Source organism: Vreelandella vilamensis, assembly GCF_031451755.1.
Classification (GTDB): Bacteria; Pseudomonadota; Gammaproteobacteria; order Pseudomonadales; family Halomonadaceae; genus Vreelandella; species Vreelandella vilamensis.
This window is the reverse complement of sequence record NZ_JARWAN010000005.1, coordinates 1-57,671: the sequence shown is the minus strand read 5'-3', so window position 1 is coordinate 57,671 and position 57,671 is coordinate 1. Positions and strand designations below refer to the sequence as shown.

51 protein-coding genes, 5 tRNA genes and 1 pseudogene (1 of these 57 running past the window's edge) are annotated in these 57,671 nt (G+C 51.9%); 21 read left to right on the top strand and 36 right to left on the bottom strand.

Going from position 1 to position 57,671, the window contains the following annotated elements; translation table 11 throughout:
- The 8 genes from tolR to QC823_RS04495 all read right to left on the bottom strand — a co-directional run.
- Window positions 1-164, bottom strand: the beginning of a protein-coding gene (gene tolR / locus QC823_RS04530) for a protein TolR (RefSeq protein ID WP_309655166.1). Its footprint begins 274 nt before the window's first position; 164 of the gene's 438 nt are visible here — the first part of the coding sequence; its start codon is at window positions 162-164; the stop codon falls past the left edge of the window.
- A 12-nt stretch (window positions 165-176) separates the two neighbouring features.
- Entirely contained in the window at window positions 177-866 is a 690-nt protein-coding gene (gene tolQ / locus QC823_RS04525) for a protein TolQ (RefSeq protein ID WP_309655165.1), read from the bottom strand.
- Window positions 863-1,285, bottom strand: a complete 423-nt coding sequence (gene ybgC / locus QC823_RS04520; RefSeq protein WP_309655164.1) for a tol-pal system-associated acyl-CoA thioesterase — start codon at window positions 1,283-1,285, stop codon at window positions 863-865. Before ybgC ends, tolQ begins: the two co-directional genes overlap by 4 nt.
- A complete protein-coding gene (gene ruvB, locus QC823_RS04515; RefSeq protein ID WP_309655163.1) occupies window positions 1,282-2,319 on the bottom strand; it encodes a Holliday junction branch migration DNA helicase RuvB in 1,038 nt (345 codons plus the stop codon). The genes ybgC and ruvB overlap by 4 nt, the downstream gene beginning before the upstream one ends.
- A 24-nt stretch (window positions 2,320-2,343) precedes the next feature.
- Window positions 2,344-2,949 (bottom strand): Holliday junction branch migration protein RuvA, encoded by a 606-nt coding sequence (ruvA, locus tag QC823_RS04510; protein ID WP_309655162.1) that lies wholly within the window; start codon window positions 2,947-2,949, stop codon window positions 2,344-2,346.
- 143 nt (window positions 2,950-3,092) lie between these two features.
- Window positions 3,093-3,644, bottom strand: coding sequence for a crossover junction endodeoxyribonuclease RuvC (ruvC, locus tag QC823_RS04505; protein WP_309655161.1), 552 nt, complete (start codon window positions 3,642-3,644; stop codon window positions 3,093-3,095).
- 99 nt (window positions 3,645-3,743) lie between these two features.
- Window positions 3,744-5,525 carry an aspartate--tRNA ligase gene (gene aspS / locus QC823_RS04500; RefSeq protein WP_309655160.1) on the bottom strand — a complete coding sequence of 594 codons (1,782 nt, stop codon included), beginning with the start codon at window positions 5,523-5,525 and terminating at the stop codon, window positions 3,744-3,746.
- Between the two features lie 85 nt (window positions 5,526-5,610).
- A complete protein-coding gene (locus QC823_RS04495) occupies window positions 5,611-5,910 on the bottom strand; it encodes an FmdB family zinc ribbon protein (RefSeq protein WP_309655159.1) in 300 nt (99 codons plus the stop codon).
- Window positions 5,911-6,125: 215 nt separating this feature from the next.
- Between QC823_RS04495 and QC823_RS04490 the strand changes: the two genes are divergently transcribed.
- Window positions 6,126-7,070 (top strand): D-2-hydroxyacid dehydrogenase, encoded by a 945-nt coding sequence (locus QC823_RS04490; RefSeq protein WP_309655158.1) that lies wholly within the window; start codon window positions 6,126-6,128, stop codon window positions 7,068-7,070.
- A 4-nt stretch (window positions 7,071-7,074) separates the two neighbouring features.
- On the opposite strand, the gene yccX is transcribed toward QC823_RS04490, so the two are convergent.
- Both yccX and QC823_RS04480 read right to left on the bottom strand, forming a co-directional pair.
- Window positions 7,075-7,350: an acylphosphatase gene (yccX, locus tag QC823_RS04485; protein WP_309655157.1), complete on the bottom strand. Its 276-nt coding sequence runs from the start codon at window positions 7,348-7,350 to the stop codon at window positions 7,075-7,077.
- 39 nt (window positions 7,351-7,389) lie between these two features.
- Window positions 7,390-8,298, bottom strand: coding sequence for a YihY/virulence factor BrkB family protein (locus tag QC823_RS04480; RefSeq protein WP_309655156.1), 909 nt, complete (start codon window positions 8,296-8,298; stop codon window positions 7,390-7,392).
- 153 nt (window positions 8,299-8,451) lie between these two features.
- Between QC823_RS04480 and QC823_RS04475 the strand changes: the two genes are divergently transcribed.
- On the top strand, window positions 8,452-9,561 hold the full coding sequence (locus QC823_RS04475) for a bifunctional nicotinamide-nucleotide adenylyltransferase/Nudix hydroxylase (protein ID WP_309655155.1): 1,110 nt from the start codon (window positions 8,452-8,454) through the stop codon (window positions 9,559-9,561).
- 24 nt (window positions 9,562-9,585) lie between these two features.
- On the opposite strand, the gene QC823_RS04470 is transcribed toward QC823_RS04475, so the two are convergent.
- The 7 genes from QC823_RS04470 to QC823_RS04440 all read right to left on the bottom strand — a co-directional run bounded on the left by QC823_RS04470 (window position 9,586) and on the right by QC823_RS04440 (window position 17,363).
- Window positions 9,586-10,503, bottom strand: a complete 918-nt coding sequence (locus QC823_RS04470; protein WP_309655154.1) for a LysR substrate-binding domain-containing protein — start codon at window positions 10,501-10,503, stop codon at window positions 9,586-9,588.
- Window positions 10,504-10,545: 42 nt separating this feature from the next.
- Window positions 10,546-11,964 carry a cardiolipin synthase gene (gene cls, locus QC823_RS04465; protein WP_309655153.1) on the bottom strand — a complete coding sequence of 473 codons (1,419 nt, stop codon included), beginning with the start codon at window positions 11,962-11,964 and terminating at the stop codon, window positions 10,546-10,548.
- Between the two features lie 182 nt (window positions 11,965-12,146).
- Complete coding sequence (locus tag QC823_RS04460) at window positions 12,147-13,652, bottom strand: fumarate hydratase (protein WP_309655152.1); 1,506 nt, start codon at window positions 13,650-13,652, stop codon at window positions 12,147-12,149.
- Window positions 13,653-13,809: 157 nt separating this feature from the next.
- Complete coding sequence (gene nei, locus QC823_RS04455; protein ID WP_309655151.1) at window positions 13,810-14,634, bottom strand: endonuclease VIII; 825 nt, start codon at window positions 14,632-14,634, stop codon at window positions 13,810-13,812.
- Window positions 14,635-14,637: 3 nt separating this feature from the next.
- On the bottom strand, window positions 14,638-16,665 hold the full coding sequence (gene uvrB, locus QC823_RS04450; protein ID WP_309655150.1) for an excinuclease ABC subunit UvrB: 2,028 nt from the start codon (window positions 16,663-16,665) through the stop codon (window positions 14,638-14,640).
- 81 nt (window positions 16,666-16,746) lie between these two features.
- Window positions 16,747-17,163, bottom strand: a complete 417-nt coding sequence (locus QC823_RS04445; protein ID WP_309655149.1) for an OsmC family protein — start codon at window positions 17,161-17,163, stop codon at window positions 16,747-16,749.
- Window positions 17,163-17,363, bottom strand: a complete 201-nt coding sequence (locus QC823_RS04440) for a hypothetical protein (RefSeq protein ID WP_309655148.1) — start codon at window positions 17,361-17,363, stop codon at window positions 17,163-17,165. The genes QC823_RS04445 and QC823_RS04440 overlap by 1 nt, the downstream gene beginning before the upstream one ends.
- Before the next feature lie 159 nt (window positions 17,364-17,522).
- Between QC823_RS04440 and ygfZ the strand changes: the two genes are divergently transcribed.
- Window positions 17,523-18,494, top strand: a complete 972-nt coding sequence (ygfZ, locus tag QC823_RS04435; protein ID WP_309655147.1) for a CAF17-like 4Fe-4S cluster assembly/insertion protein YgfZ — start codon at window positions 17,523-17,525, stop codon at window positions 18,492-18,494.
- A 3-nt stretch (window positions 18,495-18,497) separates the two neighbouring features.
- Here the strand turns inward: ygfZ and QC823_RS04430 are convergent, their stop codons facing one another.
- The 4 genes from QC823_RS04430 to QC823_RS04415 form a co-directional block, all read right to left on the bottom strand.
- Window positions 18,498-19,274, bottom strand: coding sequence for a TatD family hydrolase (locus QC823_RS04430; RefSeq protein WP_309655146.1), 777 nt, complete (start codon window positions 19,272-19,274; stop codon window positions 18,498-18,500).
- A 9-nt stretch (window positions 19,275-19,283) separates the two neighbouring features.
- The gene (locus QC823_RS04425; protein WP_309655145.1) at window positions 19,284-20,873 is read right to left on the bottom strand and encodes a peptide chain release factor 3; all 1,590 of its coding nucleotides are present in this window, start codon (window positions 20,871-20,873) and stop codon (window positions 19,284-19,286) included.
- Window positions 20,874-20,992: 119 nt separating this feature from the next.
- Window positions 20,993-21,214, bottom strand: a complete 222-nt coding sequence (locus QC823_RS04420) for a putative motility protein (RefSeq protein ID WP_309655144.1) — start codon at window positions 21,212-21,214, stop codon at window positions 20,993-20,995.
- A gap of 92 nt (window positions 21,215-21,306) precedes the next feature.
- A complete protein-coding gene (locus tag QC823_RS04415) occupies window positions 21,307-22,551 on the bottom strand; it encodes an NAD(P)/FAD-dependent oxidoreductase (protein WP_309655143.1) in 1,245 nt (414 codons plus the stop codon).
- Window positions 22,552-22,880: 329 nt separating this feature from the next.
- Here QC823_RS04415 and amt point away from each other — a divergent pair, with 329 nt between their 5' ends.
- On the top strand, window positions 22,881-26,264 hold the full coding sequence (amt, locus tag QC823_RS04410) for an ammonium transporter (RefSeq protein WP_309655142.1): 3,384 nt from the start codon (window positions 22,881-22,883) through the stop codon (window positions 26,262-26,264).
- A gap of 121 nt (window positions 26,265-26,385) precedes the next feature.
- On the opposite strand, the gene QC823_RS04405 is transcribed toward amt, so the two are convergent.
- The 4 genes from QC823_RS04405 to QC823_RS04390 form a co-directional block, all read right to left on the bottom strand.
- Window positions 26,386-26,460: transfer RNA gene (locus tag QC823_RS04405), tRNA-His, on the bottom strand.
- A 58-nt stretch (window positions 26,461-26,518) separates the two neighbouring features.
- Window positions 26,519-26,593: transfer RNA gene (locus QC823_RS04400), tRNA-His, on the bottom strand.
- 28 nt (window positions 26,594-26,621) lie between these two features.
- Window positions 26,622-26,698: transfer RNA gene (locus QC823_RS04395), tRNA-Arg, on the bottom strand.
- Window positions 26,699-26,822: 124 nt separating this feature from the next.
- Window positions 26,823-26,899: transfer RNA gene (locus QC823_RS04390), tRNA-Pro, on the bottom strand.
- Window positions 26,900-27,086: 187 nt separating this feature from the next.
- Between QC823_RS04390 and folD the strand changes: the two genes are divergently transcribed.
- Window positions 27,087-27,962, top strand: coding sequence for a bifunctional methylenetetrahydrofolate dehydrogenase/methenyltetrahydrofolate cyclohydrolase FolD (gene folD / locus QC823_RS04385; protein WP_309655141.1), 876 nt, complete (start codon window positions 27,087-27,089; stop codon window positions 27,960-27,962).
- 60 nt (window positions 27,963-28,022) lie between these two features.
- The gene (mtnN, locus tag QC823_RS04380) at window positions 28,023-28,730 is read left to right on the top strand and encodes a 5'-methylthioadenosine/S-adenosylhomocysteine nucleosidase (protein ID WP_309655140.1); all 708 of its coding nucleotides are present in this window, start codon (window positions 28,023-28,025) and stop codon (window positions 28,728-28,730) included.
- Between the two features lie 18 nt (window positions 28,731-28,748).
- Here the strand turns inward: mtnN and pyrC are convergent, their stop codons facing one another.
- A complete protein-coding gene (gene pyrC, locus QC823_RS04375) occupies window positions 28,749-29,786 on the bottom strand; it encodes a dihydroorotase (protein WP_309655139.1) in 1,038 nt (345 codons plus the stop codon).
- A 154-nt stretch (window positions 29,787-29,940) separates the two neighbouring features.
- Between pyrC and QC823_RS04370 the strand changes: the two genes are divergently transcribed.
- From QC823_RS04370 to QC823_RS04360, 3 genes are read left to right on the top strand one after another with little or no spacing between them, the layout of a single operon-like run.
- Window positions 29,941-30,360 (top strand): hypothetical protein, encoded by a 420-nt coding sequence (locus QC823_RS04370; RefSeq protein ID WP_309655138.1) that lies wholly within the window; start codon window positions 29,941-29,943, stop codon window positions 30,358-30,360.
- Window positions 30,360-31,637, top strand: coding sequence for an ATP-binding protein (locus QC823_RS04365; protein ID WP_309655137.1), 1,278 nt, complete (start codon window positions 30,360-30,362; stop codon window positions 31,635-31,637). Before QC823_RS04370 ends, QC823_RS04365 begins: the two co-directional genes overlap by 1 nt.
- 45 nt (window positions 31,638-31,682) lie before the next feature.
- The gene (locus tag QC823_RS04360; protein WP_309655136.1) at window positions 31,683-32,237 is read left to right on the top strand and encodes a response regulator transcription factor; all 555 of its coding nucleotides are present in this window, start codon (window positions 31,683-31,685) and stop codon (window positions 32,235-32,237) included.
- Between the two features lie 54 nt (window positions 32,238-32,291).
- Here QC823_RS04360 and QC823_RS04355 read toward each other — a convergent pair whose 3' ends face one another.
- Together QC823_RS04355 and hybE are read right to left on the bottom strand one after the other, a co-directional pair.
- Window positions 32,292-33,065: a 3-hydroxybutyrate dehydrogenase gene (locus QC823_RS04355; RefSeq protein ID WP_309655135.1), complete on the bottom strand. Its 774-nt coding sequence runs from the start codon at window positions 33,063-33,065 to the stop codon at window positions 32,292-32,294.
- 116 nt (window positions 33,066-33,181) lie between these two features.
- Window positions 33,182-33,607 carry a [NiFe]-hydrogenase assembly chaperone HybE gene (gene hybE, locus QC823_RS04350; RefSeq protein WP_309655134.1) on the bottom strand — a complete coding sequence of 142 codons (426 nt, stop codon included), beginning with the start codon at window positions 33,605-33,607 and terminating at the stop codon, window positions 33,182-33,184.
- A 147-nt stretch (window positions 33,608-33,754) separates the two neighbouring features.
- On the opposite strand from hybE, the gene QC823_RS04345 reads away from it, so the two are divergent.
- The gene (locus QC823_RS04345) at window positions 33,755-34,018 is read left to right on the top strand and encodes a GrxA family glutaredoxin (RefSeq protein ID WP_309655133.1); all 264 of its coding nucleotides are present in this window, start codon (window positions 33,755-33,757) and stop codon (window positions 34,016-34,018) included.
- 111 nt (window positions 34,019-34,129) lie between these two features.
- Complete coding sequence (locus tag QC823_RS04340; protein ID WP_309655132.1) at window positions 34,130-34,927, top strand: VOC family protein; 798 nt, start codon at window positions 34,130-34,132, stop codon at window positions 34,925-34,927.
- A 79-nt stretch (window positions 34,928-35,006) separates the two neighbouring features.
- On the opposite strand, the gene QC823_RS04335 is transcribed toward QC823_RS04340, so the two are convergent.
- Window positions 35,007-35,675 (bottom strand): CoA transferase subunit B, encoded by a 669-nt coding sequence (locus tag QC823_RS04335; protein ID WP_179930065.1) that lies wholly within the window; start codon window positions 35,673-35,675, stop codon window positions 35,007-35,009.
- 88 nt (window positions 35,676-35,763) lie between these two features.
- The gene (locus QC823_RS04330) at window positions 35,764-36,462 is read right to left on the bottom strand and encodes a CoA transferase subunit A (protein ID WP_309655131.1); all 699 of its coding nucleotides are present in this window, start codon (window positions 36,460-36,462) and stop codon (window positions 35,764-35,766) included.
- Window positions 36,463-36,681: 219 nt separating this feature from the next.
- Here QC823_RS04330 and QC823_RS04325 point away from each other — a divergent pair, with 219 nt between their 5' ends.
- The 3 genes from QC823_RS04325 to QC823_RS04315 all read left to right on the top strand — a co-directional run bounded on the left by QC823_RS04325 (window position 36,682) and on the right by QC823_RS04315 (window position 39,455).
- A complete protein-coding gene (locus QC823_RS04325; protein WP_309655130.1) occupies window positions 36,682-37,569 on the top strand; it encodes a LysR family transcriptional regulator in 888 nt (295 codons plus the stop codon).
- A 93-nt stretch (window positions 37,570-37,662) separates the two neighbouring features.
- Entirely contained in the window at window positions 37,663-38,544 is an 882-nt protein-coding gene (locus tag QC823_RS04320; RefSeq protein ID WP_309655129.1) for an acyltransferase, read from the top strand.
- A 128-nt stretch (window positions 38,545-38,672) separates the two neighbouring features.
- The gene (locus tag QC823_RS04315) at window positions 38,673-39,455 is read left to right on the top strand and encodes a murein hydrolase activator EnvC family protein (protein WP_309655128.1); all 783 of its coding nucleotides are present in this window, start codon (window positions 38,673-38,675) and stop codon (window positions 39,453-39,455) included.
- A 79-nt stretch (window positions 39,456-39,534) separates the two neighbouring features.
- Here QC823_RS04315 and gcvT read toward each other — a convergent pair whose 3' ends face one another.
- Together gcvT and QC823_RS04305 are read right to left on the bottom strand one after the other, a co-directional pair.
- Window positions 39,535-40,665, bottom strand: a complete 1,131-nt coding sequence (gcvT, locus tag QC823_RS04310) for a glycine cleavage system aminomethyltransferase GcvT (RefSeq protein ID WP_309655127.1) — start codon at window positions 40,663-40,665, stop codon at window positions 39,535-39,537.
- A 95-nt stretch (window positions 40,666-40,760) separates the two neighbouring features.
- Window positions 40,761-42,158 carry an alanine/glycine:cation symporter family protein gene (locus tag QC823_RS04305; RefSeq protein ID WP_422823588.1) on the bottom strand — a complete coding sequence of 466 codons (1,398 nt, stop codon included), beginning with the start codon at window positions 42,156-42,158 and terminating at the stop codon, window positions 40,761-40,763.
- A 419-nt stretch (window positions 42,159-42,577) separates the two neighbouring features.
- Between QC823_RS04305 and gcvH the strand changes: the two genes are divergently transcribed.
- Window positions 42,578-42,964 (top strand): glycine cleavage system protein GcvH, encoded by a 387-nt coding sequence (gene gcvH / locus QC823_RS04300; RefSeq protein ID WP_309655125.1) that lies wholly within the window; start codon window positions 42,578-42,580, stop codon window positions 42,962-42,964.
- Window positions 42,965-43,122: 158 nt separating this feature from the next.
- Window positions 43,123-46,032: an aminomethyl-transferring glycine dehydrogenase gene (gene gcvP, locus QC823_RS04295; RefSeq protein ID WP_309655124.1), complete on the top strand. Its 2,910-nt coding sequence runs from the start codon at window positions 43,123-43,125 to the stop codon at window positions 46,030-46,032.
- Here the strand turns inward: gcvP and QC823_RS04290 are convergent.
- Window positions 46,029-46,934, bottom strand: coding sequence for a LysR family transcriptional regulator (locus tag QC823_RS04290; RefSeq protein WP_309655285.1), 906 nt, complete (start codon window positions 46,932-46,934; stop codon window positions 46,029-46,031). The genes gcvP and QC823_RS04290 overlap by 4 nt on opposite strands.
- A 145-nt stretch (window positions 46,935-47,079) precedes the next feature.
- On the opposite strand from QC823_RS04290, the gene ppnN reads away from it, so the two are divergent.
- Together ppnN and QC823_RS04280 are read left to right on the top strand one after the other, a co-directional pair.
- The gene (ppnN, locus tag QC823_RS04285) at window positions 47,080-48,462 is read left to right on the top strand and encodes a nucleotide 5'-monophosphate nucleosidase PpnN (RefSeq protein WP_309655123.1); all 1,383 of its coding nucleotides are present in this window, start codon (window positions 47,080-47,082) and stop codon (window positions 48,460-48,462) included.
- A gap of 192 nt (window positions 48,463-48,654) precedes the next feature.
- A tRNA-Pro gene (locus QC823_RS04280) sits at window positions 48,655-48,731 on the top strand.
- Window positions 48,732-49,000: 269 nt separating this feature from the next.
- Here QC823_RS04280 and QC823_RS04275 read toward each other — a convergent pair.
- Window positions 49,001-50,181, bottom strand: a pseudogene (locus QC823_RS04275) (IS3 family transposase).
- Between the two features lie 432 nt (window positions 50,182-50,613).
- On the opposite strand from QC823_RS04275, the gene QC823_RS04270 reads away from it, so the two are divergent.
- From QC823_RS04270 to QC823_RS04260, 3 genes are all read left to right on the top strand, one after another.
- On the top strand, window positions 50,614-52,569 hold the full coding sequence (locus tag QC823_RS04270; RefSeq protein ID WP_309655122.1) for a methyl-accepting chemotaxis protein: 1,956 nt from the start codon (window positions 50,614-50,616) through the stop codon (window positions 52,567-52,569).
- Between the two features lie 250 nt (window positions 52,570-52,819).
- Window positions 52,820-53,350, top strand: coding sequence for a hypothetical protein (locus QC823_RS04265; RefSeq protein WP_309655121.1), 531 nt, complete (start codon window positions 52,820-52,822; stop codon window positions 53,348-53,350).
- Entirely contained in the window at window positions 53,347-54,471 is a 1,125-nt protein-coding gene (locus tag QC823_RS04260; protein WP_309655120.1) for a GGDEF domain-containing protein, read from the top strand. The genes QC823_RS04265 and QC823_RS04260 overlap by 4 nt, the downstream gene beginning before the upstream one ends.
- A gap of 128 nt (window positions 54,472-54,599) precedes the next feature.
- Here QC823_RS04260 and QC823_RS04255 read toward each other — a convergent pair whose 3' ends face one another.
- Both QC823_RS04255 and QC823_RS16230 read right to left on the bottom strand, forming a co-directional pair.
- Window positions 54,600-56,720, bottom strand: a complete 2,121-nt coding sequence (locus tag QC823_RS04255; protein ID WP_309655119.1) for a sensor domain-containing protein — start codon at window positions 56,718-56,720, stop codon at window positions 54,600-54,602.
- Between the two features lie 343 nt (window positions 56,721-57,063).
- The gene (locus QC823_RS16230) at window positions 57,064-57,585 is read right to left on the bottom strand and encodes a transposase (protein ID WP_422823579.1); all 522 of its coding nucleotides are present in this window, start codon (window positions 57,583-57,585) and stop codon (window positions 57,064-57,066) included.
- Between the last annotated feature and the right edge of the window lie 86 nt (window positions 57,586-57,671).

The window sequence follows — 57,671 nt, the reverse complement described above, 5'->3', positions numbered from 1 at the left end:
GGTTCAGACGTCGCTTGTGGCAAATCCACCTGCACGCCTTGAGTGAGCATGGGCGCGGTGATCATGAAAATCACCAGCAGCACCAACATCACATCGATGAAAGGCACCACATTAATTTCCGCCATGGGGCGTCGTTGACCGCCGCGGTGAAAAGGCCCTTGCATAAAGCGACTCCCTTAGCTTGACGTGGTGTCACGCCCTTGCAAATTACGGTGCAAAATGGCGTAGAACTCTTCGGCAAAATCTTCATATTTGCCCAGTAAACGACCCGCACTGTTGGAAAGGCGGTTATAAAAAATCACTGCAGGAATTGCCGTGAAAAGACCCATGGCCGTGGCAATCAGGGCTTCGGCAATCCAAGGAGCCACGGTCGTTAACGTCGCTTGCTGGGCCATGGAAAGTGATTGAAAAGACCCCATAATCCCCCATACCGTGCCAAATAAGCCAATATAAGGGCTTACCGAAGCCACGGTGGCAAGAAACACTAAGTGCTGATTGAGGCGGTCTTCTTCGCGTGACCAAGCGACCCTCATGCTGCGCTGAACCGCTTCAAGCACGGTATCCGCTTCTCGCGTTTTGGCAACTAAACGATGAAATTCTCGAAATCCGCATTGAAAGATACGTTCGGCCCCTTGTCGTGCGTCATCGGCGGGAATATCACGGTAGAGATCATTCAAATCAACGCCTGACCAAAACGTCTCTTCAAATTCGTCATAGGCTTTTTTCGCGCGATTCAACGCAAAACTGCGCTGAAAGATAACCACCCATGACAGCAGGGATCCCAGCACAAGTATCAGCATCACAAGCTGGACGACCGTACTGGCACTCATAATCAGGTGCGGAATCGACATGCTGTTTTCGTTCACAGGTGTCCTCTTTTTATCTGGAGATAGTCAAATAAGGCCAACAAGGATGGTGGCCAGGCTTTAGGCTTTAACCGTTTGGCATCCAAACACGCTATCTCGACCGTGGCACGGCAAAGTGGTTCCTCGCCACGGGTGGCGTGTTGCTCAAACGTCATTCGGCAGCGCCCTATCTTAGCCACGTCAGCCGTAATGTTTAGGATGTCATCCAACTTTGCGGGTCTGGCATAGTGGCACGCCAAGCGGTATACCACTAGCTGTGTCCCTTCGTCTAATAATGTCTGTTGAGAGAAGCCTTGCTGCCTTAGCCATTCGCTACGGGCGCGCTCCATGAACTTCAGATAGTTAACGTAGTAGACAATGCCGCCCGCGTCTGTGTCTTCCATGTAGACGCGAATGGGCATGGTAACTACATAGCTCATGGCCTGATTTCCCCTGCGCTACCGGGCGCCTGCTCGTGCGGTACACGGCTAAAGTGTGCCCACGCCTGCCGGGTTACGACGCGCCCCCGTGGTGTGCGCATCATTAAGCCTTGCTGAATCAAATACGGCTCAATGACATCTTCGATGGTATCGCGCTCTTCACCAATCGCCGCCGAAAGAGAGTCAACGCCGACCGGGCCACCGTCAAACTTATCCATCATGGCCAGTAACAGGCGGCGGTCCATATGATCAAGCCCATGATGGTCCACGTTGAGCATATTCAACGCCGCATCGGCAATATCAATATCGACATAGCCGCTGCCTTTGATGTCAGCATAATCACGCACGCGCCGTAGCAAGCGGTTGGCAATTCGCGGCGTGCCGCGCGAGCGTTTGGCGATTTCAGCGGCACCGTCAGTACTGGTATTGACGTTTAACAAACTCGCTGAGCGAGTCACGATCGCGCTCAGCTCTTCAAGGTTATAAAACTCCAAGCGCTGCACAATACCAAACCGGTCGCGTAACGGGGAGGTCAAAAGCCCGGCACGGGTTGTGGCGCCGACCAGGGTAAATCGAGGCAAATCTAATTTAATGGAGCGCGCTGCCGGGCCTTCGCCAATCATAATATCAAGCTGAAAATCTTCCATCGCCGGATAGAGAACTTCTTCTACCACCGGTGACAGCCGGTGGATTTCATCGATAAAAAGCACATCGCCAGGCTCTAAATTGGTCAGCATTGCGGCAAGATCACCGGCGCGTTCAAGAACGGGGCCTGAGGTCGATTTTAAACCAACACCCATTTCCGTGGCGATAATATTCGCCAGCGTCGTTTTGCCTAACCCTGGTGGGCCAAATACCAGCGTGTGATCAAGACTCTCTTCGCGCAGCCGGGCGGCACCGATGAAGATATCCATCTGTTCGCGCATGCGTGGCTGGCCAATATAGTCGCAAAGACGCTTGGGACGAATCGCATGATCCATCCTGACTTCACCTTGCTCCGGCGCGGCGGCAATCAAGCGATCCTGTTCGATCATGAGGCTCCTCAGAGTCTATATAGGCTAGCTGCTTAAACGCTGCGTCAGCGCGGCTTTGATAAGCGCTTCAGCAGGTTGCTTAGGGTCGAGCCCTGAAAGCATTTTGGCCGCTTCAGCGGGCTTGTAACCTAAACTAATCAAGGCCGCTTCAGCATCTGCCAAGCTGTCGCGCTCACCTTGCGCTGTCGCCGCTTCTAACGGCAACGTTGTGTCTGAGACGTTTTCCCACTCGGGGAAGCGGTCGCGCATCTCGATAATTAGCCGTTCAGCTGTCTTTTTGCCCACACCCGGAAGGCGAGTTAACGCTTTGCTGTCATCATCGCGTACGCAGCGCATAAAGGCATCTTCATCCATGCCTGAGAGAATCGCGAGCGCTAGTTTGGGACCAACTCCGTTGACTTTAATCAGGGCGCGAAACAGCGCACGCTCATGCTCGCGGGCAAAACCATAAAGCAGATGTGCGTCATCACGAATCGTCAAATGGGTATAAAGCGAGATGGTTTCACCCGCGGCAGGCAGCGCAACCAGTGTGTTCATTGACGTTTCTAGCTCATACCCCACGCCGTGCACGTCGATAACAATCAAGGGCGGATGTTTTTCCAACAACTGCCCGGTAAGGCGTCCAATCATAGCTGACCTTTCTTGGTAACGGGCTCTTCGTGACAAATAAGAAAGCCTACGCAAAGTGTGCTTACTATAAAGCCACTCTGTACAAATGACCAGGTGCAGCTAACCAGGAACACGTGTCTGATTTTGCCTAGCACAAATGAGCCTTAGAGACGCCAACGGCCGGTTTTGCGCCGAGGGCGATGAGATGCCGTATCAACGGCCAATCCACTGCGGACATAACCGTCTGTCAGCGCAATCGCGAGCGCATCGGCGGCATCGGCCTGTGGCGTTGCGGAAAGGCGCAAAATCGCGCTCACCATGTGCTGCACTTGCGTTTTATCCGCGCCACCCTGCCCTGTCACCGCCTGTTTAATTTGCCGTGGCGAATACTCGTTAACCGCAAACCCCAGGTTCGCCATACAAACAAGCGCCGCGCCGCGAGCTTGGCCGAGTTTCAGCGCCGAATCTGGGTTTTTGGCCATAAACACGCGTTCTATCGCCACGTACGTTGGCCGATGAAGCCCCGCCACTTCACCGAGGCCGGCATAAATTTGTGCGAGTCGCTGCTCAAGCGTCACATCGGTGGTGCGAATACATCCGCTGGCAACATAGCGGGGTTTGCCTTGGTAAATGTCTATGACACCAAAACCGGTGATGCGAGACCCCGGGTCAATGCCAAGAATACGCGGCGTAATATTGGGCAGCGGCTCAGGCATCGTAGGTATTCCCTAAAAAGCGCTTAAAAAAGCACCGACGCCCTAAGGCGCCGGTGCTGAACTGCCCAGCAAATGCCATGCTGGCTACCACAGACGGAATTACTCCCCTGCGGTTTCCGCTTTGGCTTTTTGGCGCAGACGAATATTCAAATCTTTCAGTTGCTCCGGGCTGACTTCGCCAGGGGCATCGGTCATTAAGCAGGCTGCGCTCTGGGTTTTCGGGAAGGCAATCACTTCACGAATGGTGTTCGCACCGACCATCAGCATCACCAAGCGATCCAGGCCGAAGGCCAAGCCACCATGAGGAGGCGCGCCGTACTGCAGCGCATCGAGTAAGAAGCCGAATTTCTCGCGTGCTTCTTCTTCGCCAATCCCCAGAATATCAAATACGCTACTTTGCATGGCTTGGTCGTGAATACGGATAGAGCCACCACCCAGCTCAGTACCGTTCAATACCATATCGTAGGCACGAGAGAGCGCCCCAGCCGGATTCGCCTTGAGCTCTTCAGGGCTGCAAGCCGGCGCGGTGAACGGGTGGTGCAAGGGGCTTAAGCGGCCATTGTCGTCGGCCTCAAACATTGGGAAGTCGATGACCCACAGCGGTGACCACGCTTGGGTGTAGAGATTTAAGTCCGCACCCAACTTAACACGCAGCGCGCCGATGGCTTCATTGACGATGCGGGCTTTATCGGCCCCGAAGAAGATGATGTCGCCGTCTTTGGCATCAACCCGGTCAAGCAGTTCTTCGACTACGTCTTCCATAAACTTGACGATAGGCGACTGCAAGCCCTCAAGCCCTTTAGCGCGCTCGTTGACTTTGATCCATGCCAAGCCTTTAGCACCATAAATGCCTACAAACTTGGTATATTCATCAATCTCTTTACGTGAAAGCGTCGCACCACCCGGTACTTTCAGCGCGGCAACGCGGCCGTCTTCTGCGCTAGCGGGGCCTGAAAATACCTTAAAATCAACCTGCTGCATTAAATCGTCAACGTCCGTCAATTCCAACGGAATGCGTAGATCAGGTTTATCAGAACCGTAGCGCTGCATGGCATCGTGCCATGTCATCTGCGGGAATACCGGCAGTTCAACCTCAAGTACGTCTTTAAACAACTGACGGATCATCAATTCAGTGATCGCCATGATGTCGTTTTCTTCAACGAACGACGCCTCGATATCGATCTGCGTGAACTCGGGCTGACGGTCGGCTCGCAAGTCTTCGTCGCGGAAGCACTTGGCAATTTGGTAGTAGCGGTCGAAACCGGCCACCATCAAAAGTTGCTTAAAGAGCTGCGGCGACTGCGGTAGCGCAAAGAAATTGCCAGCGTGGGTACGACTCGGCACCAAGTAGTCGCGCGCACCTTCAGGCGTTGCCCGGGTGAGGACCGGGGTCTCGATATCTAAGAAGCCTTGGTTTTCTAAAAAGGCACGCACGTTGTGAGAAATGCGCGAACGTAAGCGTAGTTTCTCAATCATGTCCGGGCGGCGCAGATCGATGTAACGATGCTTAAGACGCACTTCTTCGCCGACTTTGCCATGCTCATCGAGCTGGAACGGCGGCGTCGCGGCGGTATTCAGCACTTCGACGTCTTTAGCCAAGACTTCAATCATGCCGGTGGGCATATTGGGGTTTTGCGTCCCTTCCGGGCGCAGACGAACGCGTCCCGTAATGCGAAGCACATATTCACCACGGGCGCGATCGGCATTAGCGAACGCTTCGGCGGTGTCTGGGTCAACCACGAACTGCGCAATACCTTCGCGATCACGCATATCAAGGAAGATAACGCCGCCGTGATCTCGGCGACGATGGACCCATCCGCAAACGGTAACCGTTTGATCCACCAACGTTTCGTTTAGCTGGCCGCAATAATGGCTGCGCATGTCAAATCCTGTTCTGTGTTGTGGCAAAGTAAAAATAAAGTACCGGGAAACCGTAAAATAGGCGGTTAGCGAGAATCATCCGGCATTAAGCAGCTGCACCGTCGGTTTTTTTGCTGCTGCCCTGCGGTTTTTCACTATTGGAAGGCGTGGTGCTTTCCTTAACGCTCTCCTTAGTGCTATCCGCCGCCAGGTTCTTTTTGTTCCCCGTCTTAAAATCGGTTTCATACCAACCGCCACCGGCAAGGCGAAAGCCCGCCGCTGAGATAAGACGCGATAGCGAATCACGTTCACAAGCAGGGCAATCTTTTAGCGGGTCGGCGCTAATTTTCTGCAGTTTTTCTAGACGATGGCCGCAGGCCTTGCACTCATATTCGTAGATGGGCATGTTATTGACTCCTGAAAAGCGTGGCCCAGACAGGATGATGGCATGCACATTTGCTGTCGGGCTGCTATATGCGGCCAAATCGGGGAAATTCCAAGACGGCGGTTGCTAAAGCGAGCGTATTATACCCTTTTGTAGCCCCTAGCGAGCAAGTCGCTACCACATAAATGCTGTCAGTTGATAATACGTTATTTGATAACACCGCAGGAGATAAGATAATGCCAAACGCCGTGATGCTAGATGCAGAAAGCCTAGGGCCTGATATTGATCTCACCGCCATTCGTGAAAGGGTCAGCCACTTGGCCGTATACGGGCAAAGCACCACCACCGAGGCCCGAGCGCGCTTGGCAAACGCTGAGATTGCGATTGTCAACAAAGTGGTACTGGATGCGGAGACGCTGTCCGCCCTGCCCACACTGCGTTTAATCTGCGTGCTAGCAACAGGGCTCAACAACATTGATTTAGAAGCGGCCAAGGCGCAGGGCGTCACCGTAAAAAACGTTTCTGCTTATGGTACGGCCAGCGTATCGCAACACACACTAATGCTGATACTAGCGCTTGCCAATCGTTTACCTCTTTATCAGCGTGCGATCGCCGCCGGCCAATGGCAACAGAGCGAATTCTTCTGCTTACAGCAGCATCCAACTTTACAACTCGCGGGGAAGAATCTGGTGATGGTTGGGCAAGGAGAGCTTGGCAGCGAGGTGGCTCGCCTGGCAGAAGCCTTTGGAATGAACGTGATTTTTGCGGCACGGCCGGGTAATGAAGCAAATGATAAGCGCCCTACGTTGGATGAACTGCTGCCTGGCGCCGATATTGTCAGCCTTCATTGCCCACTCAACGAGACGACCCATCATCTGATTAATCAAGAGCGCTTAGGTAAAGTGAAACCGTCGCTGCTTTTAGTCAACTGCGCTCGCGGTGGCATTATTGATGAAGAAGCCGCCCTTAACGCCCTCAAAAACGGTAAATTAGGTGGCTTAGGCGTTGATGTCTTACCCAACGAGCCGCCTCGTGATGGCCATGCGCTGCTAGATGCTCTCCATCAAGGCGAAGCGCTAAACCTGATCGTCACGCCTCACAATGCTTGGATCACCCCAGAAGCGCGACAGAATATCGTCAAACTGACGGCGGATAACATATACGCATGGCAGTCAGCCTGATGTGCTAGACGGTTGAGAAGGTATCCGGCGTATGAGCCTGCTCCAATACTTCAAGCTCGACGTGGGTCACATGCGCCTTTTCTGGCCCCTTCCATAACCATTCGGAGAGGTGTTTGGCAGCATCTTTTGTTCCACACATCAGCACTTCAACGCGACCATCGGGTAGATTTTTAGCGTACCCGGTGACGCCTAATTTAAGGGCCTGTTCTTGGGTTGAGCGGCGATACCAAACACCTTGAACATTCCCCGTTATCAAGGCTTTTGTACAGCAAATCGACATGTCGGTCTCCTTGAGTGGTATGCGCACGTCTCGTTAGCTTTATTTATCATCAACTATTTCTCGCCTCACAATAACAGCGCTGTTACGCGGTACCAAATCTCGCCCACGGCGTAATAACAGTGAGCGCGTAAAGGCAGCGCCAAACAATAAAATGAGAGACGAATAATACACCCAGAGCAAAATCATCACGACAGAACCTGCAGCGCCATACGTTGATGCCGTCGCCGTGTATGCTAGATAGATGGCGATAACACTACGTCCTAAAGTAAAGAGTATCGCGGTTACCACCGCGCCAATGAGGACATCTTGCCAGCGCAGTACGACATCGGGTAAAACTTTGAAAATCGTAGCAAATAACATTACCACGACGCCTAACGAAATTAACGATTCCACACTGGCAGCCAACATGCCGGTATACGGCAACAGTTCGTCTGTGGCTTGCAACATGCTGCGAATCATGACGCCGACAACCAGCGAGACGAGAAGAATAAACCCAATCGCCAGCACAACGGTTAGCGAAAGCAAACGATTTTTAATAAAAATGAAAGCACTGTTGGCTGTTGGACGTGCCGTAACCCCAAAAATCGTATTCAGTGAAAACTGCATCTGGGCAAAAACGGTGGTAGCCCCCACAATCAGTGCACCAACACCCAAGATAGTGGGTAAAAAACCCGCCTCTTCAATACGTGATTGAGCCACTGCTTGCTCTATGGCAACAGCCGCGTCCATACCTAAGGTGTCCTGCAATTGACTAACAATCTGGCCACGTGCCGCTTCCTCTCCCATCACCACCCCAATAACAGTCACCGCAATGATAATCGTTGGCGCTAGTGAGAATAAGGTATAAAACGCCAGCGAGCCTGCATAGCTAAAGGCATTACGTTCCAGCCAAAGCGTTATGGAATCCTTGATGACCTGACTCCAAAACATCGCGGTACGTTTAATCATAAGTTGCGTCCCTGTCTTTTGGTGAATAAGCCGTAGCATACCGGACCTTAAGTATGATGACAGGTTAATGACCGATTGCGTCACTCGCCTTAACTGCCATAATAGCTAACGCTTTGCTTCTCTTCGTTCGCGTCTATCTCATAGGAGCCTTACATGCCTTCAGGACATCCACCCATTCAGGCGCGTAACGCTCAATCGTATGATTTCGATTGTTTGGTATTTATTGGCCGCTTTCAGCCGCCACATCTTGGTCATTTAGCCGTCATCCGAGAAGCGCTGAAGCAAGCTCGGCAAGTCATCGTGCTTGTCGGTTCTGCCTGGCAGGCTCGCTCGCTGCGCAATCCTTGGCAATTTAATGAACGCCTCGTAATGCTTCGCTCGGGCTTTGATGAAAAAGAGAACCAGCGGCTGGAAATCACACCCTTATTAGATGCGTTATACAATGATGATGTCTGGGTGCGTGATGTTCAGCGGCGTGTCCGAGACTTAACCGCGCCCGAAAATGCGAAGCTGCCGCGTATCGGCTTAATCGGTGCTAGCCGTGGACAGTCGAGCTATTATTTATCGCTTTTCCCGCAGTGGGAGTCGGTGAGTGTACCGCTGATTGAGGGAATCTCCGCCAGCCAAATACGAGAGCGTCTCTTTCGTTCGCCAGGTTCCACCAATGACTACTTAAGCACCGGCGCCTACCACGATTTGCCCCCTGGAGTGGTGGAACGCGTAAGCGATTTTTGCCAAGGCGATGCCTACGAGCAATTACTCGAAGAGCAGCGACTACTAGACCAATACCGTAAAGCGTGGGCACAAGCGCCCTACCCACCGGTCTTCGTGACCGTTAATGCGGTCGTTGTGCAATCTGGGCACGTATTACTAGTGCGCCGTACAGCCGCACCTGGTAAAGGTCTCTATGCCTTACCCGGTGGCTTTATTAATCCGCATGAGCGGCTATTAGATGCCTGCTTGCGTGAACTACGCGAGCGTATTCGATTAAAAGTGCCGGAACCGGTTTTAAAAGGCTCGCTACGCGGCCAACGTCTTTTTGATGAGCCACATCGTAGTTGGCGAGGACGCACACTGGCTGAGGCGTTTTATTTTGCCCTTCGCCCCGATCAGCAACTGCCAAGACTAAAACCGGTGAAAGGCGGTGACCACGCCCGCTGGGTCGCGTTGGCTGATCTTGAGCCTGATAGTCTTTTTGAGGACCATTTTTTTATTATTCAAAATTTCTTAGGGTTACCAGCGGATATTAGTGGCGCAGGCTAGCGTGCTTACCTCTGACACAAGGCATCAGGCTTGGAGAAAATCTCTTGGCAGTTTCATCATTTGTCGCCATAAGCGCTCAACTCCCGGCTTATGAACCAAAGAACAGCGGTATAATCGAATTTCTAGCGGAATATCCCAACTCTCATCACCAGCACGCACAAGCTGCCCGCTTTTAATCTCATTACGGATGCAAAAATCCGGAATCCAAGCAACTCCCACTCCTTGCAATACCATGCCTTTAAGGCCCTCCGCCATGGCCGTTTCGTAAACAGTCCGTAGTCGCATACGTAACGGGTCGTTTTTTAACAGCATGCGCACGCTACGACCTAAAAAAGCGCCTTGCGTGTAAGCTAAATAAGGAATGGCACTGCCACTTTGTAGCGAATGACGCGGTTTGCCTTGGTCATCGGGTATTGTCACTGGCAGCATCTTAACTTTGCCGATGGAAAAAGAAGGAAAAACTTCTGCATCTAGCTGCATCGTGGCAAACGGATCGTAATACGCCAACATCAAGTCGCAATTTCCTTCACGCAACACATGAATAGCTTCGCCAACGTTCATTGCAACTAAACGAGTGGGCAACTCCCCTAGCCCTTTTTGTAGACGAGAAATCCACGGCGGAAAAAAACTCAGTGCTAGGGAGTGGGCAGCCACAATATCTAAGGCTTCATTAGCGATTGAAAGACCGCGTAGATGACTCAGAGATTCATTGAGTTGTTCAACGAGGTTACGCGCAGTGACGAGGAAAAGCTGCCCTTCTGATGTTAGCCCAACGGGGGTAGTAGAACGGTCAACCAACGTAACACCTATCGCCTGTTCAAGCGCGCGGATACGGCGGCTAAAAGCAGGTTGCGTCACATGACGCTGACGCGCCGAAGCAGAAAAGCTGCGTGTACTGGCTAGGGCGACAAAATCTTCTAACCATTTGGTTTCTAAATTCACCCTAGGCTCCTATTAATCGAGTTCGACGTTTACGCGGCATGATTACTGTACGGGAGATGTTAAGTAAGCGGCCCGTGAAATAACTTTTTGCCATACAGACCGCTGTTGTATTTCATCTAATGAAATACGCCGACACTGCGAGAAGTCTTTTTCTAGCATTAACCTGACTTCAGCGGCAAAGTCAGGGCTTGGGATAAAAGCGGTAATCTCGAAGTTTAAACGGAAAGATCGATTATCCAAATTTACGGTTCCGACTGAGGCTGCATCATTGTCGATTAGTATAATTTTTTGGTGTAAAAATCCAGGAAGATAACGGTATATTTTTACGCCTGCTTGAAGCATATCCGGTAAAAAAGAAAATGCCGATAAAAAAACCAATAAATGGTCTGGTCGTTCGGGAATCATCACCCGAACATCAACTCCACGCATCGCCGCTAACCTTAGTGCATCTTGCACTCCTTGGTCAGGAACAAAATAGGGGCTTGTCACCCATAATCGTTCTTGCGCGCTATGAATCATATTCTGTACCAAAAGGCTCGCCGTATCTAAGCGATCTGCAGGCCCTGAAGGCACAATGACAACGTGGTGGTTTGGCACCGTCAGGGGACTAGGTTGCCAGTCAAGGTTAATAACGTTCCCTGTTGCCCAGTGCCAATCTTCCCAAAATGCTTCTTGCAACCCCATCACACTCGGCCCTACCAACTTAAGGTGGGTATCACGCCAAGCGCCGTGACGAGGATGGCCTCCTAAATATTCAACTCCCACATTAAAACCGCCTACCCAGCCCTCTTTCCCATCCATCACGGCGACTTTACGATGATTACGGAAGTTCAGCTGGAAACGGTGCTTAAACCCGCGCGACGAACGAAAGGCGCTGACTTCGACGCCTGCTGATTGCAGATCACGCAAAAAACCTTCATTAAGCTTACGGCTGCCTACTTCGTCATAGAGAAAATAAACCCTTACTCCCCGGCTAGCCGCTTTCTGCAAGCGCTGCTGCAGCTTTCGCCCGAGCGCATCATTTCGGACGATAAAAAACTGAAGCAATATATAAAATTCAGCACGATCAATACCTGAGAACAAACTTTCAAACGTTTTTTTACCATCGATTAAAAGCTCTGCCTGATTACCTTGAGTTAACGGCATCATCGCGAGTTGTTCTACCGCGCGTGTATCGGCATTCGTAGAAATAACACAAAAAGGCATCATATTAGCGCGATAGCGCGCCAAAACACGGCGCAATACGCTATCACGTTCGCCTCTAGCGGAAACGTAGCCATAAAACCGTGGCCGACCAAAAAACCAATAAGCGGGTAATGCCACGTAAGGAAAGGTCAGTAGTGAAATTATCCAGGCCACCGCGCCTTGCGATGTGCGACTCGACATTAGCGCCATCACTGCTGATATCATGCCAAGCATGTGTATCAACGCAATACCAGTCCCCCATAGCCAGGACGCCATAAAAACTCCAGCAAACAGTTACCAAACAACGTTGTGTGGCAAATTTAGTACCGTATTATACCAGTTTGTTAATTACGTTAATGCGAAACGACTGATATAACGGGTCAACACGTTTAAAAATAATAAACAAAAGCCCCGCGAGGCGGGGCTAGAAAAGTGAGACAGTAAAAGCGAGTGGACGATCAGGCTTTCTCAGCGATGATCTCTTTCCACTTGGCTGGACCTGTTTGATGCACAGAAGTACCTTGAGTGTCCACGGCAACGGTAACCGGCATATCTTCGACTTCAAATTCGTAGATTGCCTCCATACCGAGGTCTTCAAAACCGGCCACGCGCGACTTTTTAATGGCTTGGGCGACCAGATAGGCGGAACCGCCGACGGCCATCAAATACACCGCTTCGTTATCACGAATTGCGTCAATCGCCGCTTGCCCACGCTCTGCCTTACCCACCATACCTAAAAGCCCGGTCTCTTCTAGCATCGTGCGGGTAAATTTATCCATACGCGTGGCCGTTGTTGGGCCTGCCGGACCAACGACTTCATCCCCGATAGGATCTACCGGGCCCACGTAGTAAATAAAACGGCCTTTCAGATCCACCGGTAACGGCTCGCCTTTGGCAATCATATCGACCATACGTTTATGGGCAGCATCGCGGCCGGTTAATAACTTACCGTTAAGCAGCAATGTGTCACCTGGCTGCCAGGTTTTCACCTCTTCGGGAGTCACGGTGTCTAGGTTCACACGCTTGACATTATCGCCCATTTCGCGGGTGATTTCCGGCCAATCCTCAAGCTTAGGTGGCTTAAGTGCCGCCGGCCCGGACCCATCAAGCGTGAAATGCGCATGACGCGTCGCAGCACAGTTCGGAATAATCGCCACGGGCTTATTGGCCGCGTGAGTGGGGAAATCCTTGACTTTAATATCCAACACCGTGGTCAAGCCACCAAGGCCTTGGGCACCAATGCCTGACTTGTTGACCTTGTCAAAAATCTCCAGTCGCAGTTCCTCGGCGCGATTTTGCGGGCCGCGAGCTTGCAGGTCCTGAATATCAATCGGGTCCAACAGCGCTTCTTTGGCGATTTCCATCGCTTTTTCTGCCGTGCCGCCGATACCAATGCCCAGCATCCCGGGAGGACACCAGCCCGCCCCCATCTTAGGTAGCTGCTCCATCACCCAGTCGACCACACTATCGGAGGGGTTGAGCATGGCAAACTTAGACTTCGCTTCACTACCCCCTCCTTTCGCTGCAACGTAAATCTCAACGTTATCGCCCGGGACTATTTTGTGATGAATAATCGCTGGCGTGTTGTCCTTGGTATTTTGCCGCTTTCCGTCTGGGTCGGCTAACACCGAGGCGCGCAGGATATTATCTGGCAGTTGATAAGCGCGACGAACCCCTTCGTTAATCATGTCATCAAGGCTCATATCGGCGTCCCACTGCACGTTCATCCCCACGTGAACGAATACGGTGACAATACCGGTATCTTGGCAGATCGGGCGATGGCCAGTGGCGCACATTCGCGAGTTAATTAGAATCTGGGCAATAGCGTCTTTCGCCGCCGGGTTTTCTTCGCGCTCATACGCTGCCGCCATGGCATCGATAAAATCTTTGGGGTGATAGTAAGAAATATACTGCAGCGCATCGGCAACGCTTTGTGTCACGTCATCCTGGCGAATCACGGTCATGGAGAAGCTGCTCCTAGTTTTATCGTTTGGTCGCGATGCTCAGACTCAAGCATCACCTAGCCGGCGGCAATTATAGCGCACTGTGCCACGTATCGGCACTGCGACGTTTTTAGTTAAATTGTGGTTTTGTTAAAAACAAAAAGATAACGGTATAAATTTAAGCGTTACGCTGGCAACGGGGGCAAAGATACAGTCGTCTTGATCCCACTTTTATTCGCTCAATCGGTGTGGCACAACGATGGCATGGCAAGCCCTCACGCGCGAATACGGCAAACCGCCATTGCCGGCGCGTTTCGCCTAGCTCTTTGGCTTTTTTTATCCAATCTTCTGTATTGGTCACACCGGCTTGACGATACGCCTGCCACGTAACGTCTACGATATGTTGTACCAATCGTTGGATTTGTGCATTCCCCAAATCATAAGGCCGACACTTTGGGTGTAGCGCCGCAAAAAAGAGGATTTCACTGCGTAGATAGTTACCTAATCCCGCAACGAACCCCTGATCAAGCAAAAGCCCGCCTAGACCCCGGCGATGAAACGCAGGCAGTGTCAACCGCTCGGCGACGGTGTCGATGCTAACTGGCTGACTCAACACGTCTGGCCCTAATCGGGCTATAAAAGGGTGCTGATGCAGTGAATCTGCGTCCCACATACTGACATCCGAGGCGCTATACAAACTCGCTGCCCTACCTTGCACGACCAATCTTGCACGCAGCGAGCGGTGAGTAGCAGGTTCTGTTGTCGCCCGGTGATATTTCCACACGCCATACAGTTGATTGTGGGAATAAAGAACGCGCTGATCGGAAAAGCGAATTAACATCGCTTTACCTCGCGTATCCACACAACGCACTGACACACCAATGAGTGAGGCGGCGTGGGGCTTAAGTTCATCGAAGGCAAACCAAGCGTCTTCAATCGGGCCACCAAGAAGCTGCTTCTCGATACGATCCGCCGCACGACGAATTTCAGGACCTTCCGGCATCGGCTACCCTAGCGCCAGCTGCTTTTCTTTAAGCGAGTGAATTTTATCGCGCAGCCGCGCCGCTTCCTCAAACTCCAAGTTCTGCGCGGCTTCAAACATGGCATCTTCTAGTTTGTTGATCGCTGCAGCCACGTCATCCGGATGCATACTGTTTGGTTCGTAAACCGCGTCCGACTCGGCGACTTTGCGTTCGCTGCCCCGGCGACGGTTCGTCTTCTTCGCGCCTGGCGCTTGCCCAGCTTCCATGATGTCCGCCACTGAGCGGGTCACCGTGGTCGGTGTAATACCGTGCTTCTCGTTGTGCTCCGTTTGTTTGGCACGGCGGCGTTCGGTCTCGTCGATGGCTTTACGCATGGAATCGGTCACGCGGTCGCCGTAAAGTATCGCCTTGCCGTTGGCATTACGCGCCGCGCGGCCAATGGTTTGAATCAGCGAGCGTTCAGCGCGCAAAAAGCCTTCTTTATCCGCATCGAGAATCGCCACTAGCGACACTTCAGGAATATCGAGCCCCTCGCGCAGTAAGTTGATGCCAACCAGTACATCAAACTTACCCAAGCGCAGGTCACGGATAATCTCCACCCGCTCGACAGTATCAATATCCGAGTGCAGATAACGCACGCGGATATCATGCTCGTCAAAGTATTCGGTTAAATCTTCGGCCATGCGCTTGGTCAGCACCGTGACCAAAACCCGCTCGCCAACCTCAGTACGCAGGCGAATCTCAGATAACAAATCATCCACTTGCGTACTCGCCGGGCGTACTTCAATTTCCGGATCAAGAAGCCCTGTTGGGCGCACTACCTGTTCAACCACTTGCCCCGCGTGTTCCGCTTCATAAGGCCCTGGGGTAGCCGAGACGAAAATCGTTTGGGGGCTAATGGCTTCCCACTCTTCAAACTTCATCGGGCGGTTATCTAGTGCGGAAGGGAGTCGGAAGCCGTACTCCACTAACGTTTCTTTGCGTGAACGGTCACCTTTATACATCCCTCCGACTTGGGGCACGCTGACGTGGGATTCATCAATAAACAACAGCGCATCATCCGGTAAGTAATCGAAAAACGTCGGTGGCGCCTCACCGGGGTTGCGCCCCGAAAGATAGCGCGAGTAGTTCTCGATGCCGTTGCAGTAACCCAGTTCCAACATCATCTCAATGTCATATAGCGTACGTTGCTCTAAACGCTGCGCTTCCACTAATCGTTCATGTTGACGCAACCACTCAAGCCGCTTTTTGAGCTCCTCTTTGATATCGTCAATCGCCGCTAAAATGGTTTCCCGGGGAGTGACGTAGTGTGATTTGGGATAAATCGTCATACGCGGCACTTGGCCTTTGACATCGCCGGTAAGTGGATCAAAGAGGCGAATGGAATCAATTTCATCGTCGAATAGCTCAACTCGTACCGCTTCGTCTTCCGCGTCGGCCGGAAAAATATCAATGACGTCGCCACGCACTCGGTAGGTGCCACGTCTAAAATCCATATCATTACGGGTGTATTGAAGCTCCGCTAAACGCCGCAAAAAAGCACGCTGATCAATCAGTTCACCACGAGTAAAATGTAGGCGCATTTTCAGGTATTGATCCGGATCACCCAGGCCATAAATCGCTGAGACCGATACCACAATTAACGCGTCACGACGCTCCAACAACGCCTTGGTGGCAGATAAACGCATTTGCTCAATGTGATCGTTAATTGAGGCATCTTTTTCGATAAACGTATCCGATGAGGGAACATACGCTTCAGGCTGGTAGTAGTCGTAATAAGAGACGAAATACTCTACCGCGTTATCGGGGAAAAACGCCTTAAACTCACCGTAAAGCTGCGCCGCCAAGGTTTTGTTAGGCGCCATTACGATGGTCGGGCGTTGCAGCGTTTCCACCACGTTGGCCATGGTGAAAGTTTTACCTGAGCCGGTAACACCTAAGAGTGTTTGATGCGCAAGTCCCGCTTCCAATCCCTTTACCAGCTTAGTAATCGCGGTTGGCTGGTCACCCGCTGGCGCAAACTTTGACTGTAAGCGAAACGGCTTGCTCATCAAGGCTCCTTCGTCTATGAAAATTAGTCGATAAAGAATCAGCCGATAAAGAAATAAACGGTAAAGATATGATGCTTGAAATCATTCCCCCCCAACTGAGCGTGTCGTCACTTCCACCGTCGCCTCAGTCATCAAGCGATGAATAGGGCAGCGATGGCTAATCTCTTCGAGCCGTGCGCGTTGCTCTGGGTCGTCGATACCGTGAAATTCGAGGGTCACTTCAAGCTTATAAAGGCCTTTTCGCTCCTGACTATCGTCGCGTTTTACCGTGGTGGTGATGCCCTCTAACGGCCATTGTTTCCGCTGGGCATACATTTTCGACGTAATTGCCTTGCACGCACCAAGCGCCAAATCGAAGTAGTCATGCGGGTCGGGCGCACTCTCTTCGCCCCCATAGGCTTTAGGGACATCGGCGTAGAGGTCTTCAAAGCCTGAGACTTCGATACGATGGCGAAAAATGCGGTTGCGTTCGCTGATAACAGTGATCATCTTTTCCATTACGACACTTTAACCTTTAATTTTAATGTGTTGACGGCTTTTATTAACGCCTCGCGTTTAGCCCGTCCTTCGACTTCAGCACCATGGCGGCCAACTTCAGCACTCTCTACCCCATCGACCATCATTAACGCCGTGGTGATTTGGTTCACCTGTTCGGCAGTTTCGACGCCTTTAAAACGTAATGACTGCTGTTGCGCCATGCGCCTCTCCTCGTGCCTTTAGCCTTGTGCAAATTCGCTACGGGTAGCGAGTCTAGCATGCTAAAGGTTGCTTGCAATTAAGCTCCTCGACCCAACATGTTAGTCTTAATACCTATTCTCAACGACACGCCCACCGATACGGCGAGGAGTTTGTATAACATGGTCACCCCGATGGTGTTAGCTTCAACGGCACAGATAACACATTTAGCCAGTGTGGATGTGAAAGGTGAAGACGCTGAAAAGTTCCTCCAAGGCCAAACCAGTGCTCACGCCGCTCTAGCCAACGGTCACTTTGCCCCACTGACCTGCTTTTGCACTCCTAAAGGGCGTATGCTCGCCAATACGCAACTGCTGCGCTTAAGTGATAATCACTTCCGCTTGGTGCTATCTAGCTCGCTAGTCGAGCCACTTATCGCGCACTTAAAAAAGTTTGCCGCCTTTTATCGCGCTGAGCTCAGCGCGCCCGAAGATGTAGTGCTCTTCGGTGCCGCAACTGACGACGCCTCTGTTATTGCCGACGCGCTCAATCTTCCGTTGCCAACCGTCACGTGGCAACAGCAAAGCGATGCTCAGGGCAATAGCGCTCTTTGTTATCCGGAGGATGTGGAAAACGAAACGTCCGTCCGCTGGCTGTTTGCCCTAACCGATTCAGCCGCCGAAAACTTTCAAGCAGACGCTGAGCCGCGCCGTTGGCAGCTTTCCGATGTCCGCCGAGGCTTGGCGTGGTTAGAGGCTGATCAGCAAGATCAGTATCTACCGCAAATGCTTAATTGGGAGGCACTGGGCGGTATCAGCTTCAAAAAAGGCTGCTACACGGGCCAAGAAGTCGTGGCGCGGGCGCACTTTCGTGGACAGGTCAAAAAACGGCTGGCACGAGGTGTTATCGAAGGGAATCAACCATTAGAGCACGGCGCTAGTATCACCAATGTTGGGGAAAAAACGGTAGGCGAAGTCGTTACCAGTGCCGTTAATGACAATGGCCAAGTTGAGCTGCTTGCTGTCATCAACACCAAGACACTTGAAGAAGGCAAGCTAACACTTGAGGACCAACCACTAACGCTACGTGAGCTTCCCTACCGCATTGAACGCTTGGACCCTGAACAGTTAGCTCAAACGATCCCCACTGCGTAACCGTTACTTCGCTTGATCAATCGGCAGCTTGAAAAGCCGCGCTGCCGTTAGCGTACTCGCGTTGGCAATGGCGCTTTCAGGTTGTTCGCGCAGCGCCGCCACGCGGTGGCATACCTTGGCCACGTAAGCAGGCTCATTACGCTCCCCCTGATGCCCGCAAAGCGGCATATCGGGGCTATCGGTTTCCAGCACAAACGCATCCTCTGGCAATGACTTGATGGCACGCTGTAACCGTTTCGCTCGTGGGTATGTCGCCGCTCCCCCAAGTCCTAACACGAAGCCCAAATCCAAAAACGCCTGTGCTTGCTCGGGCGAGCCTGAAAAGGCGTGAATCAAACCACCGGCGGGCAGCTTGAGCTGGCGCAAGCGCTTGGCTACCTGGTCGTTAGCCTGTACGCAATGAATAATGACCGGCAACTGCCGTGCCTTGGCTAAGCGCAGCTGAGCGTTAAAAAAGTGCCACTGATCCTCCCAAGTATCGTTAAAGCGTGCATCAATACCGCACTCTCCTATCGCGATAACCTGGGTGTTCTTATCCAGTATTTTATCAAGCGCATCAATGTCTTCCTCCTGATGCGCTTGGATAAAATAGGGATGTAGTCCCAGGGCAATACTCACCTCGTCACGCTGCCCTAGCGCTAGCACATTTTCCCACCGTGAACGCCTTGTACCCGGCACGACAAAATGCTGAACGCCCTTGCACTTTGCCCGCGCGAAAACGGCTTCGCGATCACTATCAAAATCGGCAAAATCCAGATGGCAGTGAGCATCGACCAACATAGAAAAAGCCTAGTGCTCGCGCGTGGGCTGGAAGCGAATCTCCGGCCAGCGCTCTTGCGTCATTTGAAGATTCACCCGCGTAGGGGCGATGTAGGTTAAATAACCGCCGCCATCAATTGCCAAGTTGGTGCTCGCTTTGCGTTTAAACTCTTCCAGCATTTTGGCATCTTCGCAATAAACCCAGCGGGCCGTATTAACGTTCACCGCTTCATAAACGCAGTCCACTTTGTACTCTTCTTTCAGCCGGTGAGCGACCACATCAAATTGCAAGGTGCCCACGGCGCCGAGAATCAGATCGTTATTATCCAGCGGCATGAACACCTGAGTCGCACCCTCTTCTGAAAGCTGCTGCAACCCTTTTTGCAGTGCTTTCATCTTTAATGGGTCTTTCAACCGCACGCGCTTAAACAACTCCGGTGCAAAGTGCGGAATACCGGTAAAGCGCATGTCTTCACCTTGGGTAAAGGTGTCACCAATCTGGATCGTGCCGTGGTTGTGCAAGCCGATAATATCGCCAGGCCAAGCCTCTTCCACCTGTGAGCGATCCGACGCCATAAAAGTCAGCGCGTCGGCAATTTTGACATCTTTACCAATCCGTACATGGCGCATCTTCATGTTCTTATCGTACTTGCCCGAACAAACGCGCAAGAAGGCAATGCGGTCGCGGTGATTGGGGTCCATATTGGCCTGAATCTTGAAAACGAAGCCGGTAAAACGCTCATCGTCCGCTGGTACTTCGCGGGTGTCGGTCTCCCGCGGCTGCGGCGCCGGGGCATACTCAACAAAGCCATCAAGCATTTCGCGCACGCCAAAATTACCCATCGCGGTACCAAAGTAAACGGGGGTTAACTCACCCTGACGGTACGCTTCTAAATCAAATTCATGCGAGGCGCCGCGTACTAACTCTACCTCCATGCGCAGCTCTTCGGCCTGTTCTTCGCCAAGAACCTCATCAACATCAGGATTATCTAACCCTTCGATGCGCTTATCATCGGGGATACGGCTACCTTGCCCCTGGGTATAGAGATGGACGGTGTCGTTATAAAGATGGTAAACGCCCCTAAAATGGCGCCCCATACCAATCGGCCACGTCATCGGCGCACACTGAATATTGAGAACCGTTTCAACCTCGTCCATGACCTCGATCGGATCGCGAATGTCACGATCCATTTTATTGATAAAGGTCAAAATGGGCGTTGTGCGCAGGCGACACACTTCCATCAACTTGATGGTCCGATCCTCAACACCCTTGGCGCCGTCGATGACCATCAGCGCCGAATCTACCGCCGTGAGGGTGCGATACGTATCCTCAGAAAAGTCTTCGTGCCCCGGCGTATCAAGCAAGTTAACAATGCGCCCACCATAAGGAAACTGCATCACGGAGGTCGTCACCGAGATCCCCCGCTCCTGCTCCATTTTCATCCAGTCGGAGGTCGCATGGCGATCATTACGCTTGCTTTTCACCGAGCCTGCCATCTGGATAGCATTGCCAAAAAGCAGCATTTTCTCAGTGATGGTGGTTTTACCCGCGTCGGGGTGCGAGATGATCGCGAAGGTTCTTCTGAGCCCGGCTTCTTGGGCGACTTTAGCGTCGGACATTAGACTCTCTGAGGGGTAGTAAATAGGGTTAATAAAAGATTTTTCTACCGCCCATTCTAACGTAAAGCGCCAGCTATATCAGCTGGCGCTTTACGTGCTTACATTAAGGCGTCATCGACCTAGGCGTAAGTATTAACCTGAGTGCCCAGATTACCTTCAGAAGCGAGGCTGGAGCCCTGATCAGATCCAGAACCAGCCGTCGCTGACTCCATTAGCGCCGATACCTGCTGTTCTTGATTATCCAACGCTTCCTTAAAAACCTGCATTTGTGCTTGCTGGGCACTCTGCGCCTGGTTCATATACAAGGACGTACTTACTGCATTGCTGACAGAAGCATCCATTGCTGCCTCCTTTTCTGTACCATAAATGTACTACTTACATTAGCAGGGCTTGAACGCATGCGCAAAAGCCGCAGCTGCCAATGCTGGTATTTCTAGAAACGATTGGCGCTAAAAGGTTCCATATTAATGGCAGTGGGTTGACCTTCGATCATATCCGCCAGCAACTGACCCGTCGCGGGCCCCAAGGTAAACCCTTGGTGCCCATGCCCAAACGCTAGCCATAAACCTTTGTGCTTTGTCGCTGGGCTTATCACCGGTTTCATATCGGGCAAACAAGGACGCGCTCCTTTCCAGGGCGCATCATCACAACGCTCACCAAGCGGAAACAACTTTCGCGCGGCTTTCTCCGCCGAAGCAAGTTGCGATAGATGTGCTGGCGCCTCTAGATCGTCTAATTCCGCCCCGGTGGTCAGGCGAATCCCGGCTCGCATGGGCGCCAGCAAGTAACCTACATCAGCATCCATTACCCAATGATTGAGGTTAGCTTTTTCTTGGCTTTTGTAATGCATGTGGTAGCCACGCTTAACAAAGGTAGGAAAGTGATAGCCCAGTGGTTTAAGCCAGCGCGCGGACCATGGCCCTAGTGCAACAACGACATCATCCGCTTTAAGCGTCTCGTTTGCCGTCTTTACTGTCCATGTTGCCTCACCGTCCTGAGATAAACCCTGTACCTCACTTTGTATAACACGCCCGCCGCTTGCTTTGAATGCATCTGCATAGGCGGCCACCAAAGCGCCAGGATCCGCTACCGTCCAAGGGTCGAGCCAATGAATCGCCCCGACGATCTCATCACTGATGTCCGGCTCTTTCACAGCGAGCGAGGTACGATCAAGATGCTGAAACGCCACACCAAAACGTTTTTTGTTTTCGGCAGCCTCTTTCAGGCGTTTGTCCAAACTCGATTGAGAGCGGAATAATTCCAAAAACCCCTGCTTCTTAATTAATTTTTCCGCCCTCGCCGCTTCAATCATGGGGGCATGGGTATCTAAGCAAAGCTGAATCAGCGAAGCATACTCCGGTACGATGCGCTGATAAGCGCGAGGAGCTGAGTTCTGCCAGTACTGTAATAGTGGAGACGCCGCGTGGATCATGCCCCCTGGACGATAGCGGATATCCACACGACGATTAGGCAACACGCCTAATAATGTTTTCATATCACGCGGAAATGCATACGGACGCACGGCTTCTCGCTGAATGATACCGGCATTGCCAAATGAAGTTTCTCTCCCCGGCTCGCGGCGGTCGACCAACGTGACGTCATGACCACGCCTAACCAAATGCCAGGCGATACTGACACCCACCATACCTGCCCCTAAAACGATACTACGACGCGTCATAGTGTGATTCCTGTTCGTCTAACGTGGTCAACGTAATCTTAGTGTATTTTTTATACACTAAACTTTTTGTTTAACTATAGAAATTAGCACCATTTTTAACGTATTTAAATAGACGAAAAAACCATATTAAATCTTAAAAAAGAAAAATATTACTTTAAAGACAACAAAATTAGCCATGTTTACTATTAGCGGCATGACTTTTGCAAAGCTAGTATGAACCACTGCTTCTTGCTTCAACCTCAGTGGAGCGCTGGCGTTAATAACGTCGAGGAAGCAGCACTTTTGGCACTTAATTGGTGCAGTTCATGCACGCTTATGGAGAAGCTACCATGCCAGAACGACTGCTCATGGACACCACACTTATTGATTCTCTTTGGGTTTTATGGGCCGCCGCCTTGGTTTTTGTCATGCAAGCCGGCTTCTTATGTATTGAAGCAGGCACCACGCGCAGCAAAAATGCCATCAACGTGGCGATGAAAAATATTGCCGATTTTGCCGTCGCCATCAGTGTCTTTTGGCTAGCGGGTTTTGGAATTATGTTCGGCGCCTCCCACCTAGGTTGGTTTGGGACCTCACATTTTGGCTGGACACTGACGACTAACGACAGCTGGCTACTGACCCTGTTCATTTTCCAAGCGATGTTTTGCGCCACCGCCGCCACAATTGTGGCGGGTGCAGTGGCTGAACGCATACCGTTCATTGGCTATCTTTGGCTCTCATTCTGGGTAGCCATACTGATTTACCCTTTTTATGGCCATTGGGCATGGGGCAGTGTCGCAACCGGGAAGCCCGGCTGGTTAGAAGCCTTAGGGTTTATTGATTTTGCCGGTGCCACTGTAGTCCACAGCGTCGGTGGCTGGGTTGCGCTGGCAGCGGTGATATTGATCGGGCCGCGTCGAGGTCGTTTTCACAAAGGCAAGCCGCCAACCTATTTCCCGGCCGGCAACCTTCCCCTTGCCATGCTTGGCGCTTTGTTCATGATTTTAGGTTGGTTTGGCTTTAACGGCGGCAGCACGCTGGGTATCGATGCTCGTATTCCCGGCATTCTGGCCAACACCATGTTAGGTGCCGTTGGCGGTATTCTATCGGCGTTACTTATCGGTTGGCGGGTACGACGCTATGCTGATGTCATGTATGCGCTTAATGGCGCAATCGCCGGTCTAGTGGCGGTAACCGCGGGGGCACATGTCATTTCACTGGGTGCGGCGTTTTTTCTCGGCGCAGTAAGCGGTTTACTCATGGTCTTTGCCAATGAATGGCTGCTTAAAAAGCATATTGATGATGCCGTTGGGGCTATCCCCGCGCATTTGGTGTCCGGCATCTGGGGCACCTTGGCGTTTGTGTGGTTTGCCGACCTTTCCGCGCTAAACACGGGCCTCTCGCGTAGCGCGCAATTTGGGATACAGCTTTTGGGAGTGGTGGCCTGTGGTGTGTGGAGCTTTGGTATTGCCTGGCTGCTTTTGAGTATCACCGCCAATTTTTTACCACTGCGGGTCAGTTGGGAGGCGGAAAAAATGGGCCTCAATCTTGCCGAACACGGCGCCACTAACGAGTTAGCGCAATTACTCGCACATATGCGCCGCCATGAACAACAAGGCGATACCCAAGAGCGTATTGACGCCGACCCTTTTACCGAATTGGGCGAAATTGCGGCGAGTTATAACCGCGTCTGCGCCGCCATGGAAAGCGCAGTCGCTCATACCCGTGTGATGCTGAGAAACCTGCGTGACGGTGTGATTACGTGGCAAGCCGATGGCACGGTGACGGGGTTTAATCCAGGCGCCGAAAAACTGTTTGATATAAGAGCAGAAACACTTATTGGCAAACCCGTCACGAACCTTTTGTCCGACATCACGCTTGCTCCCGGTAGCCGCGGCGAACTCAAGCTGCGTACCGCCAAGCAGGAAGTTCGCTATCTCGAAATTCAAATCAGTCAAGGTGCCGACGGGTCTGCGTCGGAACACTCCGGCATGGTTAGGGATATCACGGAACAGCGCTTACTTCAGGAACAATTAAACCGTGAGCGCGATCTCGCACGCACGACACTTGCCTCTATTAACGACGGCGTCATTACCACCGATGCTAGCGGCTGCGTTACCTTTATCAATGCCGAAGCACGTCGCTTGACCGGTTGGCGGCTTGAAGAAGCTCAAGGAAAACCCATTCATCACGTTTATTGCCTGATAAACGAGGAAAGCGGCACACCTCTGGCCAACCCCGCCCGCTTTGTGCTCAATAACGGCCAACCACTGCAGTCTGATACCCATTGTTTGCTGCTGCACCGTGATGAAAGCCGCACCCCGATTCAGCATAGCGCTGCCTCGATTCGCTCTCGGGAAGGCCTAACTCTCGGCGTCGTCGTGGTATTTCAAGATGTCAGCCTGACACGCGATTTATCGGCACAGCTAACCTATCAAGCCAGCCACGATGCGCTGACGGGATTAATCAACCGCCGCGCATTTGAAGCCACATTAGCGGCGTTACTTGACGGCAACGGCGATTGCGACCATGTGCTCTGCTATATTGATCTTGACCAGTTTAAGATCGTTAACGATATCTGCGGCCACCTGGCGGGCGATGAGCTTTTACGACAGATCGCACAAAAGTTGAAGTCGCACGTGCGTGGCAGTGATACCGTCGCCCGTTTAGGCGGTGATGAATTCGCCCTATTGCTACCTAACTGCGCACTTTCCAATGCTTGCCAGGTTACCGAAGCGCTGCGTAAAGAGGTCGAGAGATTTCGGTTTGCCTGGCAATCCCATACCTTCAGCATTGGCACCAGCATCGGTATTGTGGCCATCATCCCGCACCTGCCCATGACACTTAATCAAGCGCTTCAGGCAGCTGATATCGCCTGTTACGCAGCCAAAGAGGCAGGACGTAATCGTATCCATTGCTATGAAAGGAGTGATAACACTCTGGTAGAGCGTCATGGCGAGCTCCAGTGGGTACAGCGCCTACAACGCGGGCTAGATGAAGATGCTTTTCGTCTCTTTGCACAACCTATCGTCGCGGTCAGTGCCAATACGCCGGCTTACCACGAAATTTTATTGCGTCTTGAAGAGAACGGACAAATTATTAGCCCGGGTAGCTTTCTGCCTGCGGCAGAGCGCTATCACTTGATGCCCAAAATTGACCGTTGGGTAGTGAAAAATACGCTTGCCTGGCTAAGCGATCACTGCCGCCAGGCAGCTCCTAATGCGCTCTCATGCTGGGGCGTCAACCTTTCCGGCGCATCGCTATCCGACCCGGCTTTTTGTAATGAGCTGATTCAACAAGTGACTAATGCTCATCTGCCGCAAGGCACGTTATGTTTTGAAGTCACCGAGAGCGCCGCTATTGCGCAACTTTCTCGCGTTAGCGAGCTCATTGTTCAGCTCAAAGCATTAGGCTGCCACTTTGCTCTTGATGATTTTGGTACAGGGCTATCATCGTTTAGCTATTTAAAGCAGTTGCCGGTGGATTTTCTTAAAATTGATGGTCACTTCATTCGCCACATTCACCAGGACCCGATTGATCGCGCCATGGTCGAAGCCATTCACTCCGTGGGCAAAACACTCAATATCGCCACTATTGCCGAATTCGTCGAAACGCAGGCAACACTCGATGTATTGTTTGAGCTCAATATTGACTACGCGCAAGGGTTCTTATGGGGAAAGCCACAACCCCTAACCACGCTTGCCAAAACGGACATAAAAATGATGCCACGTTAAAGCGTAAGCACACAAACACATCCACACAAACGTAGCCACACAGAAACCGCCAAGGAAGGCAATGGACTTAATATGAAGAGAAATATAAAAAAGAGACTTAAAAGAGGAAGGTAAAAAGGAATGGGGTGGATGATGGGGATCGAACCCACGACCACCGGAGCCACAATCCGGGGCTCTACCACTGAGCTACATCCACCATAACCTTTGCACTTGTTAAAAACAGTGCTTACATAACATACTTGTAAACCGCTTTATGGGGTGGATGATGGGGATCGAACCCACGACCACCGGAGCCACAATCCGGGGCTCTACCACTGAGCTACATCCACCATAAAAGCAAATTTTAACAGGTGCGACTGGCGCGCCCAGCAGGATTCGAACCTGCAACCTACGGCTTAGAAGGCCGTTGCTCTATCCGATTGAGCTATGGGCGCACTCGCGAAATCTCATTAGAAAAATGCCTGAACTAGTAAACGCTCGCCAGGGTTTAATCCAAATAGATTGAAAGCACTAAACCACAACTTGGAAAAGCAAAACACCATCTTCCACGTTAGGTTATGGTCGGGATGGAGGGATTCGAACCCCCGACATCCTGCTCCCAAAGCAGGCGCGCTACCAGACTGCGCTACATCCCGAATTTACAACCTAAACGTTACCGTATGGCTCGCCTCAAGCGAGGCATATATTACGTTTTTTAATTTTAAAGTCAACCATTAATGCGCCAATACATTATCTTGCTTTGCCTTACCGCGCTGGCATGCGAAAATTACACAATTAAATGCTTTTCATGCAGGCTTTTTTTCACTGACGGGGACTGTATTAATGACCGCCAAACTCATCGATGGTAAAGCCATTGCCGCTAACGTACGCGACACCGTATCGGCTAATGTTAAAGCGCGCCTTAACACGGGCGCCCGAGCGCCGGGCTTAGCGGTTGTGCTGGTGGGCGCTGACCCCGCATCTCAAGTCTATGTGAACAACAAGCACCGCGCTTGTGAAAAAGCCGGTATTCACTCTTTTCAACATGAACTGCCTGCGACCACGACGCAAGAAGCGCTTGAAACGTTAATCGATCAGCTCAATGCCGACCCCGCAGTGGATGGCATTTTGGTCCAACTGCCGCTCCCTGACCACTTAGATTCGCGTCCAATCCTTGAGCGTATTCTCCCCAGCAAAGACGTTGACGGCTTTCATCCTTATAACCTTGGTCGCTTAGCGCAACGCACGCCGGCACTACGTCCGTGTACGCCCAAAGGCATTATGACCCTATTGGAGAAAAGCGACTTAACCGTACGCGGCCTTGATGCCACGGTCATCGGCGCCTCCAACATTGTCGGACGTCCTATGGCATTAGAGCTTATGCTCGCCGGCTGCACGACCACGATATGCCATCGTTTTACCCGCGATTTAGCCGATCACATCCAGCGTGCCGATTTGGTTGTTGTTGCGGTGGGCAAGCCCGGTATCGTCAAAGGAGAGTGGATCAAGCCTGGCGCGATCGTGATAGACGTGGGCATTAACCGCCAAGATGATGGCCGCCTGATTGGCGATGTCGACTTTGACACAGCCGCCGCGCGCGCAGGCTATATCACCCCCGTCCCTGGCGGCGTAGGCCCCATGACCGTTGCCACCCTGCTAGAAAACACTCTTGAAGCAGCAGAGCAACACGACCCTTCAGGTATCACGAGACAAACATAACCCTTATACCTTCAAAACCTAGGTACAAGTTAAATCGCAATAAACAATGGAGACGAATTTGTGAAGCGAATTGGGATTATCGGCGCCATGGCGCAAGAAGTGGCGATTCTGGCCGAGCAGCTGACTAACGTAGAGCGCCACGATCATGCCGGTTTTACGTTTTATCGCGGCGAGCGCCACGGGTTGGACGTGATTATTCTGCAATCCGGGATCGGCAAGGTGAACGCAGCAGTAGGCACGGCGGTTCTGCTCGAGCGCTATGAGCCTGAAGCCGTGATCAACACCGGCTCAGCAGGCGGTTTTGCCACGGAATTGGCCATTGGCGATGTGATTATTTCTGACGAAGTCCGCCATCACGACGTTGATGTGACGGCTTTTGGTTATGAAATGGGACAAGTGCCGGGCATGCCCGCAGCGTTCGCGGCAGACCCTGGGCTGCGCGATGAAGCGCGCCGCGCCATTCAAGCGCTAAATGAAGTCAACGTCAAAGAAGGCATGATCGCCACCGGCGACAGTTTCATGGCAGACCCAGAACGTGTCGAGCGCACGCGCACACTTTTCCCCACCATGCTAGCCGTGGAAATGGAAGCCGCCGCCATCGCGCAAACCTGCTACCTTTTTAGCTGCCCTTTCGTCGTCATCCGTGCGCTTTCTGACATACCCGGCAGCGGTGACAACCACCTCTCTTTTGAAGAGTTTTTGGATATCGCCGCCGCGCATTCGTCAAAAATGGTCGATCAGATGTTGCGTCAGATAGGCGCCGCGTAACCATCCACGAGCCATACGTTAGTTCACTTTCTTCCAAGCCAGTGTCTCACCTGCTTGCAATGGCACAATGCGCTGACCATCCGCATAAGGGTAGTGTTCAGGTAGCTGCCAGGCATGACGTTCTAAGGTAATGGTATCGGCATTGGCAGGCAGCCCATAAAAACGTGGGCCATTAAGGCTGGCAAAGGTTTCTAAACGCTCAAGGGCGCCCGCTTGCTCAAATGCCATCGCATAAAGCTCAATTGCCGCCGGCGCGGTATACGCGCCGGCGCAGCCGCAGCTGGACTCTTTGGCATTCTGGGCGTGGGGGGCGCTATCCGTACCGAGAAAAAACTTGGCATTACCCGAAGTCGCCGCACTCAACAATGCTTGGCGGTGACGTTCGCGCTTTAAAATCGGCAAGCAGTAGTAATGCGGGCGAATGCCACCGACCAACATTTGATTACGATTAAAAAGAAGGTGATGTGCTGTGATTGTCGCGGCGACATTATCCGATGCTTGTGTGACAAACTCAGCCGCCTGCTCGGTAGTAATGTGTTCGCACACCAGCTTTAGCGTGGGGTGACGTTCAAGAAGCGGCTTCAATATACGTTCGATAAAGACCGCCTCACGGTCGAAAATATCAATATTGCTATCGGTCACTTCGCCATGAACCAAAAGCGGCATGCCCGCTTCGGCCATCGCCGCGATGGTGGTATCGCAGTGACGAAGGTCTGTTACGCCAGAATCGGAATTGGTCGTCGCGCCAGCGGGGTAAAGCTTAACGGCTTTAATAACACCGCTTGCCAAGGCACGCTCAATCTCTTCCGGTGGTGTGGTATCGGTAAGATATAGCGTCATCAACGGCTCAAAAGCACTTTCTTCTGGCAGTGCTTGCAAAATACGCTGTCGATACGCTATTGCCTGTTCCGTGGTTGTCACCGGTGGTGTTAAGTTAGGCATGATGATGGCGCGTCCCATTTGCGCGGCACTGTGCCCAACCACAGCATTCAGCGCATCGCCATCACGCAAGTGAAGGTGCCAATCGTCAGGGCGCGTTAAAGTAATGGTTTCCACGGCGGTTCCTATTAGGCTGTTGCACATCAATAAATAATCGAGTGCACAGTATACCCAATCTCGGGATGGGTGAAATTGCCGTACGTATCTGCCCACAGCACATGTCAATTATCGTATCATTACCCCATCAAATGCCCGTAAGGAAAGAGTCTTTATGCATAATGTGAGGCGCTATGCGGATGTCATCGCTGGCCTAGAGGGTCTCTTGTGGCTTGCGCTGGGATGGTCCATTACTTTCTCGATCCATCAGGGCAGTACCGAACCAACGCTTGCCGTCATATTTTTAGTCGCCACGATGGTTTTTTTCAGCTGGGTACATCGCCCTTTTCGGCTGCTTATACGTCGCTATCACGTGCGCAAGCGACGTACCGATATGTGGGTTCACCTGCTCGCTCTGCCCCTGCTTCTGGCCATGTTTTTTTACCTCTTGCTCGACGCTCTATTTGGCGGGGCGTGGTTGCCACCCAAAATGTTAGCGGTGAATATCCTCGCCTCCGCTGGATGGCTTACTTTTGTGGTGACGTTGCTGGTGAAGTTTGTCATTCATAGTGTCAAAAGTACGAACAAAACCTAATGCCTACAGAACTGCTTTTGCCGTTGTCGACGCCTAACCGCAACCTGGTTCGCCTAACCATCGTTCGCGGTATCACGTGGACGGGTTTTCTCATCGCCATTATTGTCGGCGTTGAGCTGCTTGCCTTCGAGATGTCAGTACTCGCTGTCGTTAGCGTTGTGATTGCCATGGGCGTGCTCAACATCATGACGTGGTGGCGGCTGGGGCAGCCACGCGAGGTCAAACACAATGAGTACTTATTCCATTTTCTCGCGGATATCGTCGGCCTCACGTTACTGTTCTATTTCACCGGCGGGGCCACGAACCCGTTTGTCACGTATTACCTCGTACCGGTGACCATCGCCGCGGCGACATTGCCTTGGCGACACACCTGGATCATCGCCCTTTTGGCCATGGCAGGTTATAGCTTTTTGATGTTTCACTACCACCCCATTCCCCAGCTAGGTCACATCAATACGGATAGCAGCCCTCTAAGTCTGCACGTGCTGGGTATGTGGCTTAACTTTGGCCTTTCAGCTGGGTTAGTGACCTTTTTTATCTATAAAATGGCGGACGCGCTACGGCGACGCGACCAAGCGCTATCACGCACCCGCGAAGCGGCCCTGCGAAACGAGCAAGTGCTGGCGGTGGCCACCCAAGCGGCAGGAACCGCCCATGAACTCGGCACGCCGCTTTCGACGATGGCGGTACTGCTCAATGAAATGGAAAACGAAGTCGATGCCAACTCGCCGCTAGGAGAAGACATCGCACTGCTGCGCCAACAAGTGAATACCTGCAAAACTCGCTTGCAGCACTTGGTTTCTCATGCCGACCGCCGACGTATGGCAGAACCTGAGGTGCGCGATGCCGAGCAGTGGTTAGCCGAGGTAGTTCAACGCTGGCTGGTTCTGCGCCCGGATGTTACCCATCAGCTAGACGTCGCTGAACGCCGGGGGCGCCCATGGCTTGCGGTCGATGCGACGCTTGACCAAGCACTCACCAATTTGTTGAACAATGCCGCCGATGCTAATCCAGAGCAAATTGCTATCAGTATCGACTGGCAGGACGATAGCGTCATCATTGATATTCGTGATCATGGACCAGGCATTTCGCTCTCCATTGCCGATCAATTAGGCGACACTTTTGTTTCCACCAAAAGCAAAGGAATGGGCATCGGTCTCTTTCTCACCCATGCCACAATCAATCGCTTCGGCGGCGGCGTGAGCCTGTATAATCACCCAGAGGGTGGAACGCTAACCGAGGTAATTCTGCCAAGAAGCTTATCTCCACCGACATAATATGGTCAACGCCCCGCTGACGACTGACGACTTATTGAGGACGCTATGTCTAGCAAAACGACATCAACACGAGACCAACGCCTGCTCATCATCGATGACGACGAAATGTTTTGTCATGTGTTGAGTCGGGCATTAACACGGCGCGGCTACGAGGTAAGCGTTGCCCACGATGCCGACCAAGCCCTTACGCTGGCGGCCGCAGAAATGCCTACCATGGCGACCCTGGACCTTAAGCTTGAGCAAAGCTCCGGGCTAAAACTCTTGCCAGGGCTTTTAGCTGCTTCACCTAAGTGCCGGGTGGTGGTGTTGACCGGCTATTCCAGCATTGCAACGGCGGTTGAGGCGATCAAACTGGGGGCGGTCAACTATCTGTGCAAGCCAGCCGATGCCGATGATGTATTGAATGCTTTTGAACGACAAGAAGGCGACCCGGATGCCGAAGTGGCGGACAACCCACCATCGGTCAATCGTATTACGTGGGAGCATATTCAAAAGGTTTTGCAGGAGCACGATGGTAATATTTCGGCCACGGCTCGCGCCTTAGGCATGCACCGCCGCACATTACAGCGCAAACTGCAAAAACGCCCAGTGAGACGCTAAAAAACCCCGCATAAAGCGGGGTCTTGTCGGTTGCTCGCCAGTTGACGCATAGGGTTATTGCGCTGTCCAGCCTAAATCAATGTTCCAGCTTGAGCCGGTCACCGCACCGGCCATATCCGAACTTAAATAAGCCACCATTTCGGCCACTTCGGCAGGTTCGATTAAGCGTTTGACCGCGGCATTTTTCAGCATGATTTTCTCAATGACTTCTTGTTCTTCCATGCCATGCATTTTAGCTTGATCGGCGATCTGATTATCCACCAGCGGCGTTTTCACATAGGCGGGGCAAATAGCATTGGCGGTAATCCCCTGATCACCACCCTCTAACGCGGCTGTCTTGGTAAGGCCAATCATCCCGTGTTTGGCGCTGATGTAAGCGGATTTTCCTGGCGAGGCGACTTGTGCATGTACAGAGGCGACATTAACAATGCGTCCCCAGCCTCCCTCACGCATGGATGGCCAAGCGGCTTGAGTGAGAAGAAAAGGGGCGGTAAGCATCAAGTCGATAATTTGACGCCATTTCTGCTCAGGAAATGTTTCAATCGGCGCTACGTGTTGAATGCCTGCATTATTCACCAGAATATCAACACTTCCAAAGCGCTTTACGGCCTCCTCCACGGCGGCACGACACGCATCCGGGTCAGTAAGATCCGCTTTAAAAAACGCAGCGCCAGCAGCTTCCGCGACCTCTTTACCTGCCGGGTTAAAATCAACAGCTAACACTTGATGCCCAAGATCACACAATTTTTTAACCACGGCTTCCCCAATGCCGCTGCTGGTCCCGGTGACCAAGGCAACGCGGGGTGTCGGTTTGTTGATTGCTGTCATAAATTACCTCTTAATGAATTTTGCGGTAAAACAATGGATTGATATCAGTTTCAGTGTTTTAACTTTCTTACATCAACTCTCTTACTTATGCTACCTGATTGCGTATGCGACTAGGCTCATTCGCTTGGCCGCATTAAGCGCTCCATCAGTTTTTGTGCAAGCTGCGCCGCTTCTTGCATGCTCTCGATTTCACTCAAATCGTCTAAGATAACTCTCTGGTACCACGCGACACCGTCTAGTGAGCAATGCTGCAAGCGATAGCGGCCCGATGGCAAATGCAGTAAAAGCGTATCGGGTGGCCCCCCCTGCAGCTTTTCTGGCTCGGGTATTGCGATTAGCGATAAAGCACATGGGCTTATCAATGCCCCCACAAGGCCTCTCTCCTCTAAGCCACCATCTTGCCAACGCTGAAAGCATAGTGCATCTACGCCCAGCTTAGGATTATATTCTGTTTGTTTTTTCAACGTCTTAAGGCGGGCATCCCGATAATTTCGTGCGCGCTCTGCAAGCGCTGCATATTCATCAGCCGTTAACGTTTGCATACCGATGCGCTTTTACCTCTCACTTATTTAATGCAAAGGACGCCATAACTCAGTTTAATCACCCACGTAGCATAGTGCTATTGGAGAAAGACTGAGGCGTGGTCCACAATAGTGTCTATGTAAGTATGTCTAAATAGGAGCTTTTATATGTTCGTAGTGATTTACGGTCGTCTTTCTTGCCCGTTTTGTGTCATGGCGAAGCGCCTCGCCGAGCAGTTAGAAAAAAGCGGTAAAATAGAAGGTATTCGCTACATCGACATGCCTTCAGAAGGAATTACCAAAGAAGATATTGCCAAGACCGCCGGCAAAGTCATTCATACCGTCCCTCAGATCTTCGTTGACCAAGAACATATCGGCGGCTTTACTGAGTTTGAACAGTTTGTGCGCCAACATCCTGCACTTTCTACCTGAAATGCTGCCAGCCGTTTATGTGCGTTGAACGCGACTTTTTTGCCTTGCCTATAATGACCCAAACCGCCATCAAAATTGGCGCTTATACGGTATATTAGGCGAGGATACTTCATGTTCTTCCCCAGCACGCCCGATCAGGTGGCGCAGCGAGATGCGTTTCTACAAGAGCTATGGCTTGATTACGTACATACGCACCCAGACATTGCGGCGTTAAGGCTTTGGCCTACTGATACGCCCCCTGCTTATTTCACGCTACTGACTCTCAACCACGGTTCCTATGGCACAAGCTATCTTACCCCGGCGTTAACGCGGCTGGGGTATATAGCGGTCGCTCATTATGCGATGGCCGACAAAGGGCTGTTAATCTCTTTACTGGCCCCGGAAAATGGTGAGAGCTGGCTAGTACTGGCTGAGTTGCAAACCGGCACTCTGTGCAAAGCACCTCGCGATGCGCTTATCGACCTCATGCAACAAGCACCAATGACAGAAGGTGAGACACACTCCGTTTTTCACAACGGCCGACCCTGGCCAATGCCCACTTGGCAGCTCTATCAATCTCTCTGTGCGGCACACCCATTAGCGGCTTGGCTGTCTGTCATGGGGCCACGTCTTCACCATGCCGGGTTTGATTGCCAACAATTAGGGCTATCACTCAGTACACTCGACCAGCAGTTTCGTGAGGCAGGCGTGATGGGGGGCGAGAGCTTACAACACGGGGTGTTTCCGGTATCGAACTTACTTGATCACCGCTTTTACCTTACCACCGCGCAAAAAACCGTGTTTGCCGAAGGCGATGAGCACCGCATCTGCTTGGGCGGTCTAGCAATTGTGCAGAAACACGTTAGTGATGCTCACGAACAAGTTGCCGAGCTATTATTACCCCACCATACCCGCTGCGAAATGGCGTAGGTGGCACTTTTTGTAACGGTGCCACCTAGCTCGTCTAGATCACTTACGCTTAGCTTATCGCTTATGCACTAACGTAGCCTTAGGACGCCTCAACAAACGTCATTTCCGGCACATGGTCAGGCACAATTAGCTTACCAGCCGTTTTCTCGACGATCTCTTCAACGCTGACGCCCGGAGCACGCTCTTTGAGGATAAAGGCGCCATCTTTAATTTCCAGATACGCCAGATCGGTCAGCACGCGATTAATGCAACCTGCACCGGTGAGCGGTAGGTTGCACTGTTCCAAAAGCTTGGATTCGCCGTGCTTAGACGCATGGGTCATGGTGCAAATAATATTTTCAGCGCCTGCCACAAGATCCATGGCACCACCCATGCCTTTAATAAGCTTACCTGGGATCATCCAAGAGGCAATATTGCCGTTTTGATCAATCTCAAAAGCGCCTAATACCGTTAAATCAACGTGCCCCCCACGAATCATGGCAAATGATTCCGCCGAGGAAAAAATCGCCGCGCCAGGGCGCGCCGTCACGGTCTGCTTGCCCGCGTTGATCATGTCTGGGTCGAGTTCGTCTTCGGTCGGGAACCGCCCCATGCCTAATAAACCATTCTCCGATTGCAGCATGACATCCATGCCGTCAGGAATGTAATTAGCGACTAGCGTCGGAATACCGATACCTAGGTTCACATAAAAACCGTCTTCTAATTCGCGGGCAACGCGCTGTGCCATCTGTTCACGTGTCAAAGCCATGGTGTCTTTACCTCTTATTGTCTCAAGACGTCTTGTTGTCTCAAGATGGAAATCGATTTGAGCTTGTTTACGAGTATCGTAGGACGCGTTAGCTATGTACGGTGCGCTTTTCGATGCGTTTTTCGAAGGAGCCTTGAATTAGACGATCCACGTAGATACCCGGCGTATGAATTTGGCTTGGATCAAGCTCGCCCGGCTCAACAATCTCTTCCACCTCAACCACGGTAATTTTGCCCGCTGTAGCCGCCATCGGATTAAAGTTCTGCGCGGTATGGTGATAAATGACATTACCGTACCAGTCAGCTTTCCATCCTTTCACAATGGCGAAATCACCCACGATCGCCTCTTCCATAATGTGCTGACGACCATTAAATTCGCGCACCTCTTTACCATCACCAATCGGGGTGCCATAGCCCGTGGCGGTATAAAAAGCAGGGATACCGGCACCGCCAGCGCGCATTTTCTCCGCTAATGTGCCTTGAGGAGTAAGCACGACCTCGATTTCATCGTTGAGCATTTGCTGCTCAAACATCGCGTTTTCGCCCACGTAGGAGGCCAAAATCTTGCGAATTTGACGATCTTCCAGCAAAAGCCCCAGACCGAAACCATCTACCCCGCAGTTGTTGGAGACCACGGTTAAATCTTTAACGCCGCGACGCTTAATTTCCGCAATCAAATTCTCTGGAATACCGCACAGGCCAAAACCGCCCGCAATCACGGTCATTCCGCTCTCAATACCCTGCATTGCTTCTTCATAAGAAGCGACGCGCTTATCAAATCCTGACATGGTAGTTCCTCGCTTGTTGTTGGTTGATCACATTCCATGCACTGTGCGAACACGATTAATCGCTCGCTACGCCAGCACCTAACGTGACGTCAGTGTTGTGCCAGATAATATATTTGTTAAGTTTGTTTTTTTTATCAATTTATTTTTAAATCTTATCAATACTGCGGTCTTTCTCGTTTTCTGACGCACGTTTTCACCATAGGGCGGTCAAGTTTCAGCATGACAGTAAAACAGTTACGCGCATTTCTCGCTGTAGCACAAACCTTAAGCTTTACCCAAGCCTGCGAGCGCCTGCATTTATCGCAGCCCGCCCTGAGCCTTGCGATCAAAGGATTAGAAGAAACGCTGGGGGGCAAGCTTCTCATTCGTAGCACTCGCAGTGTACGCCTAACCCCTGAAGGGGAATCGCTTTTACCACTGGCAAAGCACTTATTAGCACAATGGGATAACACCGAAGAGCGATTACGCCAACGCTTCACCCTCCAGCTTGGGCGGCTAAGCGTCGCGGCGATGCCGTCGTTTGCCTGCAACTTATTACCCGCTGCCCTGGTGAAGTTTCGCCAGCAATATCCCAAAATCAACGTCACGGTGCACGATGTGGTCAACGAAGAAGTGACCGATATGGTGCGTTCCCGGCAGGTAGAAATGGGAATCGCTTTTGCGCCGGAGGGCACCGGGAGCCTGCTGTTCACCCCTTTGTTTGAGGATCATTTTGTCGCTGTCGTACCGCGTTTAAGCCGCCAAGCAAAAGCCAAGCAACTATCGTGGGCTGATTTACTTACCCATGATTTTATTACGCTACAACGGCCATCGTTGGTGCGCCGTTTGCTAGAGCAGGCCCTCCAGGAGCAAGACATTGCTCTTCCCGTGGCGTTTGAAAGCCATCAGCTCTCAACGGTGGGTCGCATGGTAGCCGATGGGTTAGGCGTCAGTGCTGTGCCCTCGATGTGCATCCAACAAATGCACGAACTTGGCGCGCACTGCGTACCGCTCACCACGCCAGGGGTTTCGTGCCGTGTTGGTATCTTGACCCATCAAGAACTTTCTGTCGCCGCGCAAGCACTGCGCGATGTCCTACTCGAATGGGTTCAAACGCCGAGTCTATGAGGCACACCGAAAGGACAACGTACCACTGTGAAGCAAAGGCAATATCCATTAGCATTTGCTCGACAACTGAACGTTATTAGGGAAGCACCAAGCATGCCGATTGTTAAGGGGCTCGTCAGCGCTTTGCTGTTTGCAGTGAACACGTTGTTCTGGGGCATCCCACTGATTGCTCTTACGCTGCTCAAGTTACTTGCACCCACACAAGCACTAAAAGACATGATGCTGAAAGGCTTAAACGCCATCGCTCTGAACTGGATCGGCTTTAATCTTTGGTGGATGCGTCACTGGCTAAAGCCTAACCTCAGCACAGAGGTACCGGATGGCCTAAGCCAGAACCAGTGGTGGCTGGTGATTTCCAATCATCGCAGCTGGACAGATATTTTTATGTTGTTTATGGCCCTGCATCGACAAATTCCTATGCCACGCTTTTTTCTCAAAACCCAGCTGATTTGGATACCTATTGTGGGCCTTGCCTTTTGGGCGCTTGAATTTCCCTTTATGCGTCGCTACAGCCGAGAACAAATGGAGAAAAACCCCAAGCTGGCCGACATTGACCGCCGTGCCACCGAGCGTATGTGCCAGCGCGCGCGGCACCACCCCATCGCCATCTTTAACTTTGTCGAAGGCACGCGTTTTACGCCCGCCAAGCGCGATGCTCAGCAAAGCCCCTACCAACACCTGTTACGGCCAAAAGCGGGTGGCGTTGCGCAAGTACTTAACTTGATGGGGGATCAACTAGACGGGATTTTGGACATCACGATCAGCTATAAAAACCCAAACCCAACTTTTTGGGGATTCTTATGCGGCCAAGAGTCCCCCATCACCCTGACCGCGCGGCGACTGGAAGTCCCCGCCTGGATGCTAGATACTCACTACCACGCGCAATCGCAGCATAAGGAACGCTTCCACGCATGGATCAACACACTGTGGCAGGAAAAAGATGCCCAGTTGGACCGTCGCACCGATCACGATTGACCCTTGGCTGGCTCGCCCTGGTCGTCATCACGGCGGTACTGACACTTAGCGGATGCGCTGGCAACTCAAGTTACCCTGAGCGAATTGACCGACCCAGCAGACAGGCTGACTCGATCAATGGAAACTGGGTGTCTATTCAGCGTGGTGATACGTTGGGCAAACTCGCACAGCGTGCCGATGTGCCCCTTGAACGCTTGCAGCGCTTTAACCCCAGCGCCGACTCGCGTCGTCTTGCGGTGGGTCAGAAGATTTTGATTCCCACTCAGCAAGAACGCGCTCCCTCTGGCGGCCCATACCGCTACCAAGTTCGCCCAGGCGATACTTACGCCGCCATCGCCCGCCACTTTGGCACCAATAGCCGCCACATTCAGAATGCTAACTCAGGCGTTTCCCCAACCGCGTTACGGGTAGGTCAGATCATTAGCGTCCCGCTAAACGGCACCTCCATGACAACAAGCGCCAGCCGCTCCTCAGGCCAAACCGCGCGTTCGTCCAGCGTCTCCTCAACAAGCTCTAAGGCAGGCGGTTTACCTGCCTCCGCAAGACGCTGGCCTTGGCCACTGGACGACTATCGTATTGTGCGGCGCTTTGGAACGGATAGCCACGGCACCCTTCAGCCAATGTTGCTGGCGACCCAGGCGGGCGCGAAGGCCAAGGCCGTAGCCGCTGGCGATGTGCGCTTTGCCAGCAGCATGCGCCAGCTAGGACAAGTCGTGATTGTTCACCATTCGGATAACCTTCAGAGCGTGTATGCCCTATGCGATGGACTGCATGTCGATGAAGGCGAGCGCGTTAAGGCTGGCGACCTCTTGTGCGACGTCGGTCAAAACAGCAGCAATCAACGCTACGACTTGCTCTTTGACTTACGCCAAGGAGGCAAGCCTATTGATCCTAGAGACGTGCTTAAATGACGTTTCATCACCGATTGTCATCGACGTTTATCCGCGGCAGCTATCCGCGGTCGTTATCTGAGATGGCTATCTGAGATGGCTATCCGCGATAGTAACCCGTTGCCACGAAGGGGGTTTTTGTTACCACCATAGAAAGTTGCTTACCACGCACTTGCGCATATACCTGCGTATCCACGGCTTCAAAATCGCGCTTTACGTACCCCATAGCGACCGGTTTACCCAGGCTAGGTCCAAACCCACCTGACGTTACTACGCCAATCTCATTGCCATCCCCATCGACTAGTGGCGCACCTTCCCGTACCGGCGCACGCCCTTCAGCCACAAGCCCTATCCGCTTGCGCGTGTGATCTTTGGCATCCACTTGATGCAAGATAAGGTCGGCGCCAGGGAAACCGCCGGCGCGCTCACCGCCACGGCGACGCGGTTTGCTAATGGCCCAAATAAGCCCAGCTTCTACCGGTGTCGTTTGGGTGTCCATATCATGACCGTAAAGACATAGGCCCGCTTCCAAGCGAAGAGAATCGCGCGCACCTAGTCCAATTGCCTCGACCTCCGGCTCAGCCAATAGTTGCTTAGCAAACGCATCTGCTATGTCAGCAGAAACAGAAATTTCAAAGCCATCTTCGCCCGTGTAACCGCTGCGGCTAACCCAGATTTCCTCGCCGGCAAGCTCTCCTTCAGTCAACGTAAAGCGCGAATGCTGCATAAATACCAGCTTGCACGCTTGCGGGCAAAGTCGCGTCATTACCTCGGCCGCTTTCGGCCCCTGAAGGGCGAGCAATGCACGATCATCCAGATACTCAATGGTATGCGTTTCACCTAAATTCGCACGCAGGTGGGCTAAGTCTTGCTCTTTACACGCTGCATTGACGACCAAATAAAAATGCTCGCCAGCGTTCACGATCATTAAATCGTCCAAAATCCCACCTTCCATACTGGTAAAAAGCCCATAACGTTGAGCGCCTTCTGCAAGACCGACAATATCGGCAGGAATCAACGTCTCCAGGGCTTCTGCCACCTTATCGCCACGTACAAGAATCTGCCCCATGTGCGAAACATCAAATAACCCGCAGTGAGCGCGAGTATGTTCGTGTTCTTTTTTAACCCCGAGCGGGTACTGCACCGGCATCTCGTAACCGGCAAACGGCACCATCTTGGCCCCTTGCGCAACATGTAATTGATGCAATGGGGTCTGTTTCAAATCGCTCATGTCTCGTCCTCGCTAATAACAACAAGCTAGAAAAAAGAGCGGGAAGACACTTGCGTGCCTTCCCACCCCCGGTACCGTAACGCTATGTCAAAAAATCATGACGATTTGTCGTGATCCAGCTCTTCGCCGGGCAACACATTTTTACCATCGAAATAATCTTTTGTCAGCTTGAAGACAACCGGCGACAGCAGCGCCAAAGCGATCAAGTTGGGAATCGCCATCATGGCGTTGAAGACACTCGCCAGCACCCAAACCAAATCCAGGTTAGCCATAGCCCCCAGCGGGATCGCAATGATGAACAACACCCGATAGAGCGTGATTGAGCGGGTGCCGAACAGGAACTGGAAACACTTCTCACCATAGAAGGACCAGCCCAGGATAGTAGTAAAGGCAAAGACCGCCAGGGCAAAGGTCACCACGTACTCCCCTATTCCCGGCAGCGCTAGGTCAAAGGAAACCGCAGTCAAGCGTGCACCAGTCTCACCTCCGTCCCACTCAACGCTGGTGAGAATAACCAGGGCAGTAATGGAGCAGACGATGATGGTGTCGATAAAGGTCCCCAACATGGCGATCAACCCTTGGCGCACCGGGTTTTTCGTTTTTGCCGCAGCGTGTGCGATAGGCGCACTGCCCAGACCGGCTTCGTTGGAGAAAATACCGCGGGCCACACCAAACTGAATCGCCATAGCCACGCCAGCACCCGCAAAGCCCCCTGCTGCGGCGATTGGGTTAAAGGCATGGTAGAAAATCAAGCTGAACGCCTCACCGATCTGACCGGCGTTGAGAATCAATACCAGGATACCCGCCAAAACATAGGCGATTCCCATGATGGGCACTAACTTACCTGCCACCTTGGCGATACGCTTAATGCCCCCAAGAATCACCGCACCGGCCAGAACCATGAGGACCAAGCCAGTAAGCCAATGTGGCACACCTAACGACTCACTAAGCCCTTCAGCCACCGAGTTGGACTGCACGGTATTGCCGATACCGAAAGCCGCTACTGCGCCGAATAGGGCAAAGGCGCCGCCGAGCCAAATCCATTTTTTTCCTAAGCCATTTTTAATGTAAAACATCGGCCCGCCGACGTGGAAACCCGTGCTATCGGTTTCACGAAAGCGCACCGCCAGTACGGCTTCGGCAAACTTAGTGGCCATGCCGACAAGTGCGGTAATCCACATCCAGAAGACTGCCCCCGGGCCACCCAGAAAGATGGCGGTAGCCACACCAGCAATATTACCGGTACCGATAGTGGCTGATAGTGACGTCATCAGGGCGTTAAACGGGGAAATTTCTCCATCGGTGTCCGTTTTAGCTTTACCATCAGGTGTGTGTTTCGCGTCACGCCCCTGCCACATCAACTTGAAGCCAGTCCCAAGCTTACGCAGCGGAACCAGCTTGAGGCCAAGCTGAAGGTAGATGCCGACACCTAATAGAAGTACTAGCATGGGAACGCCCCACACGATACCTTCCATCGAGCTTAAGAATGTCATTAATGCTTCCACAAAACTCTCCTTATAACCCTTAACGGTTGTTATATATCGTTGGTGTTGTAGGCAGGCTTACTGCTATTTTGCCGGGCTTATTGTGATAGGTCAGGTGACTATTTAAAGAGGCGCCTCGACCTTTCGCGCTGACAGGCTATTGCAACGAATTAGCACGTGACTACGCATCTTTGTGGTTTCTCTGGCGACTTTTACATTTTTTAGCAGAAAAACTCACTGCATTACGTCATGTCATCAGTAAGACCAACGCATAAACTAAAACAACTAAAGACATCATCAAAGGGGGAAGAACAAGAAATTTGTTTCGCAAAAGAAAAAAGGTAACATGCGAACAACTTTTGAGCGCCTAGCCTCAGCATGAGATCATAGGCAAAAGAGTCAACCACAGTTCCACACAGGAAATCTTCATGAGCCAAATTCCCGATAATCTCCAATACGCCGAAAGTCACGAATGGGTGCTAGATAACGGCGACGGCACCGTCACCATTGGTATTACGGATCATGCCCAAGAAGCGCTGGGTGATGTCGTCTTCGTCGAACTCCCTGAAGTGGGTCAAACACTCAGCAGAGGCGATGAGTTTGGGGTAATTGAATCGGTCAAAGCCGCCTCTGATCTTTATGCGCCGATTAATGGCGAAGTGATCGAGACAAACGAAGCCCTCGAAGACGCGCCTGAAACGGTCAACGAGGCCCCTTACGAAGGCGGTTGGCTCATGAAAGTGCGCCTTGACGGCACTGTTGAAGGCCTGCTGGACGCCGACGGCTACCAAGCCACGATCGACGCAGAAAGTTAAACCGCTCTTTCCCACCACTGCCGCCTGCTGCCTGTCATCATCGCGCCCGCCAGCAGGCGGTTGTTTTTGATTGGTCTTTGTTTTCGTCTAGAACCGTCTTTGGATTAAGCCCTATGTCTGATCGTCCCATGTCTTCTAGATCAATGCCTTCCAGGTCAATGTCTTCTGCGTCTTCGTCTTTTGCATCCCGCCGCCTGGCCGAACTCGCCGATCATGACGCCTTTCTCAAACGTCACAACGGTCCTGATGACATTGATACTCACGCCATGCTCAGCACACTGGGTGTGGCATCGATGGCGGATCTTATCGAGCAGACGGTCCCGCGCGATATTCGCCTGGGCCGCGAGTTGGCGCTTGATGAGCCACGCAGTGAAGCGGAAGCGTTGGATTACTTAGGCCAATTGGCGCGGCAAAATCGGGTCGCGAAGAGTTTTATCGGCCAGGGCTACTACGGCACTCACATGCCCGCTGTCATTCAACGCAACGTGCTCGAAAATCCCGGTTGGTATACGGCTTATACGCCCTATCAGCCCGAGATTTCCCAAGGCCGCTTGGAAGGCCTGCTTAATTTTCAGCAGGTGGTGATGGATTTAACCGGCATGGAACTGGCCAATGCCTCGTTGCTGGATGAGGCCACCGCTGCTGCCGAAGGCATGGCGCTGTGTAAGCGCGCCAACAAGAAGAACAAATCCAACGCGTTCTTCGTCGCCGACGATGTTTTCCCACAGACGCTGGATGTGCTCAAAACCCGCGCTGAATTTTTCGGTTTTGAACTGGTCATCGCCCCTGCCGAATCCCTCGGCGAACACGAGGTTTTCGGCGCGCTGCTTCAATACCCCGGCGATAGCGGCCAACTGCGCGACCTTGCGCCGTTGCTGAGCATAGCGGCTGAACGTAATGTGATGACTTGCGTCGCGACGGACCTTTTAAGCCTCGTATTACTTAAAGAGCCAGGCGCGCTTGGCGCCGATATCGTCGTGGGAAGCTCGCAGCGGTTTGGCGTGCCGATGGGCTTTGGCGGCCCACACGCAGCATTTTTTGCCACCTCAGATAAGCTCAAGCGCTCGATTCCCGGTCGGATTATCGGCGTTTCCAAAGATAGCCGCGGCGCGACGGCACTGCGCATGGCGATGCAAACCCGCGAGCAGCATATTCGCCGCGAGAAAGCCACTTCCAATATCTGTACCGCGCAAGCGCTGTTGGCCAATATTGCTGGCTTCTACGCGACTTACCATGGTGCTGATGGCCTGCGCACCATAGCTAACCGTGTACAGCGCTTGACCACGATTCTTGCTCACGGCCTCAAACAAGCAGGCGTCGCACTTGCCCACGACACTTGGTTCGACACGCTACGCTTAACCGGCGTGGATAGTGGTAAGATTCACGGTCGCGCCATGACCCACGATGTCAATTTACGCTTCTTCGCCGATGGTGATGTCGGCATTAGCTTGGATGAAACCACTACCGCGCACGATGTTACGCTGTTATTTGACGTGATTCTTGGGGATGAACACGGCCTCTCGGTGACGCGGCTAGATGAAAGCATCGTCGCCGATGGCGCAACCGGAATTCCCCACGTCTGCCAACGGGAAAGCGACTTTCTCACGCACCCGACGTTTAAGCGCTACCGTAGCGAAACCGAAATGCTGCGTTATTTAAAGCGTCTGGAAAACAAAGACCTATCGCTGGCGCATGCCATGATTCCACTGGGCTCATGCACCATGAAGCTAAACGCCACCAGCGAGATGATTCCCGTTTCCTGGCCGGCGTTTGCTCACCTTCATCCGTTTGCACCACGCGATCAGGTGGCAGGTTATCACCAGATGATTGACGAGTTAGCGGCATTTCTGGTCGAGATTACCGGCTATGACCACATCTCGATGCAGCCCAATTCTGGCGCCCAAGGCGAGTACGCCGGCCTCTTGGCCATTCGTCGCTACCAGGCTGCGCAGAATGAAGCGCACCGTGATGTGTGTTTGATTCCAAGCTCCGCTCACGGTACCAACCCCGCCTCTGCCGCCATGCTAGGCATGAAGGTAGTGGTCGTCGAGTGCGATAGCGATGGCAACATCGACTTGAGTGATCTCACCCAGAAAGCCGAGCAGCACCGCGAAACATTGTCGGCAATCATGATCACTTACCCGTCCACCCACGGGGTGTTTGAATCCCATGTGCGCGCGGTATGCGACGTGGTGCACCAGCACAACGGGCAGGTCTATGTGGACGGCGCCAACATGAACGCCCAAGTCGGCATCACGCGCCCCGGTGATTTCGGTGGCGATGTTTCGCACCTCAACCTGCACAAGACTTTCTGTATTCCCCACGGCGGTGGCGGCCCAGGCATGGGACCGATTGGCGTTAAAGCGCATCTCGCCCCGTTTGTAGCCAACCACGCGGTGACCCCAATCGAAGGTGTGCAAGCAACAAGCGGCGCTGTTTCCGCTGCCGCTTTTGGCAGTGCCTCCATCCTGCCGATCTCTTGGGCCTACATCAAAATGATGGGCGCACGCGGCTTACGCGAGGCAACCGAGCTTGCCATTCTCAACGCCAACTACATCGCCAAGCGTTTGGAAGACCGCTACCCGGTGCTCTACAAAGGCGAAAATGGCACCGTGGCTCACGAATGCATTATCGATATTCGCCCGCTGAAAGCCGCTTCTGGTATCAGTGAAGAAGATATCGCCAAGCGTTTGATGGATTACGGCTTTCACGCGCCGACCATGTCTTTCCCAGTGCCAGGAACGCTGATGATTGAGCCAACCGAATCGGAATCACTTTACGAAATCGACCGTTTCTGCGAGGCGATGATTCACATCCGCGACGAGATCGGCAAGGTGGAAAACGGCGAATGGCCACTGGAGAATAACCCGCTGGTCAACGCGCCGCACACCATGGCGGATCTCATAGAGGCAAGTTGGGATCGTCCTTACGAACGCGAGTTAGGCGCCTTCCCCACTGAAGCCGTAAAAGCGGCGAAGTACTGGCCGGCCGTCAACCGCGTGGATAACGTCTTCGGCGACCGGCAGCTCATTTGCTCTTGCCCGACGATTGACGAGTACCGCGATTAATTCGGCGTTTTCTCGTATACCTTTTCATGACCACGCTGCTCACGGAATCCCGTGAGCAGCTTTTCATAACGCTTAGGTAAGGTAGCGCCACGACGGTGCACCAAATAAAGTACTTCATCCACCGCATTGGCCAGATTGAGCTCTTTAACCTGGCGCTGCCAAGGGGACGTTTCCAGCACCAGCCGGGATACAACGGTAAACCCCAGCCCGCGCGCGACCGCATCCAGCACCATGCTCACTTCATTGGTAAAGCCTTGGTGGCGAAAGTGTGCCATAGAGCGAAACGCATCAGGGTAATTCTCTTTCAACAGCGTAGTGGCGTGATTGATACCGTCGTAATAGTTAATAAAACCAATCCCCATCAGATCCGACAGGGTGCTTCCGGCAAAATCCGCCGGCACCACCAAACATAACGGCTCTTTGAGCCAAACCTCACAACTGAGATCGGGGTGTTTCACCGCTTCGGTCACAATACCAATATCGTAACGACCATGGATCAAATCGGTGATGATTTCATGGTTGAAAGCGAAGCTATAGTTGACCGTCAAATTGGGGCGCATTTGCTGCTGACCCAAAATATAGGGGTAAAACATCAACCCCACGCTTCCCGGCGAGGCAATTCGACATTCACCGCTATCCAGCGAGTCATCATCGAGGCCGTGGCGAAACTGCTCATGCTCAGCGAAGAGCTTGAGAGCGTAATCGTAAGCCCGCCGCCCGGCTTCAGTCAGGATAAAGCGCCGCCCTTGCCGCTCTAACAGAGGTTTACCCAGGTAAGTTTCCAGCTTGCGGATGTGCTGGCTCACTCCCGGCTGGGTCATTTCCAGACGTTGCGCGGTGCGGGTAAAACTACCCGTTTCTACCAGCGTGATGTAAGTACGAAAGTAGTGCGCATTAAACATATCGGTGAGCCAAAACGTGACAATGAAAGCACGCAGCATAGTAGCACACTTGCGCCACGCCTCATGCCCTTGCGCTGTATACCGTTAAGCGCCGTGGTAATATTTCATTAGCCCGTGAAACCAGTCTAGGATGGATAGACACACTATGAACCATACTCCCCAGTCGCGCCCGACGCTATCGAGCATCATTTCCCCTGAAGGCAGCCTTGAAGTGCTATCGCAGCACGAAGTAAACCGCCTGCATCGCACCTCTAAGAGCGGTCTACACGAGTTGCTACGCCGCTGTGCACTCGCGGTACTTAACTGCGGCAGCCCCACCGATGACAGCTTGGCGCTAATGGAGGCGTACAAAGATTTCGACATTGAAGTGCTACAGCAAGATCGCGGTATCCGCCTAAAGCTCACCAATGCCCCGGCGGAAGCCTTTGTCGATGGTCACATGATTCGCGGTATCCGCGAGCATCTCTCAGCAGTGATTCGCGATATTGTCTACGTCTACAACGAAATCCAGCAGCACAACCGCTTTGATCTCACCACCGGTGAAGGCACCACCAACGCGGTATTTCATATTCTGCGCAAGGCGGGCACGTTAAAGCCGAGCCGCGACCCAAGCTTGGTGGTGTGCTGGGGTGGGCATTCCATCTCACGCGATGAGTACGAATACACCAAAGACGTGGGTTACCACCTGGGTCTGCGCGATTTAGATATTTGCACCGGCTGCGGCCCCGGCGCAATGAAAGGTCCGATGAAAGGCGCTAACGTTGCTCACGCCAAACAGCGCCGGCGTGAAGGGCGCTATTTAGGCATATCTGAACCGGGGATTATTGCTGCCGAAGCGCCCAACCCAATCGTCAATGAGTTAGTGGTAATGCCGGATATCGAAAAACGCTTGGAAGCGTTTGTTCGTCTAGGCCACGGGATTGTGGTTTTTCCCGGTGGCGTCGGCACAGCAGAAGAGATCCTTTATCTCCTGGGTATTTTGCTTCATCCAAGCAATAGCGACATTCCTTTCCCGCTGATTTTTACTGGCCCGGCAGACTCAGCTGAGTATTTTCAGAAAATTGATGAGTTTTTGGTCTATACCCTTGGCGACACCGTGCGTCAGTACTACACGATCATCACGGGCGACCCCGTGGAAGTTGCGCGCAGGATGCGTCGTGGAGTGGATGACGTCACCGAGTTTCGCCGCACCCATCAAGATGCGTTCTACTACAATTGGCGCTTAACTGTCGCACGAGACTTTCAAGCTCCCTTTGAACCTACCCACGCGGCAATGCGCTCGCTAAAGCTCGATAATGATCAGCCCACCCACGAGCTAGCGGCCAATTTGCGCCGTGCCTTCTCAGGTATTGTTTCCGGTAACGTAAAAGAGCAAGGCATCCTCGCCATTGAAGCCCACGGCCCTTTTGAGCTCAGCGCCGCCCCTGAGTTGATGCGCCGCCTAGATGCCCTGCTCAAGTCGTTTGTTGCTCAAGGACGCATGAAGCTTGACGGTGATACCTACACGCCCTGCTATGTACTGAAGTAAGAGAGTACTGTCACAACAAGGTACTGAAATAAATGCCCTTACGTCGTATATGGATATTAGCGGCAAGCTTAGCATTTACTTGACCATCAAATCCAAGCGCTTGAAAAGAAGCGTAAATGGGCTTTTCATTTGCCCCGCAAACCGCTAGTATACGCACCGTCTTGAGGCAATAACTCGCCACAAGAAAAAAATCGGAGCGTGGCGCAGCTTGGTAGCGCGTTGCAATGGGGTTGCAAAGGTCGCAGGTTCGAATCCTGTCGCTCCGACCAGAATATTTAAGAAAAACCGCCGCTTACGGATCATGCCGAGCGGCGGTTTTTTATTGGACATACTGCTAGGTGACATATAGGTGACACTTAGCAGCAACAAGTATCACCATAGTTCTACTTGTTGCCTTGAACACACGTCAAGGTTACCGTGGTTCTTGATTAGCTACTCAATGCGTCTTCCGAATGATAGCTTTCGCCGTGCTGCTATAACTTTCCCCCTCTTCGATCCATGCCAATACTGATCTTACCCAGCAACAGTGGACACTGGTTTAAGCGATTATTAGGGCTTCGAAGGCCTCTGGGCTAATCATCCCAATAGCACTGTGCCGCCGTTGCGTGTTGTAGTCCAGTTCGATGTACTCAAACACCTGGTGCCTCATATCGTTTCGCGTTTTAAATTGCTCCCCATGGATCGCTTCAACTTTGAGACTGTGGAAGAAGCTTTCGGCACAGGCATTATCATAGCAGTTGCCTTTGGCGCTCATGCTGCACTTAAGCTCATGCCGGGTAAGCAGCGATTGGTAAAGCGTGGAACAGTACTGACTACCTCGGACGCCGAGTGGACTATCACGCCTTTAGGCACTTTGCGTTTCCATAACGCCATCTGTAGCGCGTCACAGACAAGATCGGCCGTCATACGCTCGCTCATTGCCCAACCGACCACTTTACGAGAGTAAAGATCAATGAGCACGGCTAGGTAAAGCCAGCCTTCGTACGTCGCTAAATAAGTGATATCACCGGCCCACTTATGGTTAAGGGCTGATACCGTGAAGTTTTGCTCTAGTAGATTCGACGCCACTGGCAGCGAACGCCGAGGGTTCGTGGTGGCCTTGAACTTACGGGCTGCTTTAGCGCGCAAGCCTTGACGCTGTAAGCTGGCAGCCACCGTCTTACGGCTGATTGGCATCCCATCATCTTGCAGCCTAGGGTTAATCTCGGGGCGCCTGAGCGGCCTTTACGCTGGTGATAAGCCTCAGCCACACGCTGATCGAGAATGGCTTGCTGGCTGCGTTTTAGGGTTGGTACTCCTTTGCGCTGCCGCCAAGCGTAGTAGCCGCTTCGAGCGACCCCAACAACATGGCACATACGTTGAACACTGAAAGCCTGACGATAACGATGGATAAAGGCGTACTTCACTTCAGGCTCTTCGCAAAGTTCGGGGCCGCCATCGGACCGCGGCCTTTTTTGTGATGGCCAGCTCTTCATTTGCTTCGGCTAATTGGCGCTTCAAGCGGGCGTTTTCTTCTGCTAACGCCCGCTCTCGTTCAGACTTGTCTAGCTGCAGCTGTGCTTTAGAGCGCCACTGATAGAGCTGACTGGCGTGTACTCCCAGCTCACGAGCCGCTGCTGCAACGCCAATGCGATCAGCCAGCGCTAGCGCTTCTTGACGGTAGGCATCTGAGTAACGGGTATAGGATTTTTTCTTCATGGATGTCGTCGATCTTGCCATGGTTCACCTCATCGTAGCGCATTAACATTCTTGAGGTGTCCACTGTTACTGGGCAAGATCAGTCCTCCTAAAAGACCTTTGCTAGGTCAATGTGAGTGAAAACACTCCGCCCGATTTTGTCCCAGCAGTCCAAACGCTGCCGAGCTGTCGTCTGATTCATAGGCATGCGCCTAGACTATATAAATTTAGTCTAGGTGTATATTTAGACCATCAGCACGTCGATGGCAGTGCGCAGCGAGAACAAGTCGTGCCATTTTCCTTGAATTTCTGCTTGACTCGTTTCAGGGCCTTGTCGACGTTGATATCGCTGATGGCCATGCTATTTAATGAGGTAATTGCCAAAAGGTACTACTATTATAGAAATAAAAGATTGGCGAGGGTAGCCTGGAACCTGCTGAACAATGACGATAAATGAAAAACATGGGAGATCACATGCAATATCTGTTTGGGCTCAAGATTCGTACAAAAATAGCATTACTTATCGTCATATCGGTTTTCCTGGCTTTGGTGGGGACGGGTGGCTATCTTTATTTCTCGCAAAGTAAAACACTGGAAAGCAACATAGCGCATCTGTTGCGCTCTGTCGGCACAACAACCGCCAACTCGATGGATAGTTTTCTCATGGCACGTGGCCCGGAACTCGACCTGGTGTCAGGTTCGAGCACCCTGAGAGCAACGCCTAATGAAGCCGCATACGGTCTATCACGTTATCTGGATACCTTTACCGATTTCGATTCGCTCACTTTTACAGATCCGAACGGTGATATCGTCGCCAGCCAAGGAGATTTCATTGCAAGTCGGGGCGAGGAAACACTGCAAGATGGCGTTGATCGATGGTACCCAGAAGCCGTTGAGGGGCAGCGCTTATTGGGCGTTATAGCTGAACCGGGGAATTTTTCCCGTTATCTGGTGTACATTACGCCCGTCATTCACGAAGGACGTAACTACGGTTGGTTATTTGGTCAAATCGATAACGAAACACTGGTTAAACAGGCAACATCCGTTGAAATAGGGCAAACCGGTCGTGCCAGCTTATTTAACGCGCAGGGGCGGCTAATCGGCCATCAAGATAAGTCGCGCTACGGCGATGACATGTCCGATTATTCCATCATGCAGGCGCCACTTGAGCGTGACGTAGGCAACACCGGAGAGACCTTTACTAGCAGTGATGGCCGTGAAAAATGGGGGCTGACGTTACTGTTTCCCAAGACCCTGGAAAAATACGGGGTCAAGATGGGGCTTATCGTCGATCAGACAACCGATGAAATGTACGCACCGATCTATCAGATCCGTAACAGCACCTTTATGGCGATCATTCTTTGTCTACTGCTATTTGCACCTGCTGGGATGTATATTGCCAATCGTATTATCAGCCGCCCTTTAAAACAGGTTAGCGATTCAATGAAGGCGATCGCTTCCGGTGCTGGCGATTTACGTCAGCGCCTACCTGATAATAGAAAAGATGAACTCGGCGAACTCTGCCGTCATTTCAATGCGTTTGCTAGCCGGATGCAGCAGATATTAATTAAAGTGCGTGATAGTGCTCATGCCGTGAGCCAAGAGGCCGACCAAATCTCCGGAGATAGCGAGCGATTGGCCTCCAGCAGTGAACAAACGGCTGCCAACCTGCAACAGACGTCGTCTTCAACGGAAGAAATTTCTTCAACTGCCCTGCAATCCACTGAGTCTTCTGAACAAGCGAACAAACTGGCACAGAGTGCGGCCAACGTCGCCAGCGAAGGGCGTGAGTCGATGCAGAACGTGGAAGCGACCATGGACGAACTCAACGCATCGTCGCAAAAAATAAGTGAAATCATCAAAATAATTGACGGCATTGCTTTTCAAACCAACATACTCGCGTTGAACGCCTCTGTTGAAGCGGCGCGTGCCGGTGAACATGGCCGCGGATTTGCGGTGGTTGCTGAAGAAGTGCGAAATTTGGCGAGCCGTTCCAGTAATGCGGCGCACGATATCCACGATTTGATTAACACCTCGGTCAAAGGCACTCAGGCAGGCAGCAAGCTGGTTCACGAATCCAGCAAAACGATGGATGAAATTTATCAGAGCATCACGAAGGTAAGCGACGTCATTGGGGAAATAACCGCCAGCATTCGAGAGCAAAGCACGGGAATCTCACAGATCAATACGGCGGTGAATGAACTTGATACCGTCACTCAAGAAAACGCCTCAATGGTGCAACATTTCTCGCATATTGCCGGCAACATGTTAAACCACGCCAACGCTTTACAGTCGATTGTTGATACGTTTGAACTTGATGAAGGCCAGGCTTCTTTACCTGAGCAGAAAAGCGCGGAGCCCTTACGTCGGCCCCAGACGGGCAAACAAACGGTGCAAGAGAAGGAACAGGATGAGTGGGCGTCATTTTAATCACTTTTCATGATAAAAGACGCAAGCAGCATGACCCACAAGGGCAGCTGTTAGGTCAATGCCTTGCTACACTTGTGACAGTTGAGGTTGCGGAAATTAACGCAGCCTCATCAAGCACACCAGCAGAGGAAACAGGACGAGAATAAACCGCTACTTAGGCTTTTTGAATGCAAAATATATAGATTATAGTTTATCCTGAAAATGGTATATCAGGGATATTATGTATATTTTTCAATGGGTTACCTAACTTATGGGTTATTTTTCATCGTTTGTCTTACAACGCTATAGATGGTGGATACTCGCAGTTTCACTGAATTGCTTTGCTATAACATTACAGGCAGCTGAGCCCGTTCCACGTACTTTTGTTCCTTCTCAAGATGAGTCTCCCGTATTGACGGTGAATACTCAGAATGGACGTCATCTTATTAGCCGTGCTGAAATCGAATCTCTACCACTTTATTCCATAACTTTGCAACACTTTGAAGGTCCACAAGGAAGTTTTACAGGTGTATGGCTTAAAGATTTTCTGTCTTCTCACGATGTTAATGAAACGGCAACGCTGCGTTTCATTGCTCATGATGATTATAGCGTTTTTATAAATTCAGAAGATCGTCGTCAACGGGATTACCTTCTCGTTACCCGGCTCGATGGAGAAGCTCTAACGCTGGCGGATTTTGGCCCTACTATGCTGATTGTTCCGGCTGAAGCAGAGGCTGTTGAAGCAGGGACCGCCAGTATGACCCACTGGGTCTGGTCGATTCGGGATATCTTCGTCCAATGAAGTTAGGGGCCATCAAGTCAATAGGTTGGCGGCTAGGGTTAGGTGTTGCTCTTCTGGCAGGTACCTGTGCCATCGTCGTTGCGTTGTATGCCTTTCAGGCTCGCCAGTATATGGGCTCTAATTACACCTCACTGGTAGCTGACGTTGTGCGTCCGCAACTGCATACGGTTATGTTTCGACATGCCTTGGAGGATTTGCGCAAACGTTCTACAGATCCTGATGTTGTCAGTCGCTTGGAGAATTTTCTATGGCGGGTATCCCAGCACATTGATGGAATCAGTTTCGCTCTGCAGGCAAGTCGGCTTTCCGAATCAGATTATCATGCCTCTCTGGTACGGTTGCAGGATGTTAAGATGCGTCTGTCTGAGATGCGGCAGCAGTTTGATGAAGTTATCGCAGGCGCCTCGCCCGAAAAGTTTCTGCATCAGGGCCAAATGATCGAGAACGACTTGGCTATGACTTATAGCGCCCTCAGTGATCTGGTGCATTCAGAAGCAGCGAAGCAGCGTATTGTCATGGAGCGCCTAGGGCGCACCATAGCAGTACTGGTTTTTATGATCTTGCTATTAGTAGTGGGACTTTTGATATCGCTGTTTAGGCTTAAGCGCGAGCACCATAAGGTGATGCAACTCAGTCAACGTGATGAGCTGACAAAATTAGGCAATCGTCGCTATTTAATGAGCTTTGCAGAAAGCTTTTGTAAACAAAGCCAGCGCAGTGGTCGTCCGCTGAGCTTAATTCTTATGGATATTGACCATTTCAAATATGTGAATGACACCTTTGGCCATCCTGCTGGTGATCAAATACTCCAGATATTTGCGAAAGCGCTAACAGATACAGCTCGCGAAGTAGACGTGTTGGCTCGAATCGGAGGTGAGGAGTTCTGTGTGTTCATGCCGGATACAGATGTGGATGGTGCCATGAAGCTAGCAGAACGGCTGCGGCAAAAAGTGAGTGATCTGACACAACAACAATTAGGCGTTGCCACCTCCGTTACGGTGAGTTTAGGAGTAGCAACGGCATACCAAAACGACGCTATTTTTAAACATATGTATGCGCGTGCAGATAAAGCCCTATACCAAGCGAAAACGCACGGGCGCAATCGCGTAGAAGTCGGTTAAGGGAAATCGGCATAAATCATCCTGCTGTTATAGGTATAGGCTTTTCAAAAGCTGCTCATATTTTCTGGGGTCTGTTTCACGTTACCGCTTTTTTTACATCACTCTGCGGTTGTAGCGTCATCTGTTGTTCACAGTGATCTTTGATTATGTGCTTGTCTTGGTTTTACCCATTTCTCCATCCAGTGTTTAACGTCAGAAGGACGGTCATACAAGTAACCTTGTAAGACGGTATCGGGAAATGAATCGAAGTACTCGGCTTGTTCGGGCGTTTCAACCCCTTCGGCCACCGTGCGGAGGTGTAAATGGTGAGCGGCTGACAAGATGATGGTTACCAGCGCGGCATCTGCTTCATCATCGGGGAGGCCATTGACAAACGACTGATCGATTTTCAACTCAGTAACCGGTAGATGTTTCAGGTAAGTCAGCGATGAGTAACCGGTACCAAAATCGTCGATCGAAATACCAACGCCTAAAGCCCGCAATGCCTCTAGCCGCTCACGGGCGAACACTGGGTCATCGAGGAACACACTTTCAGTGATTTCAAGAATCAACCCGGAAGGGATGACTCGGGTCTCTTTAAGTAAGCGCTCAACCTCATCGACAAACACCGTACGTTGTACCTGAATCGCACTAACGTTGACACTAATGGTCAAGCTAGGGTCGCACGCTTGTAGTGAGGCCAGTGCCGCAAGCGCCTGTTTCAGCACCCAGTGCCCGATTTGTACGATCTCACCACTGTCTTCTGCCAGGGGGATGAAGCGGCCGGGTGAAATCTCGCCCAGTGTACTGTGCCGCCAGCGTAGTAACGCCTCAGCACCTGCCAGCGTAACGCCCCGATGAACCTGAGCTTGTAGGGCAAGGTACATTTCGCCACGCTCAATAGCTCCACTGAGATCTTTCTGCAGTTGTAGTGTTTCCTGTTCCTTGATAGAGACGTCCGCGTCAAAAAATACGATCTGCCCTCCGCCATTGGCCTTAGCGGAATGAAGAGCGGCGTCTGCCATGCGCATGACATCACCAGGCCGACATGGACCGCCATCGGATTGGCAGTGCTGATCAAAGAAAGCCATGCCGATCGAAGCGTCGACTTCGCGAACCCCTCCATCTATCACCCACCCTTTGCGCAACTCTCGCTGGATACCTCCCAGCCATCGCGACTCCTGATAACTAGCCGATCGGTCTTCCAACGCCGGCAGCACCGCAAACTCGTCCGGCCCGAGACGCGCTATTAGCGCATCTTTGGGCGCGCTGATGACCAGGCTCTGCGCCATATGCTGCAACAGGCGGTCTCCCGACTCGTGACCATGCCGGGCATTGAATCCGGCAAAACGGTCAATATTAATCAGCGCAAGCGATTGACGGGTGTCCTGTGGTTTGAGGTGCCGCAGGCGCTCTTCCAGTGCTTCAAAAAAGGCAAAGCGGTTGGCTAGACCGGTCAGTGCATCAAAGCGTTCCAGTGACCGCAACTGTCTGGTCAGCTGTTCGCGCTCGGTGATATCTTCTTTAACACTCAGGAAACAAATAATCTCATTATTCTCATCGACGACCGGATTAATGAAAACCCACTCCACGTACTCCGAGCCATCCTTACGCTGGTTAACTAGCCGACCCTGCCAGTGCTTACCTGCACTAATCGTGGCCCACAGATCCATATAGACGGCTTTGTCCGTCGAACCCGATTGAAAAATGCTTGGATTGGCTCCAAGAAGCTCCTCGCGCGTATAGCCAGAGTTATTCACGCAAGCATCATTGACAAATTCGATGTTGCCATCGCGGTCGGTGATAACGATGCACGATTGGCTTTGCTGGATGGCCATATTGAGCTTGTGTGCTTCCAATTGGACCCGGTGGGTTTCTGTTGTATCGGAGACCGTGGTCACTTTGTAGCGGCGCCCGTCGGCCAGAACGACGCGATCGGCTGTTACCATCACCTGTTTGGTTTGCCCGGTTTTATCAATGACTTCCCATTCGCCCGGGCTTTCGCTACCGCCGGCCAAAAATGCATCGTGAAGTTCGCCGGCACGTTTACGCATGTTGGGTGGCAACATTTTGGTAAACGACTGTCCAATCAACTCGTCGGCTGAATAGCCATAAGCACGGCAGTAAGAAGGGTTACACATGACAAAGCGATGGTTTTCATTGGTCACGCAAATACCGACATCAGCGGAGCTAAACAACGCCTCGAAGAACTCCAGCTTGTTGGCTGTTGAGAAAGACGTTTCGCTTCTATCTGCACTACAGTTTGTCATTTTCTTTGAGGGCCTTATAGAACGACTGAACAATATTACCCGCGCTCAGGTACGCCTGTTTGACGCACGTTTAAAACGATGGCTACGCTGACAAATTAGGTAAGTCCTCACATTACAATTGGAAACTATCCATAGCTCATTATGATGTCAATAAAACATCAGGAGCTCCTTTTGAGTATTCGTAAGCAAACGCGTAATCAGTTAAGTAATTGTAATTTTGAATGCATGAAACGTAATCGTGTGGATGTTCAGTTCGCGTCCTGCATTATTAAATGGCGGGTATAGTCGCCACCAGCTCGGACTAAGCAAGAGGGGTTTTATGCCTGAGAAGGTGTTTACAAATTTAAGTGGTGCTGGTTAATCGCTTCAACAGTTGCCTACCTGATGCGAGCCAAACCCATGCCTCAGATACATCAGTGAAGCGATCATGGTGCATGATCAGCCGCCGAGACTTTTCTATCCAAGAAAAGGTTCTCTCGACTACCCACCGCTTGGCTTGAACTACAAAACCATGCATATTCGTAGGTTGGGTGAAGAGGTCTTTTTGCTCAGGAAGACACCAGCTCCCTACTTTTCCACTCCGAGGACGTCTAATGATATCGACGGAAATTCCGTCTTGTTGATTTATGGTTTGGGCGCATTGACCAGCGTAACCACTATTTGCAAAAAACTTTGATATTGAAGGGTATTTAGCGACTGCGCTCGCCATTACTGGGTGCGCTCCATGGGGATCCGGGATGCTGGCGGCCGTGACACTAATCGCTAGAACAAGTCCTAGCGTGTCAACCAAGATATGTCGTTTTCGGCCTTTACCTTCTTTCCTGCATCGTACCCGCTCTCGGTGATTTTCAACCCAGTTGTCCAAATGGCTGCGCTTAAGCAGCCCGTTTATTACGCTCGATTTCGTGCATTTTTACCGGGTTGAGCGACACTGAAGCGGTGACTTCCCAG

Excerpts from the sequence above, each read along its gene's own strand:
- ybgC (WP_309655164.1), bottom strand. The coding sequence starts at position 1,285 with ATGAGCTATGTAGTTACCATGCCCATTCGCGTCTACATGGAAGACACA.
- ruvB (WP_309655163.1), bottom strand. The coding sequence starts at position 2,319 with ATGATCGAACAGGATCGCTTGATTGCCGCCGCGCCGGAGCAAGGTGAA.
- ruvA (WP_309655162.1), bottom strand. The coding sequence starts at position 2,949 with ATGATTGGACGCCTTACCGGGCAGTTGTTGGAAAAACATCCGCCCTTG.
- ruvC (WP_309655161.1), bottom strand. The coding sequence starts at position 3,644 with ATGCCTGAGCCGCTGCCCAATATTACGCCGCGTATTCTTGGCATTGAC.
- aspS (WP_309655160.1), bottom strand. The coding sequence starts at position 5,525 with ATGCGCAGCCATTATTGCGGCCAGCTAAACGAAACGTTGGTGGATCAA.
- QC823_RS04495 (WP_309655159.1), bottom strand. The coding sequence starts at position 5,910 with ATGCCCATCTACGAATATGAGTGCAAGGCCTGCGGCCATCGTCTAGAA.
- QC823_RS04490 (WP_309655158.1), top strand. The coding sequence starts at position 6,126 with ATGCCAAACGCCGTGATGCTAGATGCAGAAAGCCTAGGGCCTGATATT.
- yccX (WP_309655157.1), bottom strand. The coding sequence starts at position 7,350 with ATGTCGATTTGCTGTACAAAAGCCTTGATAACGGGGAATGTTCAAGGT.
- QC823_RS04480 (WP_309655156.1), bottom strand. The coding sequence starts at position 8,298 with ATGATTAAACGTACCGCGATGTTTTGGAGTCAGGTCATCAAGGATTCC.
- QC823_RS04475 (WP_309655155.1), top strand. The coding sequence starts at position 8,452 with ATGCCTTCAGGACATCCACCCATTCAGGCGCGTAACGCTCAATCGTAT.
- cls (WP_309655153.1), bottom strand. The coding sequence starts at position 11,964 with ATGGCGTCCTGGCTATGGGGGACTGGTATTGCGTTGATACACATGCTT.
- QC823_RS04460 (WP_309655152.1), bottom strand. The coding sequence starts at position 13,652 with ATGACCGTGATTCGCCAGGATGACGTGACACAAAGCGTTGCCGATGCG.
- nei (WP_309655151.1), bottom strand. The coding sequence starts at position 14,634 with ATGCCGGAAGGTCCTGAAATTCGTCGTGCGGCGGATCGTATCGAGAAG.
- uvrB (WP_309655150.1), bottom strand. The coding sequence starts at position 16,665 with ATGAGCAAGCCGTTTCGCTTACAGTCAAAGTTTGCGCCAGCGGGTGAC.
- QC823_RS04445 (WP_309655149.1), bottom strand. The coding sequence starts at position 17,163 with ATGGAAAAGATGATCACTGTTATCAGCGAACGCAACCGCATTTTTCGC.
- QC823_RS04440 (WP_309655148.1), bottom strand. The coding sequence starts at position 17,363 with ATGGCGCAACAGCAGTCATTACGTTTTAAAGGCGTCGAAACTGCCGAA.
- ygfZ (WP_309655147.1), top strand. The coding sequence starts at position 17,523 with ATGGTCACCCCGATGGTGTTAGCTTCAACGGCACAGATAACACATTTA.
- QC823_RS04430 (WP_309655146.1), bottom strand. The coding sequence starts at position 19,274 with ATGTTGGTCGATGCTCACTGCCATCTGGATTTTGCCGATTTTGATAGT.
- QC823_RS04425 (WP_309655145.1), bottom strand. The coding sequence starts at position 20,873 with ATGTCCGACGCTAAAGTCGCCCAAGAAGCCGGGCTCAGAAGAACCTTC.
- QC823_RS04420 (WP_309655144.1), bottom strand. The coding sequence starts at position 21,214 with ATGGATGCTTCTGTCAGCAATGCAGTAAGTACGTCCTTGTATATGAAC.
- QC823_RS04415 (WP_309655143.1), bottom strand. The coding sequence starts at position 22,551 with ATGACGCGTCGTAGTATCGTTTTAGGGGCAGGTATGGTGGGTGTCAGT.
- amt (WP_309655142.1), top strand. The coding sequence starts at position 22,881 with ATGCCAGAACGACTGCTCATGGACACCACACTTATTGATTCTCTTTGG.
- folD (WP_309655141.1), top strand. The coding sequence starts at position 27,087 with ATGACCGCCAAACTCATCGATGGTAAAGCCATTGCCGCTAACGTACGC.
- QC823_RS04370 (WP_309655138.1), top strand. The coding sequence starts at position 29,941 with ATGCATAATGTGAGGCGCTATGCGGATGTCATCGCTGGCCTAGAGGGT.
- QC823_RS04365 (WP_309655137.1), top strand. The coding sequence starts at position 30,360 with ATGCCTACAGAACTGCTTTTGCCGTTGTCGACGCCTAACCGCAACCTG.
- QC823_RS04360 (WP_309655136.1), top strand. The coding sequence starts at position 31,683 with ATGTCTAGCAAAACGACATCAACACGAGACCAACGCCTGCTCATCATC.
- QC823_RS04355 (WP_309655135.1), bottom strand. The coding sequence starts at position 33,065 with ATGACAGCAATCAACAAACCGACACCCCGCGTTGCCTTGGTCACCGGG.
- hybE (WP_309655134.1), bottom strand. The coding sequence starts at position 33,607 with ATGCAAACGTTAACGGCTGATGAATATGCAGCGCTTGCAGAGCGCGCA.
- QC823_RS04345 (WP_309655133.1), top strand. The coding sequence starts at position 33,755 with ATGTTCGTAGTGATTTACGGTCGTCTTTCTTGCCCGTTTTGTGTCATG.
- QC823_RS04340 (WP_309655132.1), top strand. The coding sequence starts at position 34,130 with ATGTTCTTCCCCAGCACGCCCGATCAGGTGGCGCAGCGAGATGCGTTT.
- QC823_RS04335 (WP_179930065.1), bottom strand. The coding sequence starts at position 35,675 with ATGGCTTTGACACGTGAACAGATGGCACAGCGCGTTGCCCGCGAATTA.
- QC823_RS04330 (WP_309655131.1), bottom strand. The coding sequence starts at position 36,462 with ATGTCAGGATTTGATAAGCGCGTCGCTTCTTATGAAGAAGCAATGCAG.
- QC823_RS04325 (WP_309655130.1), top strand. The coding sequence starts at position 36,682 with ATGACAGTAAAACAGTTACGCGCATTTCTCGCTGTAGCACAAACCTTA.
- QC823_RS04320 (WP_309655129.1), top strand. The coding sequence starts at position 37,663 with ATGCCGATTGTTAAGGGGCTCGTCAGCGCTTTGCTGTTTGCAGTGAAC.
- gcvT (WP_309655127.1), bottom strand. The coding sequence starts at position 40,665 with ATGAGCGATTTGAAACAGACCCCATTGCATCAATTACATGTTGCGCAA.
- QC823_RS04305 (WP_422823588.1), bottom strand. The coding sequence starts at position 42,158 with ATGACATTCTTAAGCTCGATGGAAGGTATCGTGTGGGGCGTTCCCATG.
- gcvH (WP_309655125.1), top strand. The coding sequence starts at position 42,578 with ATGAGCCAAATTCCCGATAATCTCCAATACGCCGAAAGTCACGAATGG.
- gcvP (WP_309655124.1), top strand. The coding sequence starts at position 43,123 with ATGTCTTCTGCGTCTTCGTCTTTTGCATCCCGCCGCCTGGCCGAACTC.
- QC823_RS04290 (WP_309655285.1), bottom strand. The coding sequence starts at position 46,934 with ATGTTTAATGCGCACTACTTTCGTACTTACATCACGCTGGTAGAAACG.
- ppnN (WP_309655123.1), top strand. The coding sequence starts at position 47,080 with ATGAACCATACTCCCCAGTCGCGCCCGACGCTATCGAGCATCATTTCC.
- QC823_RS04270 (WP_309655122.1), top strand. The coding sequence starts at position 50,614 with ATGCAATATCTGTTTGGGCTCAAGATTCGTACAAAAATAGCATTACTT.
- QC823_RS04265 (WP_309655121.1), top strand. The coding sequence starts at position 52,820 with ATGGGTTATTTTTCATCGTTTGTCTTACAACGCTATAGATGGTGGATA.
- QC823_RS04260 (WP_309655120.1), top strand. The coding sequence starts at position 53,347 with ATGAAGTTAGGGGCCATCAAGTCAATAGGTTGGCGGCTAGGGTTAGGT.
- QC823_RS04255 (WP_309655119.1), bottom strand. The coding sequence starts at position 56,720 with ATGACAAACTGTAGTGCAGATAGAAGCGAAACGTCTTTCTCAACAGCC.